Genomic DNA, 45,931 nt, shown 5'->3' with positions numbered 1-45,931 from the left:
GATATCCCACCGTCGACTCGTTGACGCGCTTCCTGACCGAGCGGGCCGACGGCGCGCCGCCCGGGCACCTCGCCACCGCTGTCGCCACGCCGGCCGCCGCGCCGGTCCGCGTCGGCGCGCCGAGCGGCGCGATCGCGGTGGTCGGACTCGCCTGCCGCTTCCCCGCTGCACGGACCGTCGAGGAGTACTGGCGCCTGATCTTCGACGGGGCCGAGGCGGTGCGCGAGTTCACGGTCGAGGAGGCCCTCGCCGACGGCGCGGATCCCGGCCTGCTCGCCGACCCGGCGTACGTCCGCGCCGGGACCGTCCTGCCGGACATCGACCGCTTCGACGCCGCGTTCTTCGGCTTCACCCCTCGCGAGGCGCAGATCCTCGACCCGCAGCACCGGCTGCTGCTCGAGTGCGTGTGGGAGGCGCTGGAACACGCCGGCTACGATCCGCAGGCGTACGCCGGCCAGATCGGCCTCTTCGCCGGCTCCGGTCGTAACACCTACTTCCTCGAGCACCTCAGCACGGCACCGGAGCTGATCCGGGCCGTGGGCGAGCACCAGCTGGCCATGAGCAACGACAAGGACTTCCTGGCCACCCGGATTTCGTACAAGCTCAACCTGACCGGACCGAGCATCAGCGTCAGCGCGGCGTGCGCCACCTCGCTGGTCGCCGTGCACATGGCCCGGCAGAGCCTGCTGACCGGCGAGTCGGACATCGCGGTGGCCGGCGGGGTGACCGTCTTCCCCGCGCAGCGGCGCGGCTACCTCTACCACGATGGCGGTCTGCTCTCCCCGGACGGTCACTGCCGGCCGTTCGACGCGGACGCGCGCGGCGCCATCGCCTCCAGCGGTGCCGGCGTCGTGGTGCTCAAGCGGCTGGAGGACGCGATCGCCGACGGTGACCTCGTCCACGCCGTGATCCGCGGCTCGGCAGTCAACAACGACGGCGCCCGGCGCGCCGGGTACGCGGCACCGGGCGTGCACGGCCAAGTCGAGGTGGTCAGCCGGGCGCTGGCCGCGGCCGGCGTCGACCCCCGGTCGATCAGCTACCTGGAGGCGCACGGCACGGGCACCCAGCTCGGCGACCCGATCGAGGTCACGGCGCTGACCGAGGCGTTCCGCCGCGGCACCGCCGACCGGCAGTTCTGCGCCCTCGGCTCGGTCAAGGCGAATATCGGGCACACCGACGCCGCCGCGGGCGTGGCCGGACTGATCAAGGCCGTGTTGGCGCTGCGCCACCGGACACTCCCGCCCACCGTCAACATCACCCGGCCCAACCCGAGCATCGACCTCGGGGCGAGCCCGTTCTACCTCAACGACACCGCCCGTCCGTGGCCAGCTGAGGACACGCCCCGGCGGGCGGGGGTGAACTCGTTCGGTATCGGTGGGACGAACGTCCACATCGTCCTGGAGGAAGCGCCGGCGCGGATTAGGCCGGCACCCCCGCAGCCCGGCCCCCGCCTGCTCGTCCTCTCCGCCCACACGGCCGCCGCGCTGCACCGTCGCACCGAGCAACTACACGACTATCTCTCCGCCCACCCGGAGGTCGACCTCGGCGAAGTCGCCGCCGCGCTGGCCCGGCGCCAGCCAATGAGCCACCGGAGGTTCCTGGTCTCCGCCGACCGCGAGGACGCCCTCACCGTGCTCGGCGACCCGACCGGCCCTCGGCTGCTCACCGCGACGCACGAGGCGGCCGACCGCGGCCTCGCCTTCGCCTTCCCCGGATACGGCGCGCAGCACGCGGGCATAGGCGCCGGCCTCTACCGGGCCGAGCCGGCGTACCGGGCCGTGGTGGACGAATGCGCCGAGCTGCTGCTTCCCACGCTCGGTCTCGACCTGCGGCCGCTGCTCTGCCCCGAACCGGCCGGCCCGGCCGAGGCACGGCTGATCGAGGAACCCCGGCTGGTCCCGGCCGCGCTCTTCGTCACCGAGTACGCGCTCGCCCGGCTGCTGATGGACCGTGGGGTACGGCCGGAGTTGCTGGCCGGGCACGGCGTCGGCGAGTACGTCGCCGCGTGCCTCGCCGGTGTCTTCCCGCCTGCGGACGCGCTGCGGCTGGTCTGCGCGTGGGGGCGGCTCACCGGCGGGCGCGACGACGCGTCGCTGCCGGAGGCCGTCCTCGCCGAGTTCCGGGTTGAGGCGCGCCGGGTGGACTATCGGGAGCCCCAGGTACCCCTCCTGTCGGGCCTGACCGGCAAGCCGGTCACTCCGGGCACTGTCACCGACCCCGAGTACTGGGTGCGGCACCTGCGGGAGTCCGGGAGCTTCGCAGCCTGTGCCGCGTTGCTGGCGCAGGATGACCTGGCGGTCGCCGAGGTGGGGCCGGGGCAGGCACTCGGCGAGCTGGCCCGGCAGGCCGGCGTGACGCCCGGCCGGGTGGTGCGGCTGATGCGCGACCTGGACGGCGAGGCCGACGAGGTGGCGACCCTGCTGGACGCGGTGGGCCGGCTGTGGCTGGCCGGCGTACCGGTCGACGGGGCACGCCTGAACGGCGGTGTCCCGCGCCAGCGGCTGGAGCTGCCCAGCTACCCGTTCGAACGGCAGCGCTACTGGGTGGATCGCCCCACCGCCGGCACGACCGTGAGCGGCGCCGCCGGCAGCCTGGTGCCGGGCGGCGACACCGCACCGCACGCCGACACCGTCAACGGGGCCGCGCCCGTCCTCGACGCCGTCGGCAACCGGCCGGCCCTCGGCAGCGCCTACGTGTCGCCCCGCGACGAAGCCGAGTCGCAGGTCGTGGCGATCTGGCAGGAACTGCTCGGCATCGCGCCGATCGGCGCGGACGACAACGTCTTCGAACTCGGCGCTGACTCGCTGCTCGTCACCCGCTTCGTGGCGCGCGTGCACGACCGGCTCGGCGTGGCACTGCGGATCGAGACGGTCTTCGCGCATCCGACCGCCGCCGGTGTCGCCGCCGCGTTGCCGAGCACCCCGGCGCCGGTGGTGGCACCGATCCCGCGCGCTGCGGCGGACGCCGGACCCGCCCCGCTGTCCTCCGGACAGCACCGACTGTGGTTCCTAGACCGGGTGTACGACGAGGTGGCGTACACGATGGGGACCGGGCTGCGGCTCGACGGCGACCTCGACGTGGCCGTCCTGCGCGCCGCGGTGGCCGAACTCGTCCGCCGGCACGAGGTGCTGCGCACCGTCTTCGTCGCCGACGGAGACGGCGATCCGGTGCAAGTAGTGCTGCCGACCAGCGCCATTGAGATGCCCGTGGTCGACATGCCGGCGGACGCGCCCATCGAACCGGACATCGAGCCGGCGGATCCCGTGTACGCGGCGCTGCTCGCCGAGATCCACCGCCCGTTCGACCTGGCGAGCGGTCCACTGTTCCGCCCGGTGCTCTTCCGGCTCGCCCCGGACCGGCACATCCTGTCGCTGACCATGCACCACAACGTCTCCGACGGCTGGTCCCTCGGGCTCATCAACACCGAGCTAGCCGCGCTGTACGACGCGTTCCTGGCCGGTCGTCCGTCCCCGCTGCCCGAGCTGGCCATCCAGTACCACGACTTCGCGCGGTGGCAACGTGAGCGGTTGGCGTCGCTGGCCGACCACGACGACATGCGCTACTGGCTGCACCAGCTCGACGGGGTGGCCACCACGCTGGAACTGCCCACCGACCGTCCGCGCCCGCCTGTGCAGACGTTCAAGGGCGCGGTCTGCGTCCGGGAGCTGGGACAACCGCTGACCGACGGGCTGCGCCGGCTCGGGCAGCAGGCCGAGGCCACCTTGTTCATGACGCTCCTGGCGGCGTTCCAGACACTGATGTTCCGCTACAGCGGGCAGCGCGACATCTGCGTCGGCACCCCGGTGGCAGGGCGGGTCCGGGCGGAACTGGAGCCGATGGTCGGCTTCTTCGTCAACATGCTGGCGCTGCGCACCACGGTCGACGATAGCTGGAGCTTCACCGACCTGCTGGCGCAGGTGCGCCGGACCTCGCTGGAGGCGTACGACCGCCAGGAGGTGCCGTTCGAGCGGGTGGTCGACGCAATCAACGTGCCGCGCGACCTGAGCCGCAACCCGCTGTTCCAGGTCATGTTCAACCTGCTGAACGTTCCCGAGCAGGGAAAACTGCGGATGGGCGGGCTGCATGTGGCGCCGCTCGACATCGAACCGGGCATAACCCAGCAGGACCTGGCGCTGTACGCGTACGAGCTCGACGAGGGGCTCCGCCTGCGGTTGGAGTACAACTGCGCGCTGTTCGACGCGGCGACCGCCGAACAGATGATGGCGCACCTTGAGACCCTGCTGGCCGCGGTGGTGGCCGACCCGTCGGTCCGACTGTCCGACATGGACATCATGACCCCCGCAGACCGGCATCGGCAGCTGGCCGAGTGGAATGACACCGCCCGGCCCGCACCGACCCTCGGCCTGGTTCAACTCTTCGAGCAGCAGGTCGACGCGGCCCCGGACCGGCCCGCCGTCACATTCGAGGGCACCACGCTCAGCTACGCCCAGCTCAACGCTCGGGCCAACCGGCTGGCCCATCGGCTGCGCCGGGCCGGAGTCGGCCCGGACCTGCCGGTGGCCGTCTCGCTGGAGCGTTCCGACCGGTTGCTCGTGGCGCTGCTAGGTGTGCTCAAGGCCGGCGGCGCGTACGTGCCGCTGGACCCTTCGTACCCGTTGGAACGGCAGCGGTACGTGCTGGAGGACAGCGGGGCCACCGTGCTGGTCGCCGAGACGGGCCTGGCCGGGCAGTTCCCGGACTTCGTCGGCGAAATGGTGTTCTGCGACGGACCGGAGCTGACCGCGCCGGACACCGACGTGCCGGACGACAACCCGGTGCCGCTGACCACACTCCAGCATCTGGCATACGTGATCTACACCTCCGGGTCCACCGGTCGCCCCAAGGGCGTACGTATCGAGCAGGCCAGCCTGGTCAACCTGCTCGCGGCGATGCGGGACGAACCGGGTTTCGCCGCCGACGACACGATGCTCGCCATCACCAGCTACGCCTTCGACATCTCCACCCTGGAGCTGTTCCTGCCGCTGATCGTGGGTGCCCGCGTGGTGATGGCCTCGCGAGAGGCGGCGTACGACGCGACCCGGCTGGCCGCCCTGATCGAGGCGGAGACCATTACGGTCATGCAGGCGACCCCGGCGACCTGGCGGTTGCTGCTCGGCTCCGGGTGGGCCGGCAACCCTGGGTTGCGGGCGTTCTGCGGTGGCGAGGCGATGCCGGCGGCGCTGGCCCGGGACCTGGCTGAGCGGGTGGCCGAGCTATGGAACCTGTACGGCCCGACCGAAGCGACGGTCTGGTCGACGGCGGAGCGCATCGAGCGCGGCGCGCCGGAGGTGACGATCGGACGACCGATCGCCAACACCCAGGCGTACCTGCTCGACACGGCGATGCGCCCGGTACCGGTCGGCGTGGTGGGCGAACTCTACCTAGGCGGTCTCGGGCTGGCCCGCGACTACCTCGACAGACAGGAACTCACCGCCGAGCGCTTCGTGCCCGACCCGTTCCACCCCGACGGGCGGCTCTACCGCACCGGCGATCTGGGCCGGTACCGGCGCGACGGCAGGATCGAGTTCCTCGGCCGCAACGACTCGCAGGTGAAGGTGCACGGGTACCGCATCGAGCTGGGCGAGATCGAAGCAACGTTGCAGCGCCACCCGACCGTGCGGGAATGCGCCGTCGTCGTACGCGAGGACGGCGGTGAGCCGGCCATCGTGGCCTACCTCGCCCTGCAGCCCGACGCCGATGACGCAGGCACCTCGCAGTGGCGGGCCCACCTGCGGACCTACCTGCCGGACTACATGGTGCCGGTGGCGTTCGTCGTACTGGACGCCCTGCCGCTGACGGACAATCGGAAGGTAGACCGGAAGGCGCTGCCGGCGTGGCAGCGCACCGGCGCCGCAGCCGGCGGGGCCGCGCCGCAGACCCCGCTGCAGCACGCCCTGGCGTCACGCTGGGCGCAAGTGCTCGGGTACGACACCGTCGGCATCGATGACGACTTCTTCGACCTCGGCGGCGACTCGTTCAAGGCCATCAACGCACTGCGCGGCCTCGACACCCCGATCAGCGTGCTCGACCTGTTCCGCTTTTCCACCATCCGTTCGCTGACCGAGCACGTCGAAAGCTCGGACGGCTCGGACGATCGGCTGCTGCACGAGCTCACCCCACCGCGGTCCGGCCGGCCGGCCACCTTGACCGTGATCGGCATACCGTTCGCCGGTGGTGGCGCGGCGACCTTCCGGCCGCTCGCCGAGGCGATGCCCGGGAACGTGGCGCTGTACGCCCTGGAGCGGCCCGGCCACGACCTGAACCGGGCGGACGAGCGGCAGCTGTCCATGGACGAGATCACCGCGCGGTGCGTGGCGGAGGTGGTCGAGGAGATCACCGGCCCTGTCGTCGTGTACGGCCACTGCATCGGTGGCGCCATCGCCGTCGAGCTGGGCCGCCAGCTGGAGGAGGCCGGCGTCGACCTGGTCCAGGTCGTCATCGGCGCCCACTTCCCGGCGCCCCGGCTGCCCGGCCGGCTGGCCCGATGGTGGCACCGGTTGTTCCCGGCGGAGCGCTGGACGTCCAAGCGCACAGCCCTGGAGAACCTGCGCGCACTCGGCTTCTTCACCGACGTCCTCGACAAACGGGAGAAGGAGTTCGTCATGCGGGTGGCCCTCTCCGACTGGGCGGTCGGGGAGGACTACTACACCGACGCCTACGCCGACGGGCTGCCGGGCAAACTGCGCGCGCCGATCGTCTGCGTAATCGGCGACGGCGACCGGGCCACGGAACTGTTCGAGGAGCGGTATCTGGAGTGGGAGTTCTTCGCCGACCGGGTGTCGCTGGAGGTGATCGAGTCCGCCGGGCACTACTTCGCGAAGAACCAGCCCCGCGAGCTCGCTGACATCATCGTCCGTACCGCCCGGCGGTCGGCGGCCGAGGCCGCGGTCGTACCGGCGCCGGGGCCGGCGCTTGCCGTGTCCCCGCCGGCCGGCATGCCGACCGTGCCCGCGCCACGGGCAGCCACGGCGGCTCCGGGTGACCCACCGGCGGTGCCAGCGCCCACGCAACGCCCACCGGCCCAACGGGCCCAGGCCAGCTTGACGGTGTTCTACCTGGTCGCCATCGGACAGCTCGTTTCGCTGGTCGGCACCGGACTCACCAGCTTCGGGCTGAGCCTCTGGGTCTACCAGCACACCGGGTCCATCTCGATGTTCGCTACCGCCGCGGTACTCGCGTTGCTGCCCGCGGTGGCGCTCTCCCCGATCGCGGGAGCTGTCGCCGACCGGTGGAACCGGCGTCTGATCATGGTGGGCGCCGACTCGGCGGCCGCCACCGGCACCGTGGCCTTGGGGCTGCTGTTGTGGCTGGGCGAGCTACAGCTCTGGCAGGTCTTCGCCGCGATCACCGTCACCGCCGTCTCCAGCGCCTTCCAACAGCCCGCCTACCTGGCAGCCGTCACGCAACTGGTCCCGAAGCGGTACTACGGCCGGGCCAACGGCATGGTGTCACTGGGCGGTGCCACCAGCAGTCTGTTGGCCCCGCTGATCGGTGGCGCGCTGGTGATCGCGATCGGGCTGCGCGGCATCGTCCTCATCGACCTGCTCACCTTCGCGTTCGCGGTGACCATCGCCCTCACGGTCCGGTTCCCCGACAGCATGTTCAAGAAGCGGGAAGAGACGTTCCGGCAGGAGATCGTCGGCGGCTGGCGTTTCATCACGCGCCGGCACGGCCTGCTCGCGCTGATCCTGCTCACCACACTGCTCAACTACTTCTTCTCCATCGTCGAGGTCCTGGCCACACCGCTGACGCTGTCCTTCGGCGATCCGTCGCTCCTCGGCACGGTGCTCGCCGCCAGCGGCGTCGGCCTGCTCCTGGGCAGCGTCGTCATGAGCGTGTGGGGCGGGACGGAACGGCGGACCATCGGCATTCTGTCCAGCGTGCTGTTCCTCGGCATCTCGCTGCTCACGGTGGGCCTGCGTCCGAACCCGCTCTTCCCGGCCCTGGGGCTGTTCGGAATGGGTCTGGCGACCGCGCTCGTCAACACCCACTGGCTCGCCATCGTGCAGGCCAAGGTCGGCCTGGAGCTGCAGGGGCGGGTCCTGTCGACCGGTCTGATGCTGTCCTGGATGACGGTGCCGGCGGGATTCCTCACCGCGGCGCCGCTGGCCGACAACGTCTTCAAGCCGCTGGCTTCGAACGGCACGGTGGCGGCCACCCTCGGCGCGGTGATCGGGACCGGCCCGGGCCGGGGAATCGCGATGGCCACGATCGTCGCGGGGCTGTGCACTCTCCTGCTCGGCGCCGCCGGCTTCGCGTACCGGCCGATCCGCCGGCTAGAGGACGAACTGCCGGACGCCGACGCGAGCGTGGTGATCAACGACAAAGACCGTCTCCAGGAACTGGCCGACCGCCGGTTGGCCGACCGCACCGGCCGGGAACCGGACGCGCCGGCACCCGCCGAGGACCGCGAGCGGTGAGCGCGCCGTACCCCGTTACCGTTTGGGGTCTTGTGACGTGTCTGTGGGTGGTTGGGCGCGTCGTTGATGGCGCACGCCGTTGTCCTGCCTAGGTTCTGGCTTGTCGAAGGTCAGAACTGGGTGGGCGGGAGAACGGCGTGCGTTCTGCCAGGGTATGGGCTGGGTTGTGCGGGGTTCGTTACGCGGTCAATCGGTGAGTCAGGGCGGTGTGGCGGCGGCCGGCGCCGACGGTGCGGACGGCTGCGGCGAGGGCTCGGCGGGAGCCGACGAGGACGACGAGTTGTTTGGCGCGGGTGACGGCGGTGCCCGTCAGCAGTAACTTGGACGCGAATCGACGATGCCGTCGCAGCCATCGACCGCTGAGGCAAAAGCTGCAGTAGCGACGTTATGCTGGCTGGGTGTATTCGACAGGGCCCAGCAAGTCGGGCGGCGACTTGTCTGTAGATCACCAAGCCGAGCCACGACATCGCCCGGCCGTCTTCATTTCTCACGCTCGAGGTCGACAAATCGGCAAGGCGGCAGCGCTTTTAACTGCTGGGGCGGTAGGGAGCGTCGGGACGGGTCAGGGCTCGTCCAGCCGCCGCTGTCGTCGTACCGCTGCACCTACAGCAAAATGTGGATTACCGTGAAATACACCTGGGGCCTGAGCCTGCAGTCGACCGAGAAGTCCGCCCTGCAAAGCATGCTGAACACCTGCAGCTCCTGACGTCCCAGGGCGTCCGCGGATTCTCAGGCCGCAGGGTTGCCGCTCAGTGTGTCCGACAGCCGGGAGAAGCAAGCGCGGGCGTCCGAGGCGGTGAAGGTGATGCCACAGCTGGGCCGACGTGGTTAAGGGGGCGGCAGCTTGCAGCGCCGGGCTTTGCCGCCCCTCCACCATTCATTGCCATCGGGGAGCGGACCCTCTATCAGCGGCGTCTGGACCGTGATCCTGGATTGTGGACCAGACCCTCTCGTGGGCCAGGGCAGCCAGCACCTGCGGGACCACGTCAGCGGGTGATCCGCCGAGGCCGGCCGGGCGGGCCGCCCGGCTTCGGCTGGCAGGTGGGTAGTCCAATGGCGGCGGTGAGCATGCAGGCCGCACGGGTGTCGAACGCATCCGAGATGTCCTGGTCGTAGAAGGTCAGGCCGGTGCCGCCGTGGCCGAGGGTGAAGGCGGCCAGTTGCAGGCGGCCGGCGGCGACCCCCGCCTCGAGTTGGGCGACCCGGTACCCGCGCTCGCCGTACCCGTCGAGGACCTGGTCGAGATCGGCGCAGGCGAAGTCGGTGAACGCCGAGTCGCCGCCGAGCGGCTGGTCCAGGCAGAGCCTCTGGCTCAACGCCCGAACCGTGGGCTCCGGTGCCGGCCGGCGTAGCTGCGGCGGGCCGTCGACCTGCTGGTAAAGGCCCGGCTCCATGCCGTGCACCGCGTGGACCGCGACCTCGTGGGAGAGCAGGGTGGTCCCGGTCGGGATTGCGTCGGCGGGAACCGCTCGGGTCGCTGTCGCCATCGCCCAGTGCAACAGCTCGGCGGGGGCGAGTTGGTGGCGCATCCGCCGGGTGGAGCCACGGCGCAGGATGATGGACTCGATCGGCTCGCTGCCAGCCGCAGCCGGTGCATCGACGGTGCCGGTGGCGCGGGGCAGGCCCGCGACCGCGGCCGCCCGCCAGCCGGTCACGTCGTCGCCCGTGGTGAGCTCGCCGGCCCGCTGCACCCGGTTGACCAGCGGGAAGTCGGCCGGCGCGGGGGAGAGCTGCGTCGGCGGGAACTGCGGCGGAGGTAGCTCGACCGGTTCGGCGGCGGCGTTCGCGGTGGGCCGCCCGCAGGTGATCACCGCCACCGGGAACTCCGTCACGCCGTCAACGCCGAGCAGGCGAGACACGGCGGCGTCGACGAAGCCTAGCCGTACCCGCACGGGTAGCCCGTGGCCTTCGGCGACGGCGAGCAGATTCGCCAGCATTGTCCCGGCGTCCCAGTAGACGTGCCGCCAGCCCCGTTCGGCGTACTTCCACGCGGTGCGCCACGGTAGGCCGGTGACGACGAGGGCGAGCGGGCTGGCCGCGACGTCTCGGTCGGCGGTGGCGTGGGCCAGCGCCAGGCGGTGGTCCCCGTCCGCGAGTGCCTCCAGGCCGAACACCTCCGGCGCGAAGTGGTACAGCCCGGCGTCGAGCCCGGCCACCTCGCTGGCCACCGCGTACACCTCGAGGGGGTGGAGATTGCCGGCGGAGGGGGCGGCCCGGAACCAGAGGTTGTCTCCGGCGGTTCGGGTGACGCCGGCCGAGTAGAACAGCAGCCGGGCGAGGAGGTCACCATCGATGGTCGGGTCGCTCGGCGGTACCCGCCCGGACAGGGTCGCCACGGCCGGCGCCCCGGCCGGCGGCAGGTCGCGGGGGAGAGGGTGCACCGGTGCCCCGAGGTGGCGTTTGAACGGATGGGGCCGGTTGCTGGGGTCCATTGGGACGAACCCCGCGATACCCGGCGGCCGGCCGCCGCGATACTGGTTCGTCTGGTGGTGGTAGAGCCGGGTCACCTCGCCGGTGCGCATCCGCCGGGCATACCCGCAGGCACCCGACGTATGCCCGCCTGCCGTCTGCGGCGCGCACCCGCCGTGCAGCCGTCTTAATTCGGTGCTGCCGAGCACATGTAGTAGTGCAGGTCCAGGTCACAGCTGATGCCGCGCAGTGATCGCTTGGCGGCGACCAGCTTCTGGAAGGCCAGCAAGACCCCGACTTCACGCCGAAGATGCGCCGGATCCTGGACCTCTACGGCCACCCACCCGCGGACGGTCGGGTGATCTGCGTCGACGAGCTCGGGCCGCTGAAGCTGCAATCCCGCCCCGGCCGCGGCTGGCGGCCCAAGGGACAGCCGACGCGGCTGCGGGCCACCTACACCCGTGACCAGGGGGTGCGGCACATGATGGCCGCCCTCGACCTGTCCAGCGGAAAGCTGCACTACCGGGACTATCTCGCTTGACACTCCCGCATCAGCGTGACGACCAGCAGGTCACCACGACGACAGAGGCACCGCCCGGCAACCCGCCGGCGGGCATCTTCATGCCCCTACATCCGCACCGCCGATGACGGCTACATCCTCAAGAACGCCGGGCAACAGTCGCCTAGCGCTGGTGGATCGTCGCCTGGGTCACCCCAGCCTTGAGCTGGGCAGTCCGCGTCGGGTGGCGAGCGCGTTGTCAACCACTCCTGGCGCCTCGATTCATCGGCCGGGCCATCGTGCGACGGCCGATACGCGCTTTTCACCACGCCCATCCCATAGAACCATGTGCCACTATTGACACATGACTGTCGCCGCTGACACACTCCGTTCCACCCACCAGAGGCGAAGGAGTTTCCTCAGCGATGAACCACTCCAGGGCGCACAGCCTCGATAACACCGAGCTCGCGAAGTTCTACGAGGCCGCAGGATTCCGGGGCCGAGTGGGATGGGGCGAGCGTCCCGCCATCCTCGTGATCGACATGGCCGGGGCATGGACCAGCCCGGACGAACAGATCGGTACCGACCTTTCGGGTGTAGAGGCCAACATCGTGAAGCTTTTGGCGGAGGGGCGCCGCGCCGGCCTGCCGATCATCTTCACGACGATGGCGTGGGACCCGAGCCACAGCGAGATCGGTGAGGTAGTCAAGCGCAAGACCCCGCACAGCCTGAAGATGCTCCACGGGACCGACCGGGTGGCCCTACGGCCGCAAATGGAGCGCCGCCCCGACGAGCCGCTGGTCGTCAAGCCCCGCGCTTCGGCCTTCTACGGCACCAATGTCGACGGCATGCTGATCTCGGCCAAGGCCGACACCGTCATCATCGTGGGTTGCAGCACGAGCGGTTGCATCCGCGGAACCGCGGAGAGCGCGTTCAACCGAGGCTTCCATGTCATCGTGCCGAAGGAGGCCGTCGGCGACCGGTCGCGCTCGGCGCACGAGGCGAACCTGTTTGACATCGATGCCCGGTACGGTGATGTCGAGCCGGTCGAGGCGGTGCTGGACCGCCTTCGTCGGCTGCCCTCGGCGGAGCGCGCGTAATGAACCCCACCGAAGGAACACCGCTGCTGCGCGCCTGCGGGCTCAAGAAGTCCTTCGGCCAGCTCGAGGCGCTGCGTGAAGGAAACCTCATCGTCAATCGCGGCGAGGTTGTGGCGATCGTCGGTGACAACGGCGCCGGGAAGAGCACCTTCATCTCCTGCATCGCGGGCGCGCTCAGACCCGATGCGGGTGAGGTGTTCCTCAACGGGAACCCGCTCGAGCTGGGTTCCATCCACGCCGCCATGCGGGCGGGCATCGCGACCGTCTACCAGGACCTGGCGATGGCGCCCGAGCTCTCAGTCGCGGAGAACATCTTCCTGTCCACCGAACTCCGGCGCAGGGGCATCGCGGGCCGGCTCGGTCTCGTTGACCAAAAGGCGATGCGTGCTCGGGCGGCGGCCCTCATGGACGAACTCGGCATCACGACCCTCGCAGACGTCAGTGCCGTCGCGGGATCGCTGTCTGGCGGGCAGCGCCAGGTCGTGGCGGTGGCGCGGGCGGTATCACGGGCCGGCCAACTCATCATCCTCGACGAGCCGACGGCGGCCCTCGGCGCGAGGCAGTCGCAGATCGTCCTCGACACGATCCACACGATGCGCGAGCGGGGGCTTGGCGTCGTGCTCATCTCGCACGACCTGCCTCGTGTGCTCGAGGTGGCGGACCGGATTGTGGTGATGCGGTTCGGTCGGGTCGTGGCGGAGGTCGCTCCCCGGGGGCAGACCGTGCGGCACATCGTCTCGCTCATGCTCGGCGAAGAGTCCGCTGCGAAGGAGAGTGCCGCATCATGACGGTAGGGCAGATCCAGACGAGTTCGACGCCCGAGCAGGGACCACCCCGACCGCCCTCGGCGCCGCCGAGGCCCGGGCCGCGGGAAGTGCTTCATCGGCTACGCATCCTGCAGTCCACGACGTCCTATGTCGCCTGCGCCGTTGTCGCGCTCACGCTGATCTTCGCCGTGCTCACGTCGGGGAACTTCCTGAACACCTCGAACCTGCAGTCGATCGGTAGAAACAGCGCCGGTCTCATGCTCCTCGCGGTCGGACTCGCGTTCGTCCTCGGTGCCGGCCACATCGACCTCAGCGTCGGTTCCACCCTGGTGCTGTCGTCCGTGGTCTCAGCCAAGGTCATCGTCGCGTTCGCGGCGTCGGCCGGGGCCGGCTGGGCGATCGTCATCGGCGCGATCTGCGGCGTCCTGGCGGGCGCCGCCATGGGTCTGCTCAACGGCGTTCTCGTCACCAGGCTCCGGATCAACTCCTTCGTCGTCACGCTCGGCACCATGGGCGTCGGCATCGGCCTGGCGCAGGTCATCACGAACGGCTCGAATGTCATCGGACTGCCGACGGTGATCCAGCGCGGCTTCGGGATCGCGAACTGGTTCTCGATCCCGCGGCCGCTCCTTCTCTCGCTCGCGCTGTGCCTCGTCGCTGCCGGTGTGCTCACCCAGACCGTGTTCGGGCGCCACGCGTTGGCGACCGGCTCGTCCGAGGCCGGGGCCCGGCGCGCCGGCGTGAAGGTGGATCACACCACCATCGGCGTGTTTCTTCTGGCAGGCACGATGGCGGGGGTTGCCGGCTTCCTGGACATCACCCGGTTCGGCACCACGGCGATCTCCGGTCACGAGACGACAATGCTCCAGGCACTCTCGGCAGTGATCATAGGTGGGACGAGCCTCTTCGGCGGTCGGGCGTCCGTGCTCGGCGCGATGATCGCGACCTTCATCTCGACGGTCCTCCTGGCCGGCTTCGTCATGATCGACGTCTCGTCCTTCTACCAGCGCATCGCCATCGGCGTTGTCCTGATCATCGCCGTGTGGGTGGACAGGCTCCGCCAGGCGCGCGCAGCCACCACGTAGTTCCCCTCGGCGAAACATACAACGATGTAGTTCGGAGGCTTAACGATGCAACGACGCCGCTTAATCGCACTCCCCACCGCCGCGCTCGTCGCCGTACTGGGCATCACCGGCTGCTCCGGCGACGCAGGCGGATCGGGTGCCGGACGGCTCGACATCTCTCTGCTCACCACCTACAACGGCCTGCCGTTCTACACGGCGATGCAGTGCGGGGCACAAGATGCCGCGAAGGAACTCGGCGGTGACATCAAGATCACCGCGGAGGGACCGTCGCGCGGCATGAACGCGGCGGACCAGATTCCCGTGCTCGAGGGTGTCGTCAACCGGCATCCGGACGGCATGATCTTCGTACCGGCCGACCCGGTTGCCATGCTGGCACCGGCACAGACCGCGATTAGCGCCGGTATCCCGATGGTCACCGCGGACGCCTCCCTGCAGGACGAGATCGCGATGGCGCAGTTCCGTGGCGACAACAAGGCGGGCGGCCGCCTCGCGGCAGAGGAGCTCGTCCGGCGCGTCGGCGAGCGGCGCGGGAAGATCCTGGTGCTGGATGTCCGCCCGGGCCTTCCGGTGACCAATCTCAGGGCTGAGGGGTTCATTGAGGCCCTCAAGGAGCTGAACTCGGGCCTGGAGGTCCTCAAGACCCAGTACCACGAGGACGACCCGACCAAGGCCGCCGTGATCGTGGAGAGCGCGCTGCAGTCGAACCCCGACATCGTCGGGATCTTCGGCACCTCCGAGGCGGCCAGCATGGGCGCGGCGTCGGCGCTGCAGGCACGTTCGACCGAGGACATCACCGTCATCGCCTTCGACGCCGGACCCTCGCTCGTGCAGGCGCTCAAGGACGGCGTCCTCGACGCGCTGGTCGCGCAGGGCTCCTACCGCATGGGTTACGACGGCGTGAAGACGCTCGTGGCCTACCTGCGGGACGGGAAGAAGCCGGCATCCTTCGACAACGTCATTGACAGCGTGATCGTCACCGCGAAGAACGTGGACGAGCCCGACGTGGCGAAGATGCTGTATCCCGCCTCGTGCAGCTGACCGTCGTGACGGGCGAATCCTGACCCCAGCGAATGGACCAGGCGGGAAGCTACGGTGTGTTTCCTACCTCGAACGGGCGTTCATTCATTAGCAGATCGGCATGGACAACAGACGGTGGATACACAGCTCAGTGGTGAACTCGACGAGTCGATCGACGCGCTTCTCGAGCCGCGGCAGGCGCAACTGCTGCTGATAATCGCTCGCGCCAGCTACCCGCTCGGCGCGCGTGAGCTCATCCGCAGGCTCGACGGTTCGGACAAGCGACTCAGCGAATCGACGGTGAACCGGCTGCTTCGCCAGCTGGACCAGCAAGGCCTCACCGAGTCGCTGGACGGGCGCGGTCGGGTGCTGTCGAAGACCGGTCGAGCCGTGGCTACCAGGATCGTGCGCGAGGAGCGGTGGCGACAGCAGTTGAGCACCCTGGACATCCGCACCCTGAGCGACGTCCAGGACCTGCTGCGCGCGCGCCGCGGAATCGAGCGGGAGGTTGTCAGATCGGTCGCGCTGACCGCGACGAAGGCGGATATCGCCAGGTTGCGGCAGTCGATAGCGGCATACGGGGAATCGATCGACAGCGAGCGCCGCCGGCTCATCACGGTGGACTTCCACAAGGCTCTCACCGAGATGAGTGACAACCCCATCCTCCGCAGCGCCGCGATGGTCCTGTTCGACACGCGTTTCGACGTCTTCGAGCAGATCCTCGACGCCATGACGGCGGGGCGCGGCCGGACCCACGAGGGCCCGCACGAGCACGACGAGGTGGTCAACGCCATAGAGCGCCACGATCCCGACGCCGCCGAGGCCGCGATGGTTGCGCACCTGAATCGACTGCTGGAGGACGCGTCCGGCGAAGTTTCGGAAGCAACACAAAAGACTATTGAGCGGCTGCTCCGCGAGCACACCACGCCGGACATTCGCTTGGGGAGAGATTGGTGAGCGACGGATACGACACGATCGTCAGGAACGGGCTCGTCGTCGGACAGGCCGGTGCGCGGGTCCAGGACGTGGCGATCACAGACGGCCGGATCGCCGCCCTGCTCCCGCCCGATGCCGCTGCTCCCGCGGCAGAGGAGATCGACGCGTCGGGACTGGTGGTCACGCCCGGCGGCATCGACACGCACACCCACGTTCGATGGCCGCACGACGGCATTCACACCACGGACGACTTCCTCTCGGCTACCCGCGCGGCCGTCCTCGGCGGCACGACGACCATTGTCGACTTCGTGCCCCCCGGCGACGGCGACCTGCTGAACCGCTGCCGGGACCGGGTCGACGAGGCGGCGGCCGCTGCGGTCGTGGACTTCGGCTTCCACCCCATCCTCACCTCGGCCGACGAGGCGACGCTGAAGGCGATTGGTGCCGTGATCGCGGACGGGTTCACGTCGTTCAAGATGTACACGACGTACGAGGACCGCCGGGTGGACGACGGCGACGCGTGGTACCTGATGAAGGCGATCGCCGCCGACGGCGGCCTGCCCGGCTTCCACGCGGAAAACCACGAGCTGCTGAAGAGCGTGCTCGAGCACGAGGTGCAGGAAGGCCACCTTGGTGTGGAGCACTACCCCCGGAGCAGGCCGGGGCTCGCCGAGGCCGAGAGCATCCAAATGATCGCGCTGTACGCGAAGCGGCTCGGTACGCCAGCGTACATCTTCCACATCTCCGGCAGCGAGGCGCTGGACGCGGTCCGGGCAGCGCGTGCCGCGGGCGTGCAGATCTTCGCCGAGACGTGCACGCACTACCTGACGCTGGACGACTCGTGCTTCCGCCGTCCAGATGCGTGGAAGTACGTGATCTCGCCGCCCCTGCGCGGTGCCAGCGACCGGGAGGACCTGTGGGCCGGCGTGACCCAGGAGGCGATCGTCTCGGTGGGCTCGGATCACTGCGCCTACCTTCGGGACGTCAAGAACGTGCCGTCGGATGACCACCGAGCCATCCCGGCCGGCGCGCCCGGGATCGAGGCCCGCACACCGCTGCTGTTCGCCGGCTGCGTCGACCGTGGCCTCGGGTACGACGCCTTCGCCGCCGTCTCCGGCTCGCGAGCCGCGAAGGTGCTTGGGCTTCAGCACAAGGGCGTCATCGCGCCCGGCTACGACGCGGACCTCGTCATCTGGGACCCGGACGCAGAATGGCATGCTGATCTCGCGGTAAAGGCCTCGTCGAACACGTTCTCCCTGTATGACCGGACAACAACGCGGGGCAGGCCGAAGCATGTACTGCTGCGTGGCACGGCTGCCGTGCGGGACGGGGAGTTCGTGGGCCGGGCAGGTGCCGGTCGTTTCATCGCGCGGCCTCCCCGCGGAGAGGTGGGCAGTTCACGGTGAAGGTCCTTGTGACGGGTGGGAGCGGGACGGTCGGCCTCAGCCTTGTCGAGGCCCTGCTCGGGCATGGCATCGAGACCGTCGTGTACGCCCTGGCCCCGCCGCCGCCCATCGCCGGGGACGAGTTCGAGGCCCGTGGTTCAGTCACGTACGAGCTGGGTGACGTCCTCGACGGCGAGCGTCTCTATCAGGTCCTCCGGCGGCACGACGTCGATGTCGTCGTCCATGCCGCGGCGATGACGCCCGACCCGAGGGCCGAGCTGACGGCCGGCCCCGCCGTCCTCAACGTCAACTGCGCGGGTTCGCTCACCGTCGTGATGGCGGCGAGCCGGGCCCGGGTCCGTCGCGTCGTCCACGTCAGCTCGATCGCCGCATACGGCACGAGCAGCACGACGGAGCCTCTTCTGTTGGAGGAGGCGACCCCGGACCGCCCGGAGACGCTCTACGAACTGTCGAAGTTCACCGCAGAGAAGGCGGTGCTCAGGGTCGGGCCGGCCCTTGGGACCGAAGTCGTGTCGGCGCGCATCGGCGACGTTTTCGGCAGATGGGAGCACCGCACGACGATGCGCGCCACGATGAGCGCCCCGTTCCAGGTCGTGAGCCTGGCGCTCGCCGGCGGGGAGGCCCGGCTCCCGCGCCCGGGCCGCAAACCGTGGGTGTACAGCGTCGACGTCGCCGAGGCGCTCCGCGTGCTGGTGGCCGCGCCGGTGCTCGACCACTGCGTGTACAACGTCAGTTCGCCCTTCTCCTGGGGGGTCGACGACTGGTGCGCCCTCGCCGCCCGCGCCTTCCCGAGCTTCCGGTACCGAGTTGTGGGCGAGGGCGACAGCGCGAACGTGCGCCTTTTCGGCGACAACGCCCCGATGTCGTTGGACCGGCTGGCCGACGCCGGGTACACGGCGAAGTTCGACCTCGCACGCGCCTTCAGCGACTACGTGGAGTGGATTCGCCACCATCGCCCGCTGCTGGACACCTGACGAGATCGAGGACGCCGCACAGCTTCCGCCGGGGAATGCTCCGCCTCATCACGTGAAGGGGTGATGCTGTCATGACGACGAAGCGCACGACGGACAACGTCCGTGGGAGGGTCACCGACACCGAGTTCGCCCGCCGCCACGCGGGCGTGAAGGCGATCATGGAGCGGCTCGACCTCACCGCGACGGTCGTGTGCGGACGGGACGACGAGACGGGGATCGACCGCGGCCGTTTCCACTACGTGACCGATTTCGAGGCGCTCAACGGCCAGTGGTTCGCGGTCCTGTTCCGGGACAGCGGCCCGGTGATTTTCCAGCCGGCCTACGTGGGTCGCGCCTGGGCAGACTACGCCTCGCGGATCCGAGACATCATCGTCGCGGTGGACCAGGCGGCCGACATCGCGTCGCTGCTCAAGGAGCGCGGGTCGGCCACCGGCCGAGTCGGGGTCGTCGGGCTGGGCGACGTCATGAAGGTCAACGATCTCAGGACCCTGGAGCGGCTGGCGCCGGCAGCCGAGCTCGTCGATGTCACCGCTGAGCTGGACCAGATGATGGCCATTAAGAGCGATGAGGAGATTGGCTACCTCGAGGAGACGGGCGGGATGTGCCGGCGGGCCTTCGACGCGATCGCCGAGGCGATCCGGCCCGGTGTCACGGAACGGTACGTCACGTCGAAGGCGTTCCAGGTCATCAAGGAGATGGGCGGGACCACCGGCTTCATCCACGTCGCACGCAGCGGCGGCATCCGCACCTTCCATCCGCCGACGGATGACGTCCTGGAGCGGGGCGACGTGATCGGCTTCGACCTCGAGCACAAGGGCCCGTCCCACTACGGCGTGGAGGTGACCCACTACTTCAGCGTCGGACCGGCGCCCGCCGAGTACGTGCAGATGTTGGACGCCGAGATGCGGGTGTTCACTGCCGCCCGGGAAGCGCTGCGCCCCGGCGCGAACGCAGGCGCGGTGATGGAGGCGATGTCGGCCGCCGCCGCCGAGTCCGGGATGTACATGGCCGGGCCTGTAGGGCTGGGCCCGGTGATGTTTCACGGTCATGGCGTGGGCCTGAACTTCTTCTGCCCGCCCTACGTGCCCGGCGATGGTCCGATCGAGGCGGGCATGGTGCTCGCCCTCCACCCGTGGACCGGACCGGAGCGAGGCGACAAACTCGCCGTCACCGCGCTCGACACCGTCGTCGTCGGCGAGGACGTGAGCCGGTCCCTCGTGCTTCCGGCAAGGGGCTTGATCGAGCGGTGAACGCCGCCTCCGGGTGCGTCCGCCGCACCCACCCGTGACGAATGACCTGGGGACGCGGCGGCTTACCCCTTGAGCGACCGCCGCCGCTCGGGCGCGGGTCGGAAGGATCCGACCGGTGCCCGGGCGGCGGGCCGTCGGCTCCGCCCGTACCTGCTGCTCTCAGCAGTGATGTCGGTTCTCTACCGCCTGCTCCGGACGCTGGTACCCGGTCGGGCGGTGGTGTACGAGTTCAGCGGCCACCTGGCCGTAGGCGGGAGCGTCGTTCCCGCGCAGCGGCGGCGCGGGTCAGGCCGTCCAGCGTAGCTTGTGCCAGGTGAACGCCGCGCGGCTGGCGGACGGGTCGAGGCAGAGCGCAGTCGCACACGGCGATGGCCGGGCCGGGACGGATTCTGTGCGGCGCGACCAGCGCGGCGGCGGGCGGTGTGAGATTGAGTGCGGCCGAGGTGGCGCCGGCCGACCGGCTGATGTGGACGGTCAGCTGATCTCAGCGACGCGAAAGTGTTGATTGGTGCGACCGCAGCGCCGTGAGGCGCCGGCGTCAAGGCCCTACGGCCGCTACACGGTCGGGCTGTGCCCGAACCTTGATCCGGCGCCTCAGCCTCGATGGGAAGTCCCGCCGGGCGAGGCGCGAACGTGACAAACTGCTTCACGAGCACCTGCCCGACGGGCCGATGCAACAGAGCCGATCAATGCCTCAGACGCCAGCGCTGATCTTGGCGGAGCCTCCGCTTAGGGACATGCCGGCGTCACCGCCGCCTCAACTGTTCCGACGCGGGCCTCGACCTGCGCACCCTGGCCGACTCCGGCTCGTCGAGGGGTGCCGTCACGTCCAGGAAGCAAGCTGGATGGGGTCCTGGGGGAGGAATTGTCCTTGCCAGGACCCGACGAATTTGCCATCCCGTGCAACGACTTGACCGCGCACGAGCGTTAGGACAACCTGCCCCCGGCCTGAGATGTCGCCATAGGGCTGGTAGTCGCTGCCCCACGACGCCGGCTCGTTCGGCCACCGCCACGAGACGTTGGGGTCGACGACGATGATGTCCGCGTCCGAGCCGATGCGGATGATGCCCTTGCGGGGGAAGAGCCCAAAGGTCTCGGCGGGCCCCCGCGCGGTGACCCTGGCGAAGTCGATGAGCGAGAGGCGGTTATCGCTGACCGCTCGGGACCACAGCATCGGCATCCGAACGTCGATTCCGGGCGCGCCCGCCGTCATGTTCGTGAAGTCGTCCGCGTCCGGGTGCTTGTGGCGTCGGCCGTACGCGCAGTGGTCTGATCCGACGCACGCGAGTTCGCCGGTCGCCAGCGCGTTCCAGAGATCGTTCCGGTCCTCGTCGCCGCGGATCGGGGGAGTGATGACGTACATCCACCGGTTTGCGCCCCGGTAGACAGCGTCGTCGAAGACGAGGTAGTGGGTGCACGTCTCCCCGCGCACGGCCGTACCCAGCTTCCTGGCGCGGCGGATGGCTTGCAGGCCGGCGCTGCCCGACACGTGGAAGATGAAGATCGGTACGCCGTGGTCGCGCGCGTACAGGGACACAAGATCGATAGCTGCCTCTTCCGCGAGCCCCGGCCGTGATTCCGGGAACTCCGCGATGCCGTGGCCGGCGGCGGCGACGGTGCGATGGGTGGCGTCCGCGATGAGCTCGTGGTTCTCCGCATGGAACCCCGCCAGGCCGTTGGCGGCGGCGATCGCATCCATGATCCGGTAGATCTCACCGTCGGTGAGGCGCATGTCCTCGTACGTAGTGAAGATCTTGAAGCACCGCAGTCCCAGCTCGGCCATGCGTGCCACGTCCGACACAGTGATGTCGTCGGCGCTGGTCAGGATCGGCCGGAAAGAGTAGTCGGTGGCGCACCGGTTCTTGGCCTGGTGCAGGCGCCGGAGCGCGGCGTCGTAGTGGCTCTCCGCCGAGGGTGGGGGAACGAAGTCCAGGATGGTGGTCGTGCCGGAGACCGCGGCGGCGGCGGTGGCCTCGGCGAAGGTGTCGAGGCTGTGTCCGTCGCCTACCGGCCACTGAATGTGCGTGTGGGTGTCGATGCCGCCGGGGAGGACGAAGCAGTCGCTCGCGTCGATCGTTTCCGCGGCGACGTGCGGCGTGCCCGGTGCCATGAGGGCGGCGATCCGGCCTCCGTTGATCCCGATGTCCAGCCGCACGACATCGCTGTCAGCGACCACCGTACCGCCGACGATCACGGTCTCGAAGTTCTGGTGCGCGCTCATCTTCCTCCCCTGAAGGGGGTTCCTCAAATATGAGGAACCTGTTACGGTTCCGCCAACCCTAGAGCAGGCATGAAGGTAGGGCAATGCCAACTGGCGCAGTACGAGAGCTGGTCACCAACGCCGAAAAGCCTGGTGAGGAGGGCTCTGCAGTGACCGAGATGCAGTTCGCACTGCTGTCGCGGCTGGCCGAGGTTGACTATCCGTGCGGCGCGCGACTGCTGCACAAGCACCTCGAGGCGGCGGGCTTCGCGGTGAGTGAGGCGAGCGTGTCCCGGGTCCTGCTGGACCTGGACGAGGCCGGGCTGACGTCGCGCGCCGGCTCCAAGGGCCGGTCGATCACCGATGCCGGCCGGCAGTTGGTGCGGGCGATCCGGGACAGCCGCGACCGCGACGCGGAACTGGCTCGTGCCCTCGACATCAACACGATTGAACAGGTCTTCGACCTGTTGCACGCCCGCCGCGCCGTGGAGAGCGAGGCGGCGCGCGCGGCCGCCGAGCGGATCACGGAGTCGGAACTGGTCGAACTCCGGGCGCTGCTTGAGCAGCATCGCCACCACCTCGAGAGCGGAAGCGTCGGACGGCAGTGCGCCCAGATGTTTCACCGGGTGCTCATGCAGTTCTCGGGCAACCCCCTGCTCATCACCCTCGGCAACACGATTCTCAGTGACCAACTCGACTACCTCGAGGGTGTCCTCGATGTCGTGACGGCCCTCCGGGGCTCGGCCGACGAGTCGCCCAACGATCATGCGGTGATACTCGATGCGCTGGCCGCCCGCGATCCGGACGCGGCCGAGCGCGCTATGCGCGCACATCTCAGCCGGCTGATCGGGGACCTGAAGGACTTCGCGGCCACCGACAACACCCCCGTCCTGTCCAGGGTGCTTCGCATGATGCAGGGCTAGCCCTTTCCCGTTCAGCCCTGCGCGAGGACCCGACGAGAAGCACGACCCAACGAGAAGAAGGAGCAAGTCATCGTGCGCCAGCACGCATACGGCGATCCCGAACTGACCAAGCAGTACCTGGAGGCCGGCTTCGGCGGCCGCGTCGGCTGGGGCCGTCGCCCCGCCCTGCTTGTCATCGACATGGCGGGCGCGTGGACCCGCACCGACGAGATGATCGGATCGGACCTGTCCGAGGTGACGAAGTCCATCCAGCAGCTGCTGGAGGTCTTCCGTGAGAAGGACTTGCCCCGGTACTTCACCACCATGGCGTTCGACGCGTCGATGCGCGACGTCGGCTCGGTGGCCTCGAAGAAGACGCCGCACCTGTTGAAGATGGTCCGCGGCTCCGAGCGCGTCGCGCTGATCCCCGAGCTGGAGCGCCGCCCGGACGAGCCGCTGATCGAGAAGCCACGCGGCTCCTCGTTTTTCGGCACGAACCTCACGGCCCAGCTCGTTTCCGACGGCGTGGACACCGTGGTCGTCACGGGCTGCTCGACCAGCGGCTGCGTCCGCGCCTCCTGCGAGAGCGCCATCGACCTCAACTTCCGGGTCATCGTGCCGCGCCAGGCCGTCGGTGACCGCTGCGCCAGCGCCCATGTGGCGGCGCTGTTCGACATCGACAACCGCTACGGGGACGTCGTCGAGCTCGAGGACGCCCTGTCCCACCTTGCCGGCATGGGCGAGCCGGAACCGCTGTTCCGTCCATGACCGCCATCCAGAGGAGGACCTGTGACCCCTGTGCTTGAGCTGCAAGGGGTGGGCGTCACCTACGGCGCGGTACGCGCCCTGTCGGGCGTCAACCTCACGGTGGATCCCGGTGAGGTGCTCGCGCTGGTGGGAGACAACGGTGCCGGCAAGTCGACCCTTGTCAAGAGCATCTGTGGCGCCCGCCCCCCTGACGAGGGGACCATTCTCATCGCCGGCGAGCCGGTCGTCGTGGACAGTCCCCGCCGGGCCACCGAGCTCGGCATCGCGACCGTCTTCCAGGACCTGGCACTGTGCGACGACCTCGACGTCGTGAACAACCTGTTCCTCGGCCGGGAGATCCGCAAGAAGCCGTGGGGCAACCTCGACCACGCGGCGATGGAAAGCCGGTCGTGGGAGCTGCTCGGCTCGCTCAACGCCAGAACGATCAAGAGCGTCCGGGCGAAGGTGGCTCGGCTGTCGGGCGGGCAGCGACAGTCGGTGGCGATCGCCCGCGCGCTGGTCGGAAACCCCCGGCTCGTCCTGCTGGACGAACCGACCGCCGCGCTCGGCGTCGCGCAGACCGCCGAGGTGCTGGATCTCGTCCGGCGGCTGCGGGACCAGGGCATCGCCGTGATCATCATCAGTCACAACATGGCTGACGTGATGGCGGTCAGCGACCGGATCCACGTGCTGCGTCTCGGTCGCACGAACGGCGTCTTCACCACCGCACAGGTCAAAGTGGACGACGTGGTGGCCGCCATCACCGGGGCGACCCTGCGCGCTGAGGAAGGAGTGGGCGCATGACCGTCTCTGTCTCAAGAAGCGAGCAACCGCAGGCCGTTCGCCCCTGGTCCAGACTCCTGGCCCTGCCCTCGGGCGGAGACCACGGGTTCCGCACCGTCCTCATCGGCATCGTCGGCCTCTGGGCGCTGCTCTACGCGCTGAACCCGAGGTTCCTCACGGTCGGGAACCTGAGCAACCTCCTGCTTCAGATCGCGGCCGTCGCGGTCCTGTCGATGGGCGCCGTCATCGTCCTGCTGCTGGGCGAGATCGACCTGTCGATGGGTTCGGTGAGCGGGCTGTGCGCCGCGGTCATGGCCGTGGTGAACAGCAAAATCGGCGTTCCGGCACCACTGGCCATCGTCGCGGCGATCCTCTGCGGCGTCGTCATCGGCGTCATGCACGGCGTCGTCGTGACCCGGTTCGGCGTACCGTCCTTCGTGGTCACCCTCGGCGGGCTGCTCACCTGGCAGGGCGTGCAGTTGGCCGTGCTGGGCGAGCAGGGCAACCTGAACATCACCGACAGCTTCATCGTCAGCCTCACCTCGACCTACGTGCCAAACTGGTTCGGCTGGACCGTCACGCTCCTCGCCAGCGCCTACCTGCTGGCGTCGGCGCTGATTCACCAGCGCGGCCACAGGCACCCGTCCGGGGAGCAGCCCTCCTGGCTGAAGGTGCTGCTGCCCCGCATTCCGGTGGTCGCGCTGGTCCTGATCGGCGGCACGCTGCTCATCAACCACCGCGGCATCCCGCTCGTGGTACTCATCGTCCTCGCCGTGGCGACCCTGATGAGCTACGTGCTCACCGCCCGCAAGGTGGGCCGCCACCTGTACGCGATCGGCTCCAACGCCGAAGCGGCACGCCGCTCCGGTGTGCGGGTGGACCGGATCAAGGTAGCGGCGTTCGCCTGCACCGCGGGGCTCGCCGCCCTCGGTGGCATCCTCGCGGCCTCCCGACTGTTCGCGGTGAACCAGTCTTCCGGACAGGGCAGCCTCCTGCTGCTCGCCATCGCCGGAGCCGTCATCGGCGGCGTCAGCCTCTTTGGCGGCGTGGGCACTGTCTGGCAGGCGCTGCTCGGCTCGCTGCTGATCGGCTCGATCGCCAACGGCATGGATCTGCTGTCCATGCCCTCCTCCTACCGCTTCACCGTCACGGGCGCCGTGCTCGTCCTAGCGGTGGTCATCGATGCCCTGGCACGCCGACGGGCCGCCCAACGCGGGTGACCGCGACCCCTATTCCCCCACCCCTCTCACATTCCCCCACCCCTTTCACCTTGAGGACACGAGATCATGAACAGGAGCTCACTTCGCCGCGGGCGCATGGTCGCGGCCGCCGTTCTCATCACCACCGCTTCGGTCGCGCTCACGGCCTGCGGTGACAGCGACGGCGGGGACAGCGGCAAGAACGCATCCCCGACGATCGCCTACCTCGCGCCGGAGACCATCACCCCCCGCTACGAGGCCATCGAGAAGCCGGCGCTGACGAAGCGGCTGAAGGAAATCTGCCCGGACTGCCGGCTGATCACGGCCAACGCCAACTCCGACCCGTCGCAGCAACTGCAGCAGGCCGAGAACGTCATCGCCGACGGCGCCAAGGTCATCATCACGAACCCCGTGGATAGCAAGGCCGCCGCGGGCATCGCGGCGCGGGCCGAGGCCAACGACGTGGCCGTGATCTCCCTGGGTCGCCTGATCCAGAACGCGAACGTGTCGTGGAGCCTCACCATGGACACCGCCCAGGCCGGCCGGGACAAGGCGCTGTCGCTGGCCGAGGCGCTGGCCGAGCAGGGGCACCCCAAGGGCCCGATCGTGATGATCAACGGTGCGCCGGGCGACACCGATGACGCCAAGATGAAGCAGGGCGCCGAGGAGGTCTTCAAGGAGAAGGGGATCGAGGTCGCCATGCGCTTCGACACCCCGCAGTGGGACCCGTCGAAGGCGCAGCAGGAGATGGACCAGGCGATCACCGCGCTCGGCCGCGACGGGTTCTTCGGCGTCTACTCAAGCAACGACGGTATGGCCGGCGGCGTGATCGCCGCGATGAAGTCGGCCAACATCGATCCGCGGACGCGTCCTGTGACCGGCCTCGACAACGACGTGGCCGCGCTGCAGCGGATCATCACGGGCGAGCAGTACATGACCGAGTTCCAGGACATCGTCGACGAGGCGACCAAGGCGGCCGACGTCGCCCTGCATCTCGGCCGCGGTGAGGAGGTCCCCGCCCAGTACAAGGAGGCCACGGTCAACAACGGCAAGATGGACGTGCCGACCTACCTCTTCGAGATCGGCCCGATCAACCAGAAGAACATCAAGCAGTACTTCGACGAAGAGAAGCTCGACGCCAGCAAGGTCTGCTCGGGCGACTTCGTCGCGGCCTGCCAGAAGCTAGGGATCACCGTCTAGCGCGCGCTCCCGCGGGTGCGCCCGAATCGGCGGGCGCACCCGCGGACCGGGGATCAGCTGGCACCACCGTCAGGTGGCGATGAGTTGGGTAGGGAACAAGGATGAGCACACAACACGCTGATGTTCACATTGGGCCACGTCTGCGCGGGCGCTCAGTGATCGTCACCGGCGCCGCCTCAGGAATCGGCGAGGCAGCGGTGCACCGGCTCGTGGCGGAAGGGGCCCACGTCGTCGCCCTAGACCTGCAGCCGAACGTCATGCGGGACTGGTCGGGGCCAGTCGAGGGCAAGGTCGGTGATGTCACCTCCCTGGACGACCTCCGAGCCTGCATCGACATCGCGATGCAGCGGTCAGGCCGGCTGGACGGCGTGGTCGCGGCGGCCGGGATCGCGCAAGGGGGATCCGTCGGAGAACTCACCCCCGAGAAATGGCAGCGCGTCATCGAGGTGAACCTCACGAGCGTGTACCTGCTGGCGCACCTGACCGTACCGCTGTTCGCCGAGGCCGGCCGCGGCTCCTTCGTCGCCATCGCCTCCCAGGTCGGGCTGGTCGGCTACCCGACCAACGCCGGCTACTGCGCCGCCAAGGCCGGGGTGATCAACCTGATGCGCTCCATCGCCGTCGACTACGGCCGGCAGGGGGTGCGCGCCAACGCCGTCTGCCCGGGCCCGATCGACACCCCTATGACACAGGTCGGCTTCGCGCAGACGGGAGAGGACTACAGGGTCGTTATCGGCCGCGTCCCCGCCCAACGGATGGGTCAGCCCGAGGAAGTGGCGGCAGGGTGCGCATATCTGCTGTCGGATGACGCTCAGTACGTCAATGGCAGCACGCTTACGATTGACGGCGGATACACCGCACAATGATCAATGCCTCGTGCCGGCATCGCAACCACTTGCATGCCGCGTTCAAAGGCTGCATTGCCTGCCTGCCGAGCAATCAGTTGCAGCAGGCCCGTTGATCCGGCCACCGGTTCATCACCTTTAGCCACACACATTTCCTGGATTGGAGTGATTGATTTGTCTGCTCGTCGCGCGATCATTGCCAAGGGCGCTGCCGCCCCGACCGCCTCCTACTCACAGGGGATTGCATTCGGGAACGTGGTGGTAACAGCGGGCCAGGTCGGCAGCGATCCGGTCACCGGCGAACTCAAGGACGGGCTGGGCGAGCAGGTCCGCGCGGCCATCGCTAACCTGGCGGCGGTACTGGCCGCAGAGGGTCTGGGTCTGGAGGACGTCGTGAAGACGACGTGCTTCCTGACTAACATCGACGACTTTGCCGAGTTCGATGCGGTCTACCGCGAGGTCTTTCCCCAGCCGCTACCCGCCCGGAGCACCGTAGGCGTCGCCCTTGCCGGAGATCTGCTCTTCGAGATCGAGGCGTGGGCGGTCAGGCCGTGACCGTGCCGCCGCCAAGAGCGGCCGGTCTGCCGACGCTGGACGTCGTGACACTCGGTGAGGCGTTGGGAAGCCTGCTCGCGACGCAGGTCGGCCCGCTGGACGACGCCACTCACTTCGAGCGCCGCCTGGCCGGGTCAGAGGTGAACACGGCGATCGCCCTTGCCCGGCTGGGGCATCGGGTCGGCTATCTCGGAACGGTCGGCGACGATCTCTTCGGAAAAGCCGCTCGGGCTCGATTCGAGGCCGAAAACGTTGACACGACGATGCTGACCACCAGCCGGGACGCCGCGACGGGCCTACAGATCAAGGAGCGCGTCGTCGGGCGCGACCCGACGTATGTCTACTACCGGCAAGGCAGCGCCGGCTCGAAGCTTGCGGCGGCTCCTGACGTCCTTGAGTATCTGACGGCGGCCCGACACCTGCACGTCACCGGAATCCCCCTCGCGATTTCCCCGTCGGCTCGCCACTGCGCCTTCAAAGCTGTGGAAACAGCACGGAACAATGGCCTACCGGTGAGCTTCGATCCCAACCTGCGGCCGGTTCTATGGCCGGATCACAAGGAGATGGTCGACGTCGTCAACGCGCTGGCCATACAGTGCGACTGGGTCCTGCCAGGCCACAGGGAGGGAACGGTACTCACTGGGAGCAGCGAACCCGAGGGGATCGCCCAGTTCTACCTATCCCGCGGCGTCCGCGGCGTCGTGATCAAGCTGGGCTCGCGCGGCGCGCTGCTGTACACCGCCAACGCAGTCTGGCGGTGTCCACCCTTCGCTGTTGAGGTAGTGGACACCCTGGGCGCCGGCGATGGCTTCGCGGCCGGATTCATCAGCGCGCTGATCGACGGGGAGCCGGCGGAGCGGGCCCTAGAGAGGGCCTGCGCGGTGGGGGCCATCGCCACGACCAGCGAAGGCGACTGCGATGGGATGCCGATCCGAGCTGAGTTGGCCGACTTCATGGCAGCCCACCACGGCACTATCTCAGAACCGGTGCTCGAAGGGGCGGTGGGGTAGTGGCGATGCAACTACAGGTGGCTCTGGACCGCATGCCCGTAGCGCGTGCGGTTGACCTTGCCCGCAAGGTCGCCGAGCACGTGGATTGGATCGAAGTTGGAACATCGCTGATCAAGGCGCATGGCATGACCGCCGTTGCCGCAGTCGTGGCCGCAGCCGGAACGACACCCGTCCTAGCGGACACGAAGACTGCTGACGACGCCGTAACCGAGGTGGACATGTGCCACGCTGCGGGAGCACAGGCGATGAGCGTGCTGGCTCTGGCACCGGACGACACGGTTCGGGCTTGTACGACCCGGGCCCATGAGCTGGGCATGGAAGTCCTTGTCGATCTGCTGGCAGCCGGCACCGAGCGTTTCGACAAGCTCCTGACTGACTTCTCTGGCTCGTCTCATCTGGTCTGGGCTACTCACATCGGCAAGGACCAGCAAAAGCGGCATTCCGTGGGCCATGCGCTCGACCAGATGGCGGCTAAAGCCAAGGGACACCGGCTAGCCCTGGCCGGCGGGCTTGTCCAGACGGACGTGGCGGCACTCACACAGTCCTACCCAGACCTTCGAGTCATCGTGGGCTCGGCCATCACCAAGGCCGTAGACCCGACGGCGACTGCCGCGGCGTTCCGGCAGCTGCTTACCAACGAGCCGCCTACAGCCCAGAGCCTGAGCGAGGTAACTCCATGACCGGCACTTCTCACGGCGATCCGATCGATGCCATTACGGGAGAGATCGCGGCTGCCTTGGCTGGGTTGGACCGGTCGGGTATCCCCGCCCTGGCCCAGCTGGCAATGCGAGGTCACCGCGTGTTCGTCACCGGCGAGGGCCGCTCCGGCTACATGGCCCGCGCCTTCGCCATGAGGCTGATGCACCTGGGAACGCAGGTCTACTTCGTCGGTGACACCTGCACCCCGGCGGTCGCCGCTGGCGATGTGATGGTGGCGGTGTCAGGATCCGGCACGACGGCTTCGACGGTCCGCACCATGAAGGCCGCGATAGCCAACCGGTGTCAGGCGGTTGCCGTCACCAGCGACCCCTCGTCCGAACTAGCCACCATGGCCGACCTTGTGCTGCATGTTCCCGGTGCTACCAAGCACCGCAGGAAAGGCGAAGCGCTGACCAGCCAACCTCTGTCCAGCCTCTTCGACCAGTGCGTCCACCTCGTCCTCGACGCTGTCTGCCTGACTATCGCAAACAGCCGGCGCATCGACAACGAGGCTGCCATCAGAGCCCACGCCAATACCGAATAACACTCACAACGAATCCCACCCAAACCGCCGTCCCCAAGCGCGCCTTGGCGTCGCAAGAATGGATAGTCGTGGCCCAGCGAATTGTGGACCTAAGTCTCACCGTCTCCGACAACATGCCGGTACAAGACGCTTTCCAGCGACCCGTCTACGTCACGCTGCAAACCCATGAGAGCAGCCTCGCTTTTGGTGCGGGCACCGCAGACGACCCGCATACCTCCTCGTGGAAGTATCTTGGCCTGGTCGAGCACACGGGAACCCACGTGGACGCCTTCTTCCATATGAACCCTCAGGGGCAGACGATTGACCAGATGCCGATCTCGATGTTCTTCGGGAAGGCCGTCTGCTTCGACATGACACACATACCGGACCTCGGCGAGATCACCGTTGTCGATCTCGAGCGGGCGCAGGAGAACACGGGGATCCACGTGGACGGGCACATCGTCCTGCTCAACACGGGATTTCATCGTCGGCACTATCCCGACAAGCGTCTGTTCGACCTCAATCCAGGTCTGTCGGTCGAGGCCACTCACTGGCTGGCGGACCACGGCTCACTCGTGCATGGCGTCGAGGGCCCGTCCACCGACATCATGAGCACGAACCTGTTCCCCAGCCACCGGGTCTGCCGCGACCGGGGTATCACCCATTACGAATGGCTCGTGAACCTGGAAGAACTCGTCGAAGTGGGGGAGTTCACCTTCTTCGGGGTCCCGTTGCGGCTTGACAAGGGGACCGGTTCACCCGTTCGCGCCTTCGCCATCGTTGAGGAATGACGGGGCGCCATGATCAAGTCGGTGGGTCCGTCCGATGATCCGGCACATCATTCCGCTGAACGACACGACGCTGCACGGATCCTTCTCGCGTGACCATGCGCCGATCCTTACCGTCAGGTCCGGCGACACCGTGGAATTCTCGACGCTGGACGGCGACTGGCTACTGAACCTCGAGCCGGGCCCCCCGGTTGCCCACGGCGATGAGTGGCCTGGACGCAGGCCTGGCGTCGACTCCGGGCATGCGCTGTCCGGGCCGGTGTACATCGAGGGTGCACGACCCGGGTCAGTGCTGGCAGTCGAGATCAACGAGATCAGGCCTGCCGGATGGGGTTGGAGCCGGGCTGGCGGCCGCGACGCCAGACACGACCACCTCTTGCAAGTCGACGGAGGCGGCGAATACTACCTCGGCTGGAGCATTGACAGCGAGAATCGGTTTGCCACGAGCCATGAAGGCCATACGGTGGCGACCCGCCCCTTCATGGGAGTCATGGGAGTCGCTCCAGCAGAACCCGGAATCCATTCGACTCACCCCCCTCGCGTGACAGGCGGCAATATCGACTGCAAGGAGTTGGTAGTCGGGTCAACCCTCTACCTGCCGGTCGCCGTGAACGGCGCACTCTTCTCGGTCGGCGACGGCCACGCGGCTCAGGGCGACGGCGAAGTCGGGTCCACGGCCATCGAATGTCCTATGGAGTCCGTCGTCCTGACTCTGACGGTGGTTACTGATGTTCAGCTCACTACCCCACGGGCCCGAACCCGGAAGGAGTGGCTCACCTTCGGCTTCGCGAGATGCCTCGACGAAGCCACGTACATGGCATTGCGTGACATGATCGACTTGATGCAGCAGCTATATGGCTTCGAGCGGAAGGAAGCTCTCAACCTCTGCAGCCAGACGGTCGACTTGCGCATCACCCAGATCGTCAACGGTGTGCTCGGAGTCCACGCGGCGCTTCCGCACTCTGCAATTCAGCCCAAAGTCGCGGTAGATCCAGGCGACTGGTGGTCCAGGGTGCCCACAACGAGGGAGGCTCCTGATCGGCCCGAATAGAACAGGTCTGGCGCCGGCTCCGACATCGGGCGACGAGCCGCGGGCGGCGGTTGATGGCGGAGCCCGAGGCCGATCCGCAGGGCGCCGTGCTCGCGCAAACGGCACGTCTGACCACTCCACACAACTAGGAGCAGCATGAACGTCCCCGAGGTGTTGCGCCAGCACCGTCTCGTGCCCGTCGTCGTCCTCGACGACGCCGCTGACGCCGCGCCGCTCGCCGACGCGCTCGCGGCCGGCGGCCTACCCATCGCCGAGATCACCCTGCGCACCCCCTCGGCCATCGAGGCGATCGGCCGGATGGCCGCCCACGGTGGAATAGTGGTGGGCGCCGGTACGGTCACCAGCGTGACGCAGGTGGACGACGCGGTGCGGGCCGGCGCGACGTTCGTCGTGTCGCCTGGCTTCAGCGAACCGATCGTCCGTCGCTGCCGGGACCACGGGGTCTTCGTGCTGCCCGGTGCCACCACTGCGACGGAGGTCATGGACGCGCTAGCCGCCGAGGTCACGGTGCTGAAGTTCTTCCCCGCCGGCACCTCCGGCGGCGCCGCGGCGGTCGCCGCGCTGTCCGCGCCCTTCGGCCAGGTCTCGTTTGTTCCGACCGGCGGCATCGATGCCGCGTCAGTGGGGGAATACCTCGCGTTGCCGTCCGTCCTCGCCGTCGGCGGCAGCTGGATGGTGCCCCGCTCGATGATGGCCGCCGGTGACTTCGCCCGGGTGGCCGCGCTGGTCGCGGCGAGCGTCGCGGCCGTCGCACGCTGACCAACGCCCGCCTGAACCTTGTTGGCCAGGGCGTACTCCTGGGGAAAGCGGCAGCGGTAGTAGGCGACGCCGTGGGAGTGCTGGCCCTGCATCTTGCGGCCACAGATTCCGCAGTGGACCAGCCTCTTGAAGATGTAGGGGTGGCGGGACCGGTTCGTTCGTTTCGGCGAGGTGGCGGTGCGAGCCCGCCGGTTGAGCATCTCCTGGACGCGGTCGAACTCTGCCTGCTCGATCAGGGGTTCGTGGACCAGTTCGTTGGAGGTGACCCACCGGTCACGCTGGTCCACCAGCCAGGAACGACCTCGCCGCCCTGGTGCAGCGGTTCGGTGGGCCGTACGAGATAGGCCAGGATGCGCCCGAGGGCTTCATCGTCCGGGGCGTGCCGGAGGAGGTGGGCGCCGATGCCGGTCAGCCCGGAGATGATGTCGTATTCCGCCATCCGCGGCAGCCCTATAAGGCACGGGTTTCGAACGCGGGTCTATGAGCCGGAGCCCGTCGTACGTCGTAGTCGGCGAAGTCTTTGACGTTGAATGTGATCAGCGGAAGCCGTTCGACGATGCAGCAGGCTGCGATCCACGAGTCTTTCACCGGGTGCGGTCGGCCCGGGTTCCTGATCGAAGGGCAGAGCTCTGCGACGAGAGCCAAGAAACCGAGGCGAACTGGGGCAACACAAGCACGCTACCACCAGTTAATCTGGCGTCCACCACAAGCGACTCCCGGCACACATCAACGCGATGAGGGTCCTGGATCGCCGGGGCATTGTGGCTCGCCAAGTACTCGGACCGCAGCGACAACAGAACATGGGGTAGAGACGAAGATGCCAGTGCGACCCACCCTGCTCACCCTGATATCAGCCCCCAGATCGGGCTCACGGAGTGCGGCGACCTGTCACTACCGTTGTGGTGACGCCTGCAGCAGTCCGGAGCCCAACACCTCTGACAACGTGCACTTCTCCGATCTCGTGGAGCGGTCGCTCACGCGGCGCGCACTGCTGCGGGGTGCCGTCCTCGGTGCCGGGACCCTGGTCGTGGGAAACCATGCGGACACCCCCGCGGCGGCCGCAGCCGAGCCGACCGCCGGCCACCCCGTCGGCGGACCGCGTGGGATCAGCGTTGCCCGAGGGGCGTGGACGCCCGTCCCCCCGAACGTTCGTGACGAGGTCACCGTTGCGCCGGGGTTTCGCTCGCAGATCGTGATGTCCTGGGGTGACGCCGTGCTCCCGGCCGCGCCCGCGTTCGACGTGCTGCGCCAGACCCCGGAGTCAGCGGCCCTACAGTTCGGGTACAACTGCGACTACGTCGCAGTCCTGCCCCTGCAGCGCGATCGTGTGCTGCTGGTGTGCAACCACGAGTACACCAACGAGGAGCTGATGTACCCGGCAGGGGTGTACGACGCGGACACCATCAGCAGGATCGCCATCCAGTCGCACGGCATGTCCGTGGTCGAGCTGACGCGTCGACGAGACGGATCGTTCGTGCCGGTCCCACCGAGTCGGTCTAGGTTCAACCGTCGGATCACGGGCTCCACCGAGTTCCTCGTCGACGGGCCGGCTGCCGGCGATCCGCGGCTGAGGACGGCGGCCGACCCAACCGGTAGACGGGTGCTCGGAACGCTCCAGAACTGCGCAGGCGGCACGACGCCCTGGGGCACGATCTTGTCGGGGGAGGAGAACTTCAACGCCTACTTCGACGCCCGTGACGGTGCGACGCTGGACCCGCGCTACACCGAGAGCTACGCCCGCTACGGGGTCGAGGTCGAGGAGTTCCGCGCCTGGCGGAACGTGGATCCCCGATTCGACCTGGAGGTCGAGCCGCACGAGCCCTTCCGGTTCGGATGGATCGTGGAGATCGACCCCTACGATCCTCGCTCGACGCCTCGCAAGCACACCATGCTCGGGCGCTTCAAGCACGAGGGCGCCAACATCGCAGTCAGCAACGAGGGCCACGCCGTCGCCTACATGGGGGACGACCAGCGCGGCGAGTACCTCTACAAGTTCGTCTCGCGCGACAGGATCGACACACGCCCGACGCGCCGGGCTCGGCAACGGAACATGAGCCTGCTCTCCGCGGGCACACTGTACGTCGCTCGGATGACCGGTGATGGCACGCAGGACGGCGAGTACGACGGCTCGGGCGAGTGGATCCCACTGGCCAGCGACACAACGTCCTTCGTCGAGGGCATGACGGTCGCCGACGTCCTGATCGACACTCGCATCGCAGCGGACAGGGTCGGGGCGACCAAGATGGACCGGCCCGAGGACGTCGAGCCGCACCCCACCAGCGGCCGGGTCTACGCCGCGTTGACCAACAACTCCTCGCGTGGCACCGCCGCCTACCCGGTGGACGAGGCTAACCCTCTGGGTCGGAGCAACGTCCGCTCCGAGCTCGGCGCCCCCCTGACCGAGAAGAGCGGAAACCGGAACGGCTACGTCGTGGAGTTGGAGGAGAGCGGCACCGACCACGGCAGCACGACGTTCTCCTGGCGCCTGCTTCTGGTGTGCGGCGACCCGGAGGCACCGGAGACCTACTTCGCCGGATATCCCAAGGACCACGTCAGTCCGATCAGCTGTCCGGACAACCTGACCTTCGACAGCGTCGGCAACCTGTGGGTGGCGACCGACGGCAACGCCCTCGGGTCGAACGACGGCCTCTTCCGTGTGCCGCTGGCAGGGCCCCGGCGGGGACAGGTGCACCAGTTCGCCACCGTTCCGGTGGGGGCCGAGCCGTGCGGACCCTTCATCAGCCACGATGACCGGGCTGTGTGGTTGGCTGTGCAGCATCCCGGCGAGACCGACGGCTCCACCTTCGAAAGCCCCTCGAGCACGTGGCCGCACACCCACGCGTTCCCGCGGCCGTCGGTCGTCGTGATCACCTCCTGAGACAAACGGGGCCGAGAGGGTCGATCTTGTGAGACCGGCCCTCTCGGTCCTCGCCTCAGGCCATCGTCGCGCGAGTGACGAGCATCGGCGCGCCGTACACGGTGAACATCGTGAAGCCCCAGTACGTCGAATCGATCGATGTGGCGCCGAGGGCGGTGATCATGGACTCCCACTCGGCCGCCGACCGGTACGACATGGGGTAGGCGACCGTCTCCTCCTTCATGAGGCAGGAGGAGACGTCGATCAGCGACAGGGCGGCGACTTTATCCTCACCGCTCAGCTTCCGGTACTGCTGCGTCAGGGCGTTGTCCGTCAGGCCGGGCCGGTCAGCCCACGAGTCCTCGACGATGAGGATCTCTCCGCCGGGGCGCACGATGCGAGCCGCCTCGGCGAGCAGCGCCTCCTGCACGGGCTTGGTCCAGTGGTGGAGGGCCACGCGAAATGCCACGGTGTCGGCACTGTCGTCGTCCAACGGGACCTTGGTCACGTCGTCCTGATGGACGAAGTCGAGGCGCTCGCCCGTGAGGACGTTCGGATCGTTGCGGTGGTCGACTCCCGTGACGTGCTTGACGGCTGGGTTCACTCGCAGCAGGTAGTCACCGAACCCGTTGTTGTGATTGCCCATGTCCACCACGTGTCCGTGCGCACGGTCGAGGCCGGCGACCAGGAGGCTCCGGTGCCAAGCGCCCTCCTTGTCGTTGGTGAGACGCGCGCCGAACCCGGCTTCGTCCCACCTCGCGCGGCAGTCCGCGAAGACAGCGTCGACCTCCTCGACACTGCCGCACGCCTCCAGCCGAGCCAGGCTGTCGCTGATCAGGCGGCCGGCGTCCGAGCCGGCATGCAAGGCGTACGTCACCGGCACCACCTCCCGGATCAGGTCGAACGCGGCCGTACGCTCACGGAAGTCGTAGTAGATCCTCTGCGCTTCGACACCGAGGTAGGGCTCGTTGAGCGTGACAGACACTGCTTGTTCCCTTCTTGACGCGAATTCCGCGTCGCTGAGTGGCGACCGGTAGGCCGAGTGGCACCGACGCATGCGGGTGATATTCACGTGGAGGCAGGGTCCAAGCCCTTCGAACCGCAAGCGGTGCGCGAGCGGCTCGTCCCTTCCTGTTCCACGGGGCAGAACTCGGGGTTCGACGGGGGTCAGCGCGCGCCGTACTCGGCGAAGATCTCATCGAGCACGCGGCGGGAGTTCACGGCGTCCGCGTCAGACTCGCCCACACTGTTGGCGCAGGACACCAGCGTCTTCCACAACGCCCAGCCGCGGCCGCGCGACCACAGCGCGTCGTCGACGGCCAACCGCTCCCGGAAGACCCCGCGACCTTCAGCGGTCAGCAGCGTCCACGCGATCGCCAGGTCACACGCGGGGTCGCCCACGCCGCAGGTGCCGAAGTCGATGACGGCCGAGAGGTTGCCCTCATCGAGCAGCAGGTTGCCCTGCGCCAGGTCGCCGTGGAACCAGACGTCGACGCCGTTCCACCGCGCGTCCAACGCGTACTTCCAGATCTCGAGAGCCAGCTCGTCGTCTATGTGGCCACGCAGGTCGTCCAGCGCGTCGTGCGTCGTCTCGTCGTAGGTGAGAAGTGTCGCGCCCCGGAACCAGTTGTGAATTCCCGGTTGCGGCCCTGCAGTGGCGTCGACGCGTTGCAACGCACCGACGAAGTCGGCCAGGTCCTCCGCGAGACCGATCGGATCAGCCACCGTCTCGAAGCTCGCGGGCTGACCTTCGATCCACTCATAGACCGACCAGGAGAACGGGTAGTCCGCTCCTGGCTCGCCCTTGGCGAGCGGAACGGGGATCGGACGCGGCAGAGACTGGGCCAGCACCGGGAGCCACTGGTGCTCCTTGTCGACGGCCAGGGCGTACTGCCACGCACTGGGCAGGCGAAGCAGCATCGTGTCGCCGAGGTGGAAGGTGAAATTGTCCCAACCACCGTTCTCCACCGGCACGACCGGGAGGGAGGCCCACTCGGGAAACTGACCGGCAACAAGCCGCTCGACCTGTTCCACGTCGATGGAGACGCGCTCCGGCCTGGGACCGAGGTCTGGGATGTCGTTCATGAGGAACCCTTGTCTGAGTCGGGGACATGGCCGGGCACACGGACGATAGACTGCCGCGAGTAACACGACATGGCACTCGTCGACGAGGAATCCTCCGTATGATCGACCTCAGCTTGCCAAATTTCGACGAATTGCGGGCAGTCGCCGAGGCGGCCGCCGCATCGGCGGGCAGGGTCATTCTCGAGCACCGCAATGACCGGCGGACGCTGCACCTGAAGTCTTCTCCGTCCGATCCGGTGACCCAGCTCGACAAACGCAGCGAGGCACAGATTCTGCGGCTGCTCGCCCGTATGCGATCGGATGACGGAATTCTTTCCGAAGAGAGTCCTGAGAGGCCATCGGCGAGCGGGGTCCGATGGGTCGTCGACGCTTTGGACGGCAGCGTGAACCACCTCTACGGGATCCCGCACTGCGCCGTGAGCATCGCGGCCGAGGTCGATGATGGACACGGCTGGAGGGCGGTCGCCGGCGTGGTTCACGACCAGGTTCGGGCAGAGACCTTCTCTGCGTCCCGGGGAGGAGGTGCCGCGCTCAACGGACGACCGCTGCGAGTCAACGAACCGGTGTCGCTCTCGCAGGCTCTTGTCGCCACTGAGTTCTCCTATGCGGTGGAATCCCGCCGTCGGCAGGTGGAGGTGCTGCGTCGTGTGCTTCCAGGCGCACGTGACATCCGGTGCACCGGAAGCTCCGCCCTCGACCTGTGCTGGACGGCGGCCGGTCGCTTCGACGCGTTCTATGAGGACGAGCTGCAGCGGTGGGACTGGGCGGCCGGCCGGTTGATCCTGGAGGAGGCCGGCGGCCGCACGGCCCCCCTCGGCACCGGCGTCCTGGGGGCAGGACCGACGTTGTATCACGAGCTGGCGGCGATTCTCGGCATCGCGTGACGGCGCTGTCACCCGTTGCGCAGGAAGTCGTCGACGGCGTCCTGTGCCGCACGGCGGCTGAACCCGGCGAGAACCGGATTGCTGTCGTGGTAGTAGGCGGCGGCGATCACGCCGATGCACAGTGCCCAACCGCGTCCGCGGGCCCACGTGTCGTCATCGATCGTCAGAGAGCTTCGGAAGGTCTCCCTGCCGGCTTCCGTCAAGAGCATCCATGCACCCGACAGGTCGAGCGCAGGGTCGCCCACGCTGAGCATCTCCCAGTCGATGACCGCACTCAGCACGCCGTTGTCCACCAGGACGTTTCCCGGGTGCAAGTCGCCGTGCGACCACGCTGGCGGACCTTGCCAGGCCGGAGTCCTGACGGCGGCCTCCCACGCAGCGGTGGCGGCCGCGGTGTCGAACGACGTAATGTTCGCCAGGGCCTGCCGGACCACCGGATCCCGCACCGCCAGTGGCAGGCCCCGCATCCCGCTGTGCTCACCGGAAAGAGGCCCGTCGGTGATCGTGACCTGCTGCAGCTCTTCGATGAGCGTCGCCAGCTGGCGTGCCATCGCGTGCTCGTCGGTCACGGGCGTGTGAACGGCCTCGTCACCATCCAGCCACCCGTAGACCGACCAGTGCCATGGGAAGTCGCTTCCCGGCTCGCAGGCGTGCACCAGGGTCGGGATGCGCAAGGTCAGGTGTTCGCCGAGCGCGGGCAGCCATCGCTGCTCCTTGCGGATGTGGTCGGCGCACCACGCGGTCTGGGGCAGTCGTACGGCGAGATCGTCGCCGAGCCGGTAGATGGTGTTGTTGACGCCCGCGGTCGCGAGGCGCTTGAGCGGCATCTCCGCGAGCTGTGGCGCCTGGGACCGCAGGAGCCGTCGCACCAGTTCGTCGTCCGCCTCGATCCGCAGTTCATCGGACATGGCGAGGTACTCCCTCCAGTGAGGTCCGAGCTGAGCCGGACATGCCCGGGGACCGGACAGTGGCCGACCGGTTATGCCACCGACGGGTGACGGAGGAACAGGCCCCGGTACATGCAGCGGCGCTGGTCCGCGGTGTCTCGGTAAGCGGTGCGCCCATGGGAGATCCTTGTGTTGTCGAAAATGATCGCCTGCCCGGTCGCCACCTTGAACTCCGCGTAGTGGGGACTACCCGGTTCGCTGGCCTCGGCGAGAAACTTGATTCCACGCCGCAGATCGTCCTCGTTCACTTCGTCCGGCACTGCCCACGAATCGGTGTCCGTCACGCTGTACCGGGATACCAGAGCCCCGTCGATGACGGAGACGGTGGGGCCGCGATTCTCATCGGTGCATCCGTTGATGTTGGCCGTGCGGACAAGCGTTCCGGGCGTCGCCATCGCGACGGCGGCATCCGGGTCCAGAGCCAGGAGCTCCGCATAGGCCGCGGAGGCGTCGAACAGTATCGTCTCGCCGCCCTCGTCGGCGGCGCACTCGCAGACGAGCATGCCGGCCTTGACGAACCCGATGTCCTGCAGCGTGCCGTCAGTGTGGAGCCGCTGGCAATCGGCTCTTCCGAAGGACGGATGGTCGGCGTCCGAGGTGCCGGAGTTTCGTCCCGCGGAGATGGTTGAGAAAGGCTTGGGCTTGCTCGCGCCCATTGTGTACAGCGGTGGTATGAACGGATCGCCAAGGCGCAGCGACGCTCCGAGGGCCTTCAGCGTGGCCGGCACCGGGTCGTCGGCGACCAACTCGACGACGCAGAAGCCGTTCTGATCGTAACGCTGGACGATCTCGCGGGCGGTCTCCGAGCCGACGTCGGACGCGTCCGCGATGGCGACCGGCCGCTCAGGAATCGCGTCGAAAGCTGTGATCACTCTAGCGGCGGCGGCTGACAGTTCTTGCAGGCTCGGGACGGTCGACATGCTTGGTTCCCCCCTGGATGTGTGCCTTCAGGCTGTGGCTGCTTCGCGGTGCGCCTGGGTCGCGGCGCGAGAAGACGGTTCCGGTCAAGATCTAGTCGACCGGAACGTTCGACTCGAAGATCTGGTGGATCATGGGTGGTGTCTCGACAGGCTCGTCACTGATGTCGAAGGCCCGGGTCAGCAGGCCCACGGCCATGTCGTGATCGCCACCGTTGTAGTGCAGCTCGGCCAACGTCTGACCAACCTCGACCCGACTGCCGACGCGCGCCGTCACCCACACACCAGACCCGTGGTCGAGCGGTGCTCGATGTGCGAGGCGACCAGCACCCACGTGGACGGAGGCCATACCGACGGCGCGGGGGGCGACATCGCGGACCCAGCCCGCGCGGATGGCGGTGATGGGCACAACGTGCTTCGCGCCTGGCAGAAGTTCTGGGCGCTCAAGAGTCCGGCGTTCCCCACCTTGCGCGGATGCCCACTCCAGGAAACGCTCGTAAGCCGCACCGCTGGCGACGGCCTTCGCGACTCGAGCATCCGCCTCAGGGTCGGATAGCGTGGGATCCGCGCTCTGCAGCATGAGCCGGGCCAGGACCGAGCAGGCTTCCCACAACCCAGGAACCTGCTCGCCCCGCAGCGTGGACAACGCCTCCTTGATTTCGAGCGCGTTGCCCACCGCGCACCCCAACGGCTGGCTCATGTCACTGAGCACTGCCCCGCAGGTCAGCCCGAACTGCCTCGCGAGCCGCAGCATCGTCTCCGCCAGGAGCCCGGCTCGGGATCGGTCCGGGATGAGGGCCCCAGCGCCTGTTTTGACATCCAGCACGAGCCCGCTGGCCCCGACGGCCACCTTCTTGCTCACGATGCTCGCCGCGATCAGAGGAATGCTCTCCACGGTGCCTGTGACGTCGCGCAAGGCATATGTGGCACCGTCGCCGGGTGCGAGAGCCGGACTCTGGCTGACAATGGTCATGCCCACTCGCTCGACGAGCGCGTAGATGTCGTCCGGCCCCAGGTCCAGGCGGATGCCTGGTATCGATTCCAGCTTGTCGATCGTGCCGCCGGCGTGACCCAGCCCGCGCCCGCTCATCTTCACCACGGCGACACCGCACGCGGCGACGATCGGAGCCACCACCAGACTGACCTTGTCGCCGACGCCACCGGTGCTGTGCTTGTCGAGGACGACGCGGTCCATCCGGTCGAGGTGCAACCGCTCCCCGCCGCTGACATAGGAGTCGGTGAGCTCCGTGAGCTCGGCTAGGTCCAAGCCGCGGCACGCGATGGTGGCCAGCCAGGCAGCCATCTGATGGTCCGGGACGCGGCCGTTCACGTAATCGTCCACCACGCCGCGTATGTCCGAGGCCGGCAGCCGTTCGCCCTCCCGCTTGGCGACGATCGATGCCTGGACCCGGGACGAGGCCCGCGCTTCCTCGGCCCCCGTGTGATCGCTGCTCATCTCAGCCTTCGACTCCGTCCAGCGCTGAGCCCATGCGGCTCACGATGTCGTCGATGACATCGGCGTCCGCGGTCAATGGCGGAACCACCATCACGACGGGCCCTTGCTGGCGCACCAACAGACCATGCTTCCGGGCGCCCTCCGCCAACGCGGTCGCGCTGTCGTGGCCGTCCATCTCGAGGATGGCCAGCATGCCCAGGCCGCGGACGTCTCGGACGAGGGAGTGGCCGGTCGACGAGGCAAGCCCGTCCAGGAGACGTGTCCCCATAAGGCGGGCGTTCTCGACCAGGCCGTCGTTCTCGATGACGTCCAGGACCGCGATACTCGCCGCACATGCCACGGGGTGACCACTCGTCGTGTGTCCGTATCGAATGCCGCCGAAGAAGGCGTCGTCGACGAAGGTCTGGTAGATGTGGTCCTGGATCGCCACCGCCGCGATGGGAGCATAGCCGCCGCTGAGCCCCTTGCTGCTGACCACGATGTCGGGCGTGATCTCCTCGTGCTGGAATCCGAACATGCGCCCGGTGCGGCCGATCCCGGTGAAGACCTCGTCGATGATCAGCAGGACGCCGTGCTCGTCGCACAGCTCGCGCAGGCCGCGGAGGAAACCCGGCGGCAACACCACGCCTCCGCCGACGTTGATCAGTGGTTCGACGAGCACGGCCATCGGCAGGTCGGCTGGATCCTGGGTGATGGCCTCGGCGAACGCGGCGAGCAGCAGAGGGGTGGTCGCGGGGTCGCGAGCGTCCCGGTCGGTTCCGGGGATGGTCACCGGGGTGACCCGGAGGGGGTCGTTGAACCAATGGGCGGTCGGTGGGAGCTGGGAGAGGCTACGCGCCAGCGTGGTGGAGCCGTGGTAGCCACGAGCGAACGTCACCACCCGCGTTCGAGGCCGGTCGATGTGCGCATAATACGAGGCGGCAATGAAGCAGGCCGCCTCGATGCCCTCGCTGCCGCTGTTGGTGAACAGGATGCGCGAGAGTCCGTGAGGCAGGTGTGCCGACAGCCGTCGCGCGAGCAGCCCGGCGATGTCGTGATCGTGCATGGACAAGTCGACGCCCTGCATGCGGGCCATCTGGTCGCTCGCGGCCGCGACGACCTCCGGCCGTCCGTATCCGCACGCGGCATTCAGCGAGGACGCATCGATGTATTCCGTTCCGTCGAAGTCCCACAAGCGCTCGCCGAGAGCACGGTCCGCCACGACACGGCCGGGCGACTCCACGATGGGCGACCAAGGTCGAATGACGAGACGGTCGATCGCGACGCTGTGTCCTGAGTGGGCATCGTACTCGCGGCGGTCCGATTTGCTCATAATTCCCATGAGTCAGCCTCCCCGCCCCCGTGTATGGCGGCCGTCCTCGGTGCTTGTCCAGCGATGCCGCCACACGATACAAGCCTGTCGGCCGATCCGTCAGCCCCGATGTCCGGCCCCTGATGTCGGCGGGAGAAGTGCTGGGGGAGCTCGCGATCACGTTGCCGCATCACGCCCGGACGGCTCGGTAGACCCAGCGCCGGCTGTCGGAGCGCGGAGGCTCGGCGCGATAGTCGGCGGTCACCTCGATGTCGCGGAAGCCCGCCTCCCGCAGTACGTCGGTGAACTCGTGCACGTTCCAGTGCTGCAGGAAGAACCGACGTAGCTCTGTTGCCACCAGCACACCGTCCTGCCACTTCTCGTAGCGGGTCAGCTTGGCGGAGAAGTTGGAGACCGGGTCGTAGTCGATGCGAACATCCTGACGAGTCCATATGGTCGAGCCGGCCTCCCAGAACTCGATCGGACCCAGCTCGGTCGCCACGTTGGGCGGGCTGAGGTCGAGCAGGAGGGTGCCCTGGGGGGCCAGTGACCGATGAAAACAGCGCAGCGCGTCCAATGTCGCCTCGCGGCCCTTGATGGCGCGGATAGATCCGCGCGGAACGATGACCGCCGCGTACGCGGCCTCGCGCACGAACTCCGTCATGCTCGCGGTGAACAACTCGGCGCTCACACCATGTTCCCGGCAGTTCCGCTCGCACGCGGCAATCATCGCCGCGGAGTCGTCCACACCGGCCACGGTGTGGCCTGCCGCGGCGAGAGGGATGAGGACGCGGCCCGTGCCACAGGCCGCCTCAAGGATCGGGCCGTCCACATCCGCGACCCGCGCGCTGTAGTACTCGACGTCGCCGACGCTGTGACCGATCGGTTGAGAGATCTCGTACATCTCAGTGACCAGGTCGGAGTAACTCACATTCATCTCGGCTCGCTCCACTGATGAGGGTCCGGGGTATCGCCGCTTCCCAGCGGGATCACGCTCCAGGAGGGCTCGTGCCCACGCGTCGACCCTAGAGCAACGAGACGTGGCGCGTGCGGTGGTCCCGACCCGGCATTGCCGGACCCGCAGGCCCCTGCAGGGCGGCTCGACCTTCATGGTCCGCCGGCTGGGGCGCGGTGGAGGTGACCTCACCACTGCCCATGCCGAGAATAACGGCTCGACTGTGGAACGTTGGTGAGCGGTAGAGTGCGGGTGGTGCCGCCACGGCGGTACGCGGCTTGGGTTGCACGGGCGACGTCGTGCAGCCCCGACGAGGGGGGTCGCCGTTGCCGGCGCTGTTTGAGTGCGACACATACGTCCGCAGGGCCGAGAACCTGGAGCGGGCGTGACGACATCCGCCGTCCAGCCAATCGCGACACCGCGGATCGCCGTGATCGCGGGCGCACCCATGCTGGTGGGCGCAGCGCGTGCTCTCGGCATCGAGACGGTGTTCGTCCATGACGCGTTTCAGCCGACACCGTCGGTGGCCGCTGAGGCCGACCTGGCGATCGCCGTGGACCTGTCGGACTTCGAAGCTCTGCACGCAGCGCTGGCTCCCCTGCACGCCGCGCATCCGTTCGCGCGGGTGATGTCGCTGACCGAGCTCGGTCTCCTGCCCGCGGCTGCGGCCGGCGAGCGGCTCCAGGTGCCGGGCAACTCGGTGCACACAGTGGGCCTGCTGCGGGACAAGCGGCGCATGCGAGACGTCCTGAACTCGCACGGCATCAGCCCGGTCCGGGCCGCCACGCCGGCGAACCAGGCCGAGCTCAGCTCGTTCTGCCGGATGGTCGGCGGGCCGGTCATCGTGAAGCCGGCGGAGGGGACCGGCAGCGAGGCGGTGATCCGCGTGGCGACGGCGGATCTGGCCGCAAACGCATGGCGCGCGTTCGAGGCGGCGGGCGGTGTCGACCCGATCGCCGAGGAGTACCTCGACGGGCCCGAGGTCAGCGTCGAGACCTTCTCTCACGACGGCAGGCACTCCCTGCTCGCTGTGACCGACAAGCTGGTGAACGCCTCGTTCGTGGAGGTCGGCCACACGCAGCCCAGTGCCCTGGCCGAGTCCGCTCTGGCGGAGGTCGATGCGCTCGTGCGCGCGTTTCTCGACGTGATCCAGTTGACCGAGGGACCCGCCCACACGGAGATCAGGATTACCGCACAGGGCCCTCGCATCATCGAGTCGCACAACCGCATCGGCGGTGACAAGATCAGCGAGCTGCTGCGGCGGGGCTATTGGGTTGGAATGCCTGGGCCCCACCCAGGCCGCCCCCTCCGGCTGCTGCGGCCGCCCCCCCATGCGCCCGTCCCCCCGGGGGGGGGCGCCCCCCCCCTCCGCGCGCGCACCGCCGTCTGCCCCCCGGGGGGGCCGGCCCTCGCCC

The 45,931-nt window shown here is 68.4% G+C and carries 37 protein-coding genes and 1 pseudogene; 27 read left to right on the top strand and 11 right to left on the bottom strand.

Features of this window, described 5'->3' with window-relative positions; translation table 11 throughout:
• The first annotated feature begins 20 nt into the window (after positions 1-20).
• Together FXF52_RS28115 and FXF52_RS43320 are read left to right on the top strand one after the other, a co-directional pair.
• Positions 21-8,420: a non-ribosomal peptide synthetase/type I polyketide synthase gene (locus FXF52_RS28115; RefSeq protein WP_148801348.1), complete on the top strand. Its 8,400-nt coding sequence runs from the start codon at positions 21-23 to the stop codon at positions 8,418-8,420.
• A 193-nt stretch (positions 8,421-8,613) separates the two neighbouring features.
• Positions 8,614-8,739, top strand: coding sequence for a hypothetical protein (locus FXF52_RS43320; RefSeq protein WP_255472418.1), 126 nt, complete (start codon positions 8,614-8,616; stop codon positions 8,737-8,739).
• Positions 8,740-9,406: 667 nt separating this feature from the next.
• Here FXF52_RS43320 and FXF52_RS28105 read toward each other — a convergent pair.
• Complete coding sequence (locus FXF52_RS28105) at positions 9,407-10,942, bottom strand: SagB family peptide dehydrogenase (RefSeq protein ID WP_148801346.1); 1,536 nt, start codon at positions 10,940-10,942, stop codon at positions 9,407-9,409.
• A gap of 197 nt (positions 10,943-11,139) precedes the next feature.
• On the opposite strand from FXF52_RS28105, the gene FXF52_RS28100 reads away from it, so the two are divergent.
• From FXF52_RS28100 to FXF52_RS28060, 9 genes are all read left to right on the top strand, one after another.
• The gene (locus FXF52_RS28100) at positions 11,140-11,370 is read left to right on the top strand and encodes a hypothetical protein (protein ID WP_222870718.1); all 231 of its coding nucleotides are present in this window, start codon (positions 11,140-11,142) and stop codon (positions 11,368-11,370) included.
• 383 nt (positions 11,371-11,753) lie between these two features.
• Positions 11,754-12,428, top strand: coding sequence for an isochorismatase family protein (locus FXF52_RS28095; protein WP_148801345.1), 675 nt, complete (start codon positions 11,754-11,756; stop codon positions 12,426-12,428).
• A complete protein-coding gene (locus FXF52_RS28090; protein ID WP_148801344.1) occupies positions 12,428-13,216 on the top strand; it encodes an ATP-binding cassette domain-containing protein in 789 nt (262 codons plus the stop codon). Before FXF52_RS28095 ends, FXF52_RS28090 begins: the two co-directional genes overlap by 1 nt.
• On the top strand, positions 13,213-14,280 hold the full coding sequence (locus FXF52_RS28085; protein ID WP_148801343.1) for an ABC transporter permease: 1,068 nt from the start codon (positions 13,213-13,215) through the stop codon (positions 14,278-14,280). Before FXF52_RS28090 ends, FXF52_RS28085 begins: the two co-directional genes overlap by 4 nt.
• A gap of 45 nt (positions 14,281-14,325) precedes the next feature.
• Complete coding sequence (locus FXF52_RS28080; RefSeq protein WP_148801342.1) at positions 14,326-15,318, top strand: ABC transporter substrate-binding protein; 993 nt, start codon at positions 14,326-14,328, stop codon at positions 15,316-15,318.
• A gap of 114 nt (positions 15,319-15,432) precedes the next feature.
• The gene (locus tag FXF52_RS28075) at positions 15,433-16,254 is read left to right on the top strand and encodes a FadR/GntR family transcriptional regulator (protein WP_187413747.1); all 822 of its coding nucleotides are present in this window, start codon (positions 15,433-15,435) and stop codon (positions 16,252-16,254) included.
• Positions 16,251-17,639, top strand: coding sequence for an amidohydrolase family protein (locus FXF52_RS28070; RefSeq protein ID WP_222870716.1), 1,389 nt, complete (start codon positions 16,251-16,253; stop codon positions 17,637-17,639). Before FXF52_RS28075 ends, FXF52_RS28070 begins: the two co-directional genes overlap by 4 nt.
• Positions 17,636-18,613 carry an NAD(P)-dependent oxidoreductase gene (locus tag FXF52_RS28065; RefSeq protein ID WP_148801339.1) on the top strand — a complete coding sequence of 326 codons (978 nt, stop codon included), beginning with the start codon at positions 17,636-17,638 and terminating at the stop codon, positions 18,611-18,613. Before FXF52_RS28070 ends, FXF52_RS28065 begins: the two co-directional genes overlap by 4 nt.
• A 71-nt stretch (positions 18,614-18,684) precedes the next feature.
• The gene (locus FXF52_RS28060) at positions 18,685-19,863 is read left to right on the top strand and encodes a M24 family metallopeptidase (RefSeq protein WP_148801338.1); all 1,179 of its coding nucleotides are present in this window, start codon (positions 18,685-18,687) and stop codon (positions 19,861-19,863) included.
• Between the two features lie 823 nt (positions 19,864-20,686).
• On the opposite strand, the gene FXF52_RS28055 is transcribed toward FXF52_RS28060, so the two are convergent.
• Positions 20,687-22,084 carry an amidohydrolase family protein gene (locus tag FXF52_RS28055; protein WP_148801337.1) on the bottom strand — a complete coding sequence of 466 codons (1,398 nt, stop codon included), beginning with the start codon at positions 22,082-22,084 and terminating at the stop codon, positions 20,687-20,689.
• Positions 22,085-22,242: 158 nt separating this feature from the next.
• Between FXF52_RS28055 and FXF52_RS28050 the strand changes: the two genes are divergently transcribed.
• The 13 genes from FXF52_RS28050 (at position 22,243) to eda (ending at position 33,124) form a co-directional block, all read left to right on the top strand.
• The gene (locus FXF52_RS28050) at positions 22,243-22,986 is read left to right on the top strand and encodes an FCD domain-containing protein (protein ID WP_255472419.1); all 744 of its coding nucleotides are present in this window, start codon (positions 22,243-22,245) and stop codon (positions 22,984-22,986) included.
• Positions 22,987-23,058: 72 nt separating this feature from the next.
• On the top strand, positions 23,059-23,733 hold the full coding sequence (locus FXF52_RS28045) for an isochorismatase family protein (protein WP_148801335.1): 675 nt from the start codon (positions 23,059-23,061) through the stop codon (positions 23,731-23,733).
• A gap of 21 nt (positions 23,734-23,754) precedes the next feature.
• Entirely contained in the window at positions 23,755-24,516 is a 762-nt protein-coding gene (locus FXF52_RS28040) for an ATP-binding cassette domain-containing protein (protein WP_222870715.1), read from the top strand.
• Entirely contained in the window at positions 24,513-25,715 is a 1,203-nt protein-coding gene (locus FXF52_RS28035; RefSeq protein ID WP_148801334.1) for a sugar ABC transporter permease, read from the top strand. The genes FXF52_RS28040 and FXF52_RS28035 overlap by 4 nt, the downstream gene beginning before the upstream one ends.
• Positions 25,716-25,781: 66 nt before the next feature.
• Positions 25,782-26,894 (top strand): substrate-binding domain-containing protein, encoded by a 1,113-nt coding sequence (locus FXF52_RS28030; protein WP_148801333.1) that lies wholly within the window; start codon positions 25,782-25,784, stop codon positions 26,892-26,894.
• Between the two features lie 101 nt (positions 26,895-26,995).
• The gene (locus tag FXF52_RS28025) at positions 26,996-27,760 is read left to right on the top strand and encodes an SDR family NAD(P)-dependent oxidoreductase (protein ID WP_148801332.1); all 765 of its coding nucleotides are present in this window, start codon (positions 26,996-26,998) and stop codon (positions 27,758-27,760) included.
• A 144-nt stretch (positions 27,761-27,904) separates the two neighbouring features.
• On the top strand, positions 27,905-28,294 hold the full coding sequence (locus FXF52_RS28020) for a RidA family protein (RefSeq protein ID WP_222870714.1): 390 nt from the start codon (positions 27,905-27,907) through the stop codon (positions 28,292-28,294).
• 44 nt (positions 28,295-28,338) lie between these two features.
• Positions 28,339-29,304: a sugar kinase gene (locus FXF52_RS28015; protein ID WP_222870713.1), complete on the top strand. Its 966-nt coding sequence runs from the start codon at positions 28,339-28,341 to the stop codon at positions 29,302-29,304.
• Between the two features lie 5 nt (positions 29,305-29,309).
• Positions 29,310-29,984, top strand: coding sequence for an orotidine 5'-phosphate decarboxylase / HUMPS family protein (locus FXF52_RS28010; protein WP_148801330.1), 675 nt, complete (start codon positions 29,310-29,312; stop codon positions 29,982-29,984).
• The gene (gene hxlB / locus FXF52_RS28005; protein WP_148801329.1) at positions 29,981-30,547 is read left to right on the top strand and encodes a 6-phospho-3-hexuloisomerase; all 567 of its coding nucleotides are present in this window, start codon (positions 29,981-29,983) and stop codon (positions 30,545-30,547) included. Before FXF52_RS28010 ends, hxlB begins: the two co-directional genes overlap by 4 nt.
• A 68-nt stretch (positions 30,548-30,615) precedes the next feature.
• The gene (locus tag FXF52_RS28000) at positions 30,616-31,317 is read left to right on the top strand and encodes a cyclase family protein (protein ID WP_148801328.1); all 702 of its coding nucleotides are present in this window, start codon (positions 30,616-30,618) and stop codon (positions 31,315-31,317) included.
• A 34-nt stretch (positions 31,318-31,351) separates the two neighbouring features.
• Complete coding sequence (locus FXF52_RS27995; RefSeq protein ID WP_148801327.1) at positions 31,352-32,365, top strand: acetamidase/formamidase family protein; 1,014 nt, start codon at positions 31,352-31,354, stop codon at positions 32,363-32,365.
• Between the two features lie 135 nt (positions 32,366-32,500).
• Positions 32,501-33,124 carry a bifunctional 4-hydroxy-2-oxoglutarate aldolase/2-dehydro-3-deoxy-phosphogluconate aldolase gene (eda, locus tag FXF52_RS27990; RefSeq protein WP_148801326.1) on the top strand — a complete coding sequence of 208 codons (624 nt, stop codon included), beginning with the start codon at positions 32,501-32,503 and terminating at the stop codon, positions 33,122-33,124.
• Between the two features lie 56 nt (positions 33,125-33,180).
• Here the strand turns inward: eda and FXF52_RS44170 are convergent.
• Positions 33,181-33,324: pseudogene (locus FXF52_RS44170) on the bottom strand (hypothetical protein); the annotation flags it as partial.
• Positions 33,325-33,356: 32 nt separating this feature from the next.
• On the bottom strand, positions 33,357-33,563 hold the full coding sequence (locus FXF52_RS27985) for a hypothetical protein (RefSeq protein ID WP_255472416.1): 207 nt from the start codon (positions 33,561-33,563) through the stop codon (positions 33,357-33,359).
• A 378-nt stretch (positions 33,564-33,941) separates the two neighbouring features.
• On the opposite strand from FXF52_RS27985, the gene FXF52_RS27980 reads away from it, so the two are divergent.
• Positions 33,942-36,002 (top strand): PhoX family phosphatase, encoded by a 2,061-nt coding sequence (locus tag FXF52_RS27980; RefSeq protein WP_148801350.1) that lies wholly within the window; start codon positions 33,942-33,944, stop codon positions 36,000-36,002.
• Positions 36,003-36,057: 55 nt separating this feature from the next.
• Here FXF52_RS27980 and FXF52_RS27975 read toward each other — a convergent pair whose 3' ends face one another.
• Positions 36,058-37,053: a class I SAM-dependent methyltransferase gene (locus tag FXF52_RS27975; RefSeq protein WP_222870712.1), complete on the bottom strand. Its 996-nt coding sequence runs from the start codon at positions 37,051-37,053 to the stop codon at positions 36,058-36,060.
• Between the two features lie 95 nt (positions 37,054-37,148).
• The gene (locus FXF52_RS27970) at positions 37,149-38,066 is read right to left on the bottom strand and encodes an aminoglycoside phosphotransferase family protein (RefSeq protein ID WP_148801325.1); all 918 of its coding nucleotides are present in this window, start codon (positions 38,064-38,066) and stop codon (positions 37,149-37,151) included.
• A gap of 98 nt (positions 38,067-38,164) precedes the next feature.
• Between FXF52_RS27970 and FXF52_RS27965 the strand changes: the two genes are divergently transcribed.
• Positions 38,165-38,950 (top strand): inositol monophosphatase family protein, encoded by a 786-nt coding sequence (locus FXF52_RS27965; RefSeq protein WP_148801324.1) that lies wholly within the window; start codon positions 38,165-38,167, stop codon positions 38,948-38,950.
• Between the two features lie 8 nt (positions 38,951-38,958).
• Here FXF52_RS27965 and FXF52_RS27960 read toward each other — a convergent pair whose 3' ends face one another.
• The 5 genes from FXF52_RS27960 to FXF52_RS41875 form a co-directional block, all read right to left on the bottom strand.
• Entirely contained in the window at positions 38,959-39,858 is a 900-nt protein-coding gene (locus FXF52_RS27960) for an aminoglycoside phosphotransferase family protein (RefSeq protein ID WP_148801323.1), read from the bottom strand.
• Positions 39,859-39,929: 71 nt separating this feature from the next.
• Positions 39,930-40,817: a TauD/TfdA family dioxygenase gene (locus FXF52_RS27955; protein ID WP_148801322.1), complete on the bottom strand. Its 888-nt coding sequence runs from the start codon at positions 40,815-40,817 to the stop codon at positions 39,930-39,932.
• 91 nt (positions 40,818-40,908) lie between these two features.
• The gene (locus tag FXF52_RS27950; RefSeq protein WP_148801321.1) at positions 40,909-42,270 is read right to left on the bottom strand and encodes a thymidine phosphorylase; all 1,362 of its coding nucleotides are present in this window, start codon (positions 42,268-42,270) and stop codon (positions 40,909-40,911) included.
• 1 nt (position 42,271) lies between these two features.
• Positions 42,272-43,582, bottom strand: coding sequence for an aspartate aminotransferase family protein (locus FXF52_RS27945; RefSeq protein WP_187413743.1), 1,311 nt, complete (start codon positions 43,580-43,582; stop codon positions 42,272-42,274).
• Between the two features lie 169 nt (positions 43,583-43,751).
• The gene (locus FXF52_RS41875; protein ID WP_222870711.1) at positions 43,752-44,513 is read right to left on the bottom strand and encodes a class I SAM-dependent methyltransferase; all 762 of its coding nucleotides are present in this window, start codon (positions 44,511-44,513) and stop codon (positions 43,752-43,754) included.
• 388 nt (positions 44,514-44,901) lie between these two features.
• On the opposite strand from FXF52_RS41875, the gene FXF52_RS27935 reads away from it, so the two are divergent.
• A partial coding sequence (locus tag FXF52_RS27935; RefSeq protein WP_187413741.1) for an ATP-grasp domain-containing protein occupies positions 44,902-45,931 on the top strand: 1,030 nt, incomplete at its 3' end.

The sequence above is a fragment of the Micromonospora sp. MP36 genome (assembly GCF_008119785.1).
GTDB lineage: Bacteria > Actinomycetota > Actinomycetes > Mycobacteriales > Micromonosporaceae > Micromonospora.
This window is presented reverse-complemented; position numbering and strand designations above follow the sequence as displayed.

Excerpts from the sequence above, each read along its gene's own strand:
- FXF52_RS27965 (WP_148801324.1), top strand. The coding sequence starts at position 38,165 with ATGATCGACCTCAGCTTGCCAAATTTCGACGAATTGCGGGCAGTCGCC.
- FXF52_RS28105 (WP_148801346.1), bottom strand. The coding sequence starts at position 10,942 with ATGCGCACCGGCGAGGTGACCCGGCTCTACCACCACCAGACGAACCAG.
- FXF52_RS28055 (WP_148801337.1), bottom strand. The coding sequence starts at position 22,084 with ATGAGCGCGCACCAGAACTTCGAGACCGTGATCGTCGGCGGTACGGTG.
- FXF52_RS28050 (WP_255472419.1), top strand. The coding sequence starts at position 22,243 with ATGCAGTTCGCACTGCTGTCGCGGCTGGCCGAGGTTGACTATCCGTGC.
- FXF52_RS27945 (WP_187413743.1), bottom strand. The coding sequence starts at position 43,582 with ATGAGCAAATCGGACCGCCGCGAGTACGATGCCCACTCAGGACACAGC.
- FXF52_RS28080 (WP_148801342.1), top strand. The coding sequence starts at position 14,326 with ATGCAACGACGCCGCTTAATCGCACTCCCCACCGCCGCGCTCGTCGCC.
- FXF52_RS28060 (WP_148801338.1), top strand. The coding sequence starts at position 18,685 with ATGACGACGAAGCGCACGACGGACAACGTCCGTGGGAGGGTCACCGAC.
- FXF52_RS27980 (WP_148801350.1), top strand. The coding sequence starts at position 33,942 with ATGCCAGTGCGACCCACCCTGCTCACCCTGATATCAGCCCCCAGATCG.
- FXF52_RS27955 (WP_148801322.1), bottom strand. The coding sequence starts at position 40,817 with ATGTCGACCGTCCCGAGCCTGCAAGAACTGTCAGCCGCCGCCGCTAGA.
- FXF52_RS28030 (WP_148801333.1), top strand. The coding sequence starts at position 25,782 with ATGAACAGGAGCTCACTTCGCCGCGGGCGCATGGTCGCGGCCGCCGTT.
- FXF52_RS28095 (WP_148801345.1), top strand. The coding sequence starts at position 11,754 with ATGAACCACTCCAGGGCGCACAGCCTCGATAACACCGAGCTCGCGAAG.
- FXF52_RS27995 (WP_148801327.1), top strand. The coding sequence starts at position 31,352 with ATGATCCGGCACATCATTCCGCTGAACGACACGACGCTGCACGGATCC.
- FXF52_RS27970 (WP_148801325.1), bottom strand. The coding sequence starts at position 38,066 with ATGAACGACATCCCAGACCTCGGTCCCAGGCCGGAGCGCGTCTCCATC.
- FXF52_RS28025 (WP_148801332.1), top strand. The coding sequence starts at position 26,996 with ATGAGCACACAACACGCTGATGTTCACATTGGGCCACGTCTGCGCGGG.
- FXF52_RS28085 (WP_148801343.1), top strand. The coding sequence starts at position 13,213 with ATGACGGTAGGGCAGATCCAGACGAGTTCGACGCCCGAGCAGGGACCA.
- FXF52_RS28035 (WP_148801334.1), top strand. The coding sequence starts at position 24,513 with ATGACCGTCTCTGTCTCAAGAAGCGAGCAACCGCAGGCCGTTCGCCCC.
- FXF52_RS27960 (WP_148801323.1), bottom strand. The coding sequence starts at position 39,858 with ATGTCCGATGAACTGCGGATCGAGGCGGACGACGAACTGGTGCGACGG.
- eda (WP_148801326.1), top strand. The coding sequence starts at position 32,501 with ATGAACGTCCCCGAGGTGTTGCGCCAGCACCGTCTCGTGCCCGTCGTC.
- FXF52_RS28090 (WP_148801344.1), top strand. The coding sequence starts at position 12,428 with ATGAACCCCACCGAAGGAACACCGCTGCTGCGCGCCTGCGGGCTCAAG.
- FXF52_RS27985 (WP_255472416.1), bottom strand. The coding sequence starts at position 33,563 with ATGGCGGAATACGACATCATCTCCGGGCTGACCGGCATCGGCGCCCAC.
- hxlB (WP_148801329.1), top strand. The coding sequence starts at position 29,981 with ATGACCGGCACTTCTCACGGCGATCCGATCGATGCCATTACGGGAGAG.
- FXF52_RS28010 (WP_148801330.1), top strand. The coding sequence starts at position 29,310 with ATGCAACTACAGGTGGCTCTGGACCGCATGCCCGTAGCGCGTGCGGTT.
- FXF52_RS27950 (WP_148801321.1), bottom strand. The coding sequence starts at position 42,270 with ATGAGCAGCGATCACACGGGGGCCGAGGAAGCGCGGGCCTCGTCCCGG.
- FXF52_RS28100 (WP_222870718.1), top strand. The coding sequence starts at position 11,140 with ATGCGCCGGATCCTGGACCTCTACGGCCACCCACCCGCGGACGGTCGG.